The sequence below is a fragment of the Microbulbifer thermotolerans genome (assembly GCF_900112305.1).
Classification (GTDB): Bacteria; Pseudomonadota; Gammaproteobacteria; order Pseudomonadales; family Cellvibrionaceae; genus Microbulbifer; species Microbulbifer thermotolerans.
The window spans coordinates 1-57,671 of the sequence record NZ_FOKT01000012.1; the positions used below are offsets into that span (position 1 = coordinate 1).

Here is a 57,671-nt window from a genome sequence, read left to right on the forward strand (position 1 = left end):
GCTGCAGGCCGCGACGGATTTGCTCCAGCAGCTGGGATTGCTGTTCCGCCAACTGGTTTTCACCCAGAGGGTTTTCCTCGATGATCAGGCGGTTTTCCCGCAGGGCCAGATACACCTGCCGGTGCCTGTCGCTCAGATGGCTCGGCGCCTCTGCGTGGAGGGTGATGGAGTTGTGGCTTTCTGCGGTATGCAGGCTGCGCGCAGAAGGGTCGGGATATTTTTTGTCGAAGGCGAGGAATTGCTCGTAAATCTGATCGAGTACGTCCGTGTCAAAAGTCTCCAGCAGGAGGTGGACGTCGAGGTTTTGGGGCATCCCGGTGTGGTAGGTCCATCCCGCTCTCACCCGATAGCGAATTCCCCGGCGGTTTTCGACGCTCAAGTACATAGACAATCCCTTGGCCTGTTGTAAAAGCCAAATTTTAAATTAATGGAAAATTTTGGCAAAGGAGGGGGACTGTGATGAGTTACTAAAAATTAGCGAATAAGAGAATGCTTTTTATCAATTTAGCTACATTATTCGATATGTTTTAATTAATGCATGACTACGACATCCTCTCTGATGGTGGGGGGGCGGGGCTCTGCCGTTCAATTGTGCGAAACAAGGGCTCTAATTGATTCGCGAGGGAGATGTAGAGGGCTTCGCGGCGCTCCGGCAATGGGATAGGTTTTTCGAAAGGGCATGAATAAATCCTTACAACCCCTGCCACTCTACTATTCGGTGGTTTCGAAATAGTCATCTCTCCACCCGTACTTTTGATCTGGGTGAGGAGTATCTTAGTTAGCAAGGGAAATCAGAGGCCTCTTTGCGCTCCACAGCGGATGTGTAGCGTTGGAAGGTGGGGATTTCAATGAGGCCTCAATTTTCTCATGGCGGTGTGCTGAGTATCGCAATTGCGTTGGGAACTGGCGCGGGGTTTGGCATAATCTGCACTGCTTTTAGATGTGTTTAAAAAATATACTATGCGCCGCTGACCCTGGCACCCAACTCTATGACGCTTTCCCAATTCTTTGTCGCCGCTATTTTTATTCTGGTCATCGGCACCCTGATCTTTACCCGTTTCCGCCCTTCACTCATCTTCGCGTCCGCCGCCGGGGCCTGCTTTCTAACGGGTGTGGTGCCGGTAGAGCTGGCGCTGCAGAAAGGGGCCAACCCAGGGCTGGTGACGCTGGTTGTGTTGCTGCTGGTGTCGGTGGGGCTGGAAAAGGCGCGCTGGTTGAGAACGATATCCGACGGCCTGATCAATGGGTCTCTCAAGGCCAGTTTGGTGCGCCTTACCACGGCGACCGCACTGAGCTCCGCTTTCCTCAACAACACCGCGGTGGTTGCGGCCCTGGCATCCAGCGTCAAGGCACAGCGGCGCCACCCGGCGGCCAAGCTGCTGCTGCCGCTGTCTTACGCGGCTATTCTCGGCGGCACCCTGACGCTGATCGGTACTTCCACCAACTTGATCGTGAACAGCTTCGTGGTGGACCGCGGGGTGCCGGGGCTGGATTTCTTTGCCTTTCTTCCGGTGGGTGTGGCGGCGGCGCTGGTGGGGCTGTTGGTATTGTTGCTGTGTAACCGCCTGTTGCCGGCGGGGCCGGTCACGGATGAGCCGGTGACAGAGTATTTGCTGGAGGCGGAAGTGGTGGGCGATGCGCCCCTCGACGGCAAAACTGTGGAGCAGAACGGATTGCGGCGCCTGGAGACCCTCTATTTGGTGGAGATTGTGCGCGACGGGCATGTGATCAGCCCGGTGGCGCCCACGGAGGTGATCAAGTCCGGCGACAAGCTCATATTCAGTGGTGATGTGCGCGACCTGGGGCGGTTGCAGGATATCCAGGGATTGCGGGTGTTTGCCCTGGAGGACAAGGCGCTCGACATCGATTTGACCGAGGTGGTGATTTCGCCCAGCTCCAGCATTCTCGGACAGACCCTAAAAAGCTGCCAGTTCCGCACCCGTTTTGATGCCGCCGTGGTGGCCATGCGTCGCGGCGGTGAACGGTTGTCTGGCAAGCTGGGAGAAATCGAGTTGCGTGCCGGGGACGCCTTGCTGCTGGCGGTGGGGCCGGATTTCAAACACCATCTGAACATCGACAAGAACTTCTATGTGATCAGTGGAAGGGAGGTGCGCCGTGAGCTGTCCCGGCGCGACAACTGGCTGCTGGGGCTGGGTTTTGGCGCTGTAGTGGCAGGTGCGGCGCTGGGCTGGTTTTCGCTGTTAAAGGGGTTGGTGTTACTCCTCGCTGGTATGCTCTGTCTGGGCATTGTTTCCACCGCCGAGTTACAGCGGCGTTTTCCCTTCCAGATCTGGCTGATTATCGCCTGTGCACTGGTGCTGGCGGAGGCCTTTGCCGGCAGCGGGCTGGCGGATGTACTGGCCGGGGGATTGCGCGATCTGCTGCAGGGCTGGGGGCCACTGGCAGGCCTGGTGGGGATTTTCCTGCTGACGCTAGCGCTGACCGAGCTGATGACCAACAATGCCGCCGCCGCGCTGACTTTCCCCCTAGGGTGGAGCCTGGCGGAGAGTTTCGGCGTGAGTTGGATGCCTTTTGCGATGGCGGTGGCCTACGGGGCCAGCGCCAGTTTCCTGACCCCTTTTGGTTATCAGACCAACCTGATGGTGCAGAACCTCGGCGGCTATCACCTGCGCGACTTTATACGGGCGGGATTGCCGCTGACGGTGGCTTATTCCGTGACGGTGCTGGCTTTGTTGCCGCTGGTATTTCCCTTTTGAGAAATAAAAAAAAGCCGAGCCTGGGCGCCGAAAAGTGTAAAAACTGGCGGTCGGGAGCAGTGCGGGGTTGATGCCAGAAAATGAACGGAGGAGCAGTCTTTTTGCCGGTCGCCAAGCGCTTATTTGTCGTGGAGGAACATAAAAACCCCTCCATCGATTACTTCATCGCGCCTTACCTGCGAGAACTGGGCGTATCCCCCGTGTACTGCGCTTTTTCGCAGGTGCCCCCGCCGGAGCAGCTGCAAGGTGCCGGGGTGATTTTTGTGCGCTATGTACCTGCCAACTGGAGCGCCCTGGTGGAGCGCTGCCGGGACAGAATCGCCAGCGTGTACTTCTTTATGGATGATGACCTCTTTGACTGGCGGGCCTTCGCAGCTATGCCGCTGCACTACCAAATGAAAATCTTGCGGCTCAGCTGGTCGGGTCGCAAGTGGCTGGCGTCGGTTTCTGGCGTTTTTGCAACAAGTGTTTGAAAAAATAATCGCGGTGCGGGAACAGTGGCAGAAGGCGATTCGGGGAATTCCCCGCAGCTATAAATGCAGTGTTTTATATCTATAGTTGGGGGAAGTCAGAGTGCTGGAAACAGTGAGACGGATTATCCGCTTATTTTGACAGTGCCCCTGTGGCTGCTGGAGCTGTTGTCTTGGTGCAAGAGTTTTAAAAACAATTCGATGAACGGCAATTACTGACTGAACCTGTGCAGTTTGTATGCGGCATGGGTTGTGCTGGCGCAAGTGTTGTTTTGTTTCCGCTTACTGTTGTTGGTGTCTTTTGTATTGGCCTCGGGCTGGCGGGTAGCGATTATTTCGCCGAGGCTTTAGCCGCGAAATAGATCGGAGCGGGTTGATTTATTGGCAGTCGTATAGGTAGTTACAGGCGATTACACGCAGGGAAAACACGGGATCACCGCTGTGCTTGTGTATGGGGATTGCCGCCTCTACCACCGCCTGGCGCGGCAGGTGTGTAAAGAACTGGGGGTGTTCTTCGGGGTTTTCGAAGAGGGCTATTTGCGCCCGGATTTCGTCACCTTGGAGTGGGGCGGTGTCAACGCTTATTCCGGCACCGACTGGTCTCGCCCGGCTATCGACAGTTATCGTTCGGTTGGGCGCTGCGGCCCCTCCCGCAAAATCGGGCTCACCTTTTGGCAGCGGGCTTGGTTCGCGATTGCCTATTACCTGAGTGCGCGCTTCCATCGCGCCCGTTTTCCCCACTACCAACACCATCGCAACCGGGACTGGAAAGCGGAAACCGGTTACTGGTTGCTGAGTTTCTGGCGCAAGGGGCTGTACAAAGTGACTCAGCGGCGGATACTGCCGCGGTTAGTCAGTAATTTTTCCGGACGCTTTTTCCTGTTTCCGCTACAGACATGCGACGATTTCCAGATCCGCACTCATTCGGACCTGCTGTCGATCGAGCATTCGATCGATGTGGTTATCACCTCTTTTGCCGCCAATGCGCCACAGGGTGAGTTGCTGGTGATCAAGCACCACCCCATGGACAGAGGCTTCCGCCACTACGGAAAGCTGATTGATACCCTGGCGCGGCAGCGGGGAGTGGGAGACCGCGTTGTCTACTGTCACGATCTGCACCTGCCCAGCCTGTTGAAGCACGCGAGGGGTGTGGTGACTATCAACAGTACCGTGGGCATTTCCGCCCTGTTGCACGGGGTGCCGACCAAAGTGCTGGGCCGCGCCCTTTACGATATGCCCGGCCTCACTCACCAGGGGGACCTGCACGGCTTCTGGCGGCATCCCGATCCCGTGGACCAGGCTCTCTTCCGCCGTTTCCGCACTTATCTGTACGAGCGGACCCAACTGGACGGCAGCTTCTTTAAATACATCGACATCACGGTAGAAGCGGCCTGTCACCAACTGCTGCCGGTAATTGCCGCCAAGCCTGCGGCCGAGGCGATAGTTTCTGAGGCCGCTTACTGACAGAGGCCGGCCGCTATATGGCTGCGGGTGGTTTTGCCCGTTAAGCTGTTGCGGCGTGCCTCCTGTCTATGGAACCACTGGCGCTTGGTCTACCATTATCTGAGCCGGCTAAAATATATGCTGCCGGTTCCGTTAGAACCTGTTAGACTGCGCGGCCTTTTACCCCCGCCGTACCGGCGCCCGGCAGGGCGCACTGGCTCCAAGTGAACTCCGAAATGACCGATACCCCCAACGCTCCCAGCTTTGACCAGTTGGGTCTGCCGACGCAAATACTCAGCGCCCTTGAGAAGCTGGGCTATGAAAGTCCCTCGCCGATTCAGGCTCAGACCATTCCTTCTCTGCTGGAAGGCCGTGATGTGCTGGGGCAGGCGCAGACCGGCACTGGCAAGACCGCCGCTTTTGCGCTGCCCTTGCTGGCACAGCTCGACCTCAGCGAGCGCCGCGTACAGGCGCTGGTGCTGGCGCCGACCCGCGAATTGGCAATCCAGGTGGCGGAGGCCTGCCAGTCCTACGCCGCCAACTTGAAGGGCTTTCATGTGGCGCCGATTTACGGCGGCGCCGACTACCGTGGCCAGATGCAGCAACTGAAACGCGGTGTGCAGCTGGTGGTGGGTACCCCCGGGCGGGTGATGGACCATATGCGCCGCGGTTCCCTGGATCTCTCCGGTTTGAAGACACTGGTTCTGGATGAAGCCGATGAGATGTTGCGCATGGGATTTATCGACGATGTGCAGTGGGTGCTGGAGCAAATCCCGGAAGAGCGCCAGGTGGCGCTTTTCTCCGCCACCATGCCGAAGGAAATTGCGCGCATTGCTCGCGAGCACCTGCGAGAGCCGGTGGAAGTGAAAATCCGCGTAAAGACGGAGACCGCCGAGACCATTCGCCAGCGCTACTGGCCGGTGGGCGGTCTGCACAAGCTGGATGCGCTGACCCGGATTCTCGAGGCGGAACCGGTGGACGGCACCATTATCTTCGTGCGTACCAAAAACAGCACCGTGGAGCTGGCCGATAAGCTCACTGCGCGGGGTTTTGCAGTCGCTGCCTTGAATGGCGATATGGCACAGAACCTGCGCGAGGCGGTGATCGACAAGCTGAAAAAAGGCGCACTGGATATTGTGGTGGCCACCGATGTGGCCGCCCGAGGCCTGGATGTGGCGCGTATCAGCCATGTAATCAACTACGACATCCCCTACGATGCCGAGGCCTATATCCACCGCATTGGCCGCACCGGCCGCGCCGGACGCGAAGGGGATGCGATTCTGTTTGTCGCCCCGCGGGAGCGGCGCATGCTGCGGATTATCGAAAAGGCCACGAAAAAGCCCATTGAACAGCTGGAACTGCCCAGCGCCGCGGCGGTGAATAGTGCGCGTATGGAACGCTTCCGCGGGCGTATTACCGAAACCCTTGAAGGGCAGACAGACCTTGCCCCCTACCGCCAACTGGTGGAGGAGTATTTGGCTCACAACGAACGGGACCCTTTGGATGTCGCTGCGGCTCTTGCCGCTATGGTTCAGGGTGACCAGCCGCTGTTAATCAAGGAAGAGGAACGCAAGCCGCGCAAGAAAAGAGAGCGTGGCGACGACAACTTCGAGAGCCGCAAAATGGCCCGAAGGGCGGATTCCAAAGACAGGTTCAACAAGGGCGAGTACGAGAAAGATAAGAAGATGCCGCCGCCCGATGAAGGGCTGGAGCGTTTCCGTATCGAAGTGGGACGCGAGCACGGCGTACGCCCGGGCAATATCGTCGGAGCCATCGCCAACGAAGTGGATCTGGACAGCTCCTATATTGGCCGAATTGAGATTTACTCCGAGTACACCACGGTGGACTTGCCGGAAGGTATGCCGAAGGAGGTGTTTCTGCACTTAAAGCAGGTGCGGGTAGCCGGCCGACCGATGAAGATTTCCCGCCTCGGGGAGCGGTCTGGAAGGTCCAAGGCAAAGCCCCGCGGGGGACGCAGGGCAAAGCGCCAGTAAGATCGGTAGTCGCGGCCTGAGGCCGCGATCAGTGCTTTACCGCTGCGGCAACATGCGGGTCAGTGTGTTGTCCTTCTGCACAAAGTGGTGCCACAGGGCCGCCGCGATATGCAGTCCCACCAGAATCAACAGGGCTGGCCAAAAAACCTCTTTGTGTAAAAAGGCAATTTGTTTACCCAGGTCCGGGTTTTTCTCCAGCAGGCGCGGCAGCGCAAACAAACCGAAGAATTCGGTATCGCGTCCAAATAGCTGGCGCATTGAAATACCGGAAAGCGGCATCACCAGCAGCACCAGATACAGCGCCCCGTGAAGCAGTGAGGACAGGGCGCGCTGCCAGCCCGGCCCTTCGACCTGGGGGCGTTTATGGCGGGCCCGCCAGTACAGGCGCAGCACTAGCAACAGCAGTACAGTGATACCCAGGGAGAAATGCAGCCGTACCAGCCAGCCGCGCATGGGGTCTTCGCGGTCGTAAAATTCGTGCAGCTCTACTGCGCCCCAGACGCACAGCAGCAGTATCACGAACAGCCAGTGCAGGCCCTTAGTTACCGGGTGCCATCCCGAATTCTGATCAGTCATCGACAGTCTCCTCTTAAGCTATTGCAGTCATTCTAACCACATATTGAATACCGCCAAGGGGTAAGTGTTTGGTTTAAATTTCTTTACAGTTTGCCGTTATCCCCTGCTGAGCGTTCAGTAACCCACTACAGGCCAGCTTAATCTGTTACACAGCACGGATATCATTGAGGGTGGCGAAGCAGGTATCCCGCGCGGTTTGCAAAAAGTCTTCAATGAATGCCTGCGTCAGCATTTCTTCCCGCACCGCTGCGTAGAGGGTGCTCCACAAACCCTGCTCCCCCAGGCGGAGCTGGTTGACAAACCCTTTTTGCAGATACTCGTGCAGCGCCCAGTTCGGCAGCGCGCAAACGCCGCGACCACTGGCCGCGAGCTGTACCATCATCACCGTCAGTTCCGCCGTGCGCACATCGGCGGGTTCCACCCCGGCGGGGTCGAGAAAATGTTGGAAGATGTCCAGCCGCTCCCGTTCCACCGGGTAGGTGATTTGTATTTCCCCGGCCAAGTCCTCCGGTGACACCCAGCGCTTTTCCGCCAACGGATGCCTGCGGCTCAGTGCCAGCACCATTTCAAAGCGGAACAGCGGCTGGTAGTGAATCCCCTTCAAGTCCGGGTCTGGATTTGAGGTAACCACCAGATCCAGGTCGCCGCGCACCAGTGCCGGAAGAGGGGCGAAGTGGAAGCCACTGGACAGATCCAGTTCTACCTCCGGCCAGTTGTCCCGGTATTTGTCCAAAGTTGGCATCAGCCACTGGTAGCAACTGTGGCACTCAATGGCGATATTCAGCCGCCCGGCCTGGCCACTGGCCAGCCGGGCCAGATCCCGCTGTGCCAGCGCCACTTGCGGCAGTATTTCGTCCGCCAGTTGCAGCAGGCGCAACCCGGCGCTGGTGAAGCGCAGTGGCCGCGACTTGCGCACAAACAGCGCTTGGCCGTGGCGGTCCTCCAGTTCGCGGAACAGGTGAGACAGGGCTGACTGGGTGAGATGTAAGCGCTCGGAGGCGCGCACCATACTGCCGGTTTCCCGCAAAGTCGTGAGGGCGCGCAAATGCCGCAGTTCAATCATCTTTAGAAATATTCATGTTTCAGGCAAAAAATATGAAATTGATTGAACACCTTTGCACCCGCAGAATCAATCCCGAATTCGCCCCCTCGCTCCCCTTGTTGGAGAGGGATCGCTCCTAATGAACATTGAAAAGACCTGGGGAATTACCAATGGCACTGACACATATCCTCGGCTATCCGCGCATTGGCGCTGGCCGCGAACTGAAAAAGGCACTGGAGGCCTACTGGCGCGGGGATCTCCCGCAGAGAGAACTGCTGGCAGTTGGGGCGGAGATACGCCGCGGCAATTGGCAGGCGCAGAGGGAAGCGGGCCTGGAGCTGGTAACCGTTGGTGATTTCGCCTGGTACGACCAGGTGCTCAATCACACGCTGATGTTCGGCGCTGTGCCGCCGCGCTTTGACGAGGGCGCTGCAGACAACAAACTGGATCAGTATTTCCGCATCGCCCGCGGCCGCGCTCCCTCGGGCAGTCCCGTGGCCGCCAGTGCCATGACCAAGTGGTTTGATACCAATTATCACTACCTGGTACCAGAGTTCAGCGCCGACCAGAATTTCGCCTTGGACAGTGACTGGTTGCTGACCGAGGTGCAGGAAGCCCGGTCACAGGGCCACAACACCAAGGCGGTGGTTATTGGTCCTCTGACTTATCTGTGGCTCGGCCGCGCCGAGGGCGACGCCCTGGCACTGCTGCCGAAGTTGTTGCCCTGTTACACGCAGCTGTTGCGGGAGCTGGCAGAGGCCGGTGTCGAGTGGGTACAGCTGGACGAGCCGATACTCGGGCTGGACTTGCCGGGCGCGTGGCGCGATGCCTTTGCCCCTGCCTACCGGGAACTGAATGCGGCAGTACCTGCGCTGAAACTGCTGCTGGCTACGTATTTCTCCTCTTTACAGGAAAACTTGCCGCTGGCGTTTGCCCTGCCAGTGGACGGGGTGCATATCGATTGTGTGCGCGCGCCCGAGGAACTGTCCACTGCGGTGGAGGCTCTGGGCCCGAATCAAGTGCTGTCCGCTGGCGTTCTGAACGGTCGCAATGTCTGGCGCGGCGACTTGGCCAGCTGGCAGAGCCGCTTAAAGCCAATCGCCGAACAGTTGGGCGATCGCTTGTGGCTGTCTGCCAGTTGCTCTCTTTTGCACTGCCCAGTAGACCTGGAAACAGAAACTGGCCTGCCGGCGGAGCAGAGACAGAAACTCGCCTACAGTCGCCAGAAACTGGAAGAACTGAAGCAGCTGCAAAGCCTGTTGCAACAGGATGCGGCTACGGATGCGTCCGCGAGTGTTGCGGCGGTGTCTTCGAGTACTGCGCTGGAGGAGCTGCAAGATACCTGGCGCCCGCAGTCCTACGCCGAGCGTGCGCCACTGCAGGCCAAACGCTGGCAGCTGCCTTTGTTGCCCACTACCACCATTGGTTCTTTCCCACAGACGGATCTGCTGCGCAAAGTGCGCAAACAGTTCCGCAGCGGAGAAATCAGCGAACAGGATTACCGCGATCATTTGCGCGCAGAAATTGCCGAGGCCATACGCCGCCAGGAAATTCTCGGTCTGGATGTGCTGGTGCACGGCGAGGCGGAGCGCAACGATATGGTGGAGTATTTTGGCGAGCAGCTGGAAGGTTTCGTGCACACCGGCAACGGCTGGGTGCAGAGTTACGGCTCCCGCTGTGTGAAGCCGCCGATTATCTTTGGCGATATTTCGCGGCCGAAACCCATGACGGTGGAGTGGATCAGCTACGCACAGAGCCTGACGAAAAAACCGGTCAAGGGCATGCTCACCGGTCCGGTGACTATATTGAACTGGTCTTTCCCGCGCGAGGATATTCCCCGTGCCGAGAGCTGTCTGCAAATTGCCAAGGCGCTGCGCCAGGAGGTACTGGATCTGGAAGAAGCCGGTATCGGCATTATCCAGATCGACGAACCGGCCCTGCGCGAAGGGGTGCCTTTGCGGGAGTCGGAACACAAAGCCTACTTCGACTGGGCAGTGGCCTGTTTCCGCTATACCTGCAGTCAAGTAAAGCCGGAGACCCAGATCCACACCCATATGTGCTACAGCAACTTCAACGCGATTATGGATGCGATTGTGGCGCTGGATGCGGATGTAATTACCATTGAGTCCTCCCGTTCGGACCTGCAGTTGCTGCATGCATTCTCTGGCGAGAAAGGTGGTTACCCGAACGAGATTGGCCCGGGCGTCTACGATATCCACTCGCCCAATGTGCCGCAGCGGGAAGAGTTGGTGGCGCGCCTGAAGAAAATTTTGCAGGTTATTCCCCTGGAAAAACTTTGGGTGAACCCAGACTGTGGTCTCAAGACCCGCAATTGGGCGGAGGTGGGATCATCGCTGTTGAATATGGTGGAGGCGGCGAGGACGCTGCGCGCGGAGCTGGCCTGATTCGCTTGGGGCATTACTCCTGAACGAATTGCTCAGGCGATGGGGGACATTTCGAAACCACCGGCTGCAGGGAGGTATCCGGTCGAGCTACAGGGAAGTGCTCACGGGTTTTCGAAATGCCCCATTGCTTGAGCACCTAAGGTGCTCAAAGCGAACAAATCTGCGGTTTCTCAGTCCTCCGCGTAGCAATCCCGAGTGATATTCTCGACACCGTCTGCACGCACAATGGCGTTATCCTCGATACGCACACCGCCGAAGGGGCGCAGCGCATCGACCTTGCTCCAATTCACTTCTTTTGCCAGTTCAGAATCTTTCAGTTCCGCCAACAGGCTGTCGATAAAATAGAGACCGGGTTCGATGGTGAAAACCTGGTTTTCTTCAATAGTGCGCGTTGTGCGCAGGAAGGGGTATTGGGCCGGCGGGGGGGTGACGCCGCCTTCCGGACCGGCCTGATGGCCGCCCACATCGTGTACCTGCAGGCCGAGAAAGTGGCCCAGTCCGTGGGGCATAAAAGTGCCGGTAAGGCCGGATTCCACCGCATTGTCGGCGGAGGTTTTGATCACGCCGAAGCGATTCAGTAACTCGCCCACCTTTTGGTGACATTCCCGATGCAGGTCAGGGTAGGGGAGGCCCGGCTTCAGGCCGGCAACCAGCTCTTGTTGTTTTTCGTCCATCGCCGCCACAAGGTCCGCGAATTCGCCGTCGCGGTAAGCGTAAGTGCGGGTGATGTCCGCACAGTAGCCGTTGCAGTCGGCACCCGCGTCGATGAGGAAGGTCCTCCGTTCTGATTCCGGCAGGCGCTGTTCGGAGAGGTGGGTGTAGTGCAGTATGGCCGCGTGCTCGTTCAGGGCAATGATATTGCCGTAGGGCATGCGGTTTTCGCCCTGAGCCGCGGCTTGCAGATAGGCGAGGTTGATCTCAAATTCGCTGGCACCTTCGCGGAAGGCAGCTTCCGCAGCTCTGTGGGCTTTTACCGCTATGCGGTTGGCCTGGCGCAGGCAGGCGAGTTCATAGGGGGTCTTGTAGGCGCGCGCCCAGTGCAGCCGCGCCAGCAGTGCTTCTGGATTGGGGGTGCCGAGCGGCCAGCCATCCAGACCGTCGGCCTCGCCGAGAAAGGCGGCCCCTTCTGCGCTCAGGAATTGTTTGGCATCTGCCGGGCTTGCGATCAGCTCGATATCGTAAAAGTCGCTCCAGTAGGTCTGCGGCGCTGGCGGCACATAGTGCCAAAAGTCCACCGGGCGGTAGAACAGCAGCTTGGGCTTCTGCCCGCGGCGGTAGATCACCCAACTGTGGGGATTGTCGGTTACCGGTACCAGCGCTTTGAACTGGGGATTTACCTTGAAGGGGTAGTAGTTGTCGTCTAGGAACTGCACCTTGGGTGCGCCGCTGAACACGTTGAGTGTGTCGAAGCCGCAGGCTTCGAGAATGTCATCGTAGCGGCGTTGCAGGGTGGCGATATGTTCAGCGTAGAGATTCTTATCCATATTGTTCCCCGGATAGGTGAGCGGGTTTGTGAATCAGTCAATCGGCATAGTGTATAGTCTGGGCCTTGGATATTTGGCCTGAATTTCGAACATGGAAAAGAAGATACTGCTGACCGACTGCCCCGATGCCAAGGGGCTGATCGCGAAAATCACCAATATTTGCTACAAGCACCAGCTCAATATCATCAAGAACGATGAATTCGTCGATCGCGAGCAGGGCCGCTTTTTTATGCGTACCGCACTGGAGGGGATCTTCAACGACCAGACCTTTCTGGAGGATCTGGATCTCACTTTACCGCAGGGGGCAAAGCGGCGTTTGGTGGCCAGTGGGCGCAAACGCCTGGTGCTGATGGTGACCCGCGAATCCCATTGTCTCGGCGATATTCTGATGAAGTGCTACGCCGGTGCCCTGGATGTGGAAATCGCAGCGGTGATCGGCAACCATCCGGACCTGGGCTCGCTGGTGGAGAAATTCGATATCCCCTTCCACCACCTGCCGGCGGATGGTCTGGAGCGGGCGCAACACGAGCAGCAGGTGATGGCTCTGGTCGATGACTACTGTCCGGATTACCTGGTGTTGGCCAAATACATGCGGGTGCTGACACCGGATTTTGTGGCCCACTACCGGGACCGCATTATCAATATCCACCACTCATTCCTGCCCGCATTTATCGGTGCCAGGCCTTACCAGCAGGCCTATGAGCGAGGTGTGAAGTTGATTGGGGCAACGGCGCACTTCGTCACCGACGATCTGGATGAGGGGCCGATTATCGAGCAGGACATTATCCATGTGGATCACGCCTATTCCGCCGCAGCCATGGCTGCGGCCGGGCGGGATGTGGAAAAACTGGTGTTGACTCGCGCGTTACAGCTGGTGCTGGAGGAGCGGGTGTTTATCCACGGCAACAAGACGGTGGTGTTTAAATAGTTTTTACACTCTGAATTTAGGGAACCTTTGATTAATTCGCGTGAACACTATGGTAGCTTCCGGGGCGCTCAGGCTACAGCATCCATTCGGAATGGCGCTCGAACTGAGTGGCAAAAGAAAAGGCCGGGAAAATTCCCGGCCTTTTTTGCACACTCTCTTTCCGTGTATCGGTGAGAGGGGTTATTCCGCGTAGCTCTCTACCGGCGGGCAGGAGCAGATGAGGTTGCGGTCGCCGTAGACATTGTCGATGCGGTTAGAGGCCGGCCACACTTTGTGTGACTTCAGCCAGGACGCCGGGCGGCCGGCCACATCGCGGGAGTAGCTGTGTTGCCACTGGTCCGCCATCACGTCATCCAGGGTGTGCGGCGCATTGTGCAGCGGGTTGTCCTCGGCGCTGTACTCACCGTTGATCACCTGCTCGACCTCTTTGCGGATGATTGTCATGGCTTCGATAAAGCGGTCCAGCTCTTCCTTGGATTCGCTCTCGGTGGGTTCGATCATCAGGGTGCCGGCCACCGGGAAGGACATGGTGGGGGCGTGGAAACCGAAGTCCATCAGGCGCTTGGCGATATCTTCCTCGGAGATGCCGCTGGCCTCTTTCAGCGGGCGCAGGTCCACCAGACACTCGTGCGCGACGAAGCCGTTGCTGCCCGTGTAGAGCAGGGTGTAGTGCTCGGACAGGCGCTTGGCTACATAGTTGGCGTTCAGAATCGCCATCTCGGTGGCGCGCTTCATACCCTGTTTACCCATCATGCGGATATACATCCAGCTGATCGGCAGAATACTGGCGGAACCCCAGGGCGCCGCGGAGATGGTGCCGTTTGCGGTGTCGGTGCCCGGTATTTCGGTCACAGGGTGGCCGGCCAGATAGGGCTTGAGGTGCTCGCCGACGGCGATGGGGCCCATGCCCGGGCCGCCGCCGCCGTGGGGAATACAGAAGGTTTTGTGCAGGTTCAGGTGCGAGACGTCGCCGCCGAACTGACCCGGTGCGGCGACGCCGATCAGGGCGTTCATGTTGGCGCCGTCGATATACACCTGGCCACCGGCAGCGTGGATCAGATCGCAGATCTCGCGGATGCCTTCCTCAAACACGCCGTGAGTGGACGGGTAGGTGACCATCAGCGCGGCGATGCGTTCACCGTGTTCCTCTACTTTGGCCTTGAGGTTGTCGATGTCCACGTTGCCCTTGCTGTCGCAGGCGACCACAACCACTTTCATGCCCGCCATCATCGCGGAGGCCGGGTTGGTGCCGTGGGCGGAGGCGGGAATCAGGCAGATATCGCGCTGGGTTTCGCCCTTGGCTTCGAAGTATTTTTTGATTGCTACCAGGCCCGCGTACTCGCCCTGGGAGCCGGCGTTGGGCTGCAGGCTCACGGCGTCGTAGCCGGTGCAGGCGGCCAGCATCTGTTGCAGCTGTTCGAACAGCGCCGCGTAGCCCTGGGCCTGATCGGCGGGGACGAAGGGATGCAGTTTGCCGAACTCCGGCCAGGTTACCGGGATCATCTCCGCGGTGGCGTTCAGCTTCATGGTGCAGGAGCCCAGCGGGATCATAGAGTGGTTCAGCGCTATGTCCTTGGACTCCAGGGTCTTCAGGTAACGCAGCATCTCGGTCTCTGAGTGGTAGCTGTTGAAGACCGGATGGGTGAGGAATTCGCTTTTGCGCGCCAGCTCGGCGGGCAGGCCCTGGGAGCCTTTGGCCGCTATCTCGCTGTCCAGCGCGGACAGATCCAGGCCGTGCGACGCGCCGCAGAAGGCGTCGAGTATGTCGGATACATCCTGCAGGGTCGCGGTTTCGTGCAGGCTGACACCCAGGGCGTCGCCAGCTACTTTGCGCAGGTTGATTTCTGCGTCCAGAGCGCGCTGGTAGATCTCGCCCTGCTTGTCGCCGGTGTTGACGGTCAGGGTATCGAACCAGCTGTCGTGGGCCAGCGCGAAGCCTTTCGCTTTCAGGCCTGCGGCGAGGATATCGGTCAGGCGCTGAATGCGCGCGGCGATTGTTTTCAGTCCTTCGGGGCCATGGTAGATGGCGTAGAAGGCACTCATCACCGCCAGCAGTACCTGGGAGGTGCAGATATTGGAGTTGGCCTTTTCGCGGCGGATATGCTGTTCGCGGGTCTGCATGGCCATGCGCAGGGCGCGCTTGCCTTTGCTGTCTACGGACACGCCGATGATGCGGCCGGGTGCTGAGCGCTTGTAGGCCTCGCGGAAGGCGAAGAAGGCGGCGTGGGGGCCACCGTAGCCCATGGGAATCCCGAAGCGCTGGTTGTTGCCAACCACCACATCGGCACCCATTTCACCCGGTGCCTTCAGGGCCACCAGGCTCATCAGATCGGCGGCAACAGTTACCAGAGCGCCCGCTTCGTGGACTCCGGCGATGATATCAGTCAGATCGCGTACCCGGCCGGTGGAGCCGGGGTATTGCAGCAGCGCGCCGAAGAGTTCCGCGGGAATATCTTTTTCCACATCTCCAACGATCACTTCAAAACCGAAGTGCTCGGCGCGGGTTTTGACTACGGCGATGGTTTGCGGGTGGCAGTCGGCGTCTACGAAAAAGACGTTGGACTTATTGCGCTTCACCTGGCGTTTGCACATGGCCATGGCTTCAGCGGCGGCGGTGCCTTCGTCGAGCATGGAGGCGTTGGCCATTTCCATGCCGGTCAGGTCCATGATCATTTGCTGGAAGTTCAGCAATCCTTCCAGACGGCCCTGGGCGATTTCCGGCTGATAGGGCGTGTAGGCGGTGTACCAGCCGGGATTTTCCAGCACGTTGCGCAGGATGACGTTGGGCGTAATCGTGTCGTGGTAGCCCATGCCGATAAAGGTACGGTAGATCTTGTTGCGGCTCGCCAGCGCCTTCAGTTCTGCCAGGGCCTCTGCTTCGTCCACTGCATCTGACAGGTTCAGTTCGTCAGTTTTGCGGATGGCGGCGGGCACTGTTTTCTCTATCAGCTCGTCCAGACTGGAAACACCGAGGGTGTTCAACATTTCCCGGGTCTGCGCGTCGTCGGGGCCGATATGGCGCTGGATAAAGGCGTCGTGTTGTTCCAACTGCTGAAGAGATGGCTGAGTCATAAACTTCATTCCTGTAATCGCAGGGAAGTGCGGTTAAACATAGCCCCTGTTTCGATCCCGCGGTTCTGGCATTGGTGCCCTGTTGTTTTTTTGCGGGTAAACGTGGGAGAAGCGGGCGCAGCTGCCAGACAGGCGGATTGCGGGGTCTGGGGGCCGGCGAGCCGGCGCGCATCTTAGCAACCGCGGGCAGTGCCGGCAATCTGGTAGTTTTTGGCGGTAAATGTGCTAAATTGTGTCAAAAAATGTGAGATATATCCTGTTATAACGCAGTCGGCGTAATTTTATTCTGCTGGCGCTCAGAACCCTTCCTTGGTTGTCCGGGCTATCAACCATACTCCCTGGAGATTCTGGGCAGGCGATGGAGCCAAGCCGGCTGGCGCCGACTGTTGTGCTTTTGGGATAGGAGTTGATCCCAGTCTTTTCTGTGGGGTAGCAAAGGAAATGCAGTTACACAGTTTGCGGGTAAAGGCCTGCGTCTTTTCACTCTTGCTAATTGTGGCGATGTGCCTGTTCTTTATTCTGCTGGGCAACAGCAGTCTGCAATCGCTGCTGGAAAAGAGTCGCAACGACCGTTACCTCACTTACCAGTACCAGGTGTCCTGGTTGTTGCAGCAGTCGCGGAAGGATCTTCTTCAGCTCGCAGATCTTGTGGCAGTGGGGCGGGAAGGAGATTCCGGCGACGTGGAAACCATGCAGCGGCTGTTCGATCGCCGCTGGGAATATCTGCGAGCCAGCTGGGGCCTGGAATCCCTGAAATTGTACGCGAATGACCGGCGCCCGCCGATGGTTTGGGGAGAGTCCGCCCGCCAATTGGCACCGGAACAGGTCCGCGAAGTGATCATCAGCGGCCAGTCCCTGGAAAGCATCCACTGCGCGCGCATTTGTGTGCAAAGTCTGGCGGTACCGGTGGCAGCGGGGGGCGGCAGGGAATATGTGTTGCAGTTGGACCGCTCGCTTGCCGGGCTGCTGCTCGCTTTCCGGGAGATCACTGGATCGGACATCGGCATTGTTGCCGAAGTCCGCGGCGCTCCCGCTCAGCATCCCGGCGACTATCTGGAAAACTGGGAGCGGGAGGTGATCGCACTTACTTCCCAGGAAATCCTTCTGCCGCTATTGCACCGGGTAGCCGCAGAGCAGGAGGAAGTGCCCGGGCTGCAGTACTCAAAAAGCCACCCCTTCGAAGGGCGTCATTTCGATGTGAAAACCATGCCTGTTCCGGGGGACGGCGATCGCGGGGCCCGCTTTGTCATTGTCGATGACGTTTCGGACCAGGTTGAACATATCGGCAATTCCCTCAGGGTGCTGATAGTGTTCTCGGCGCTGGGTGCCGCTATGTTCACGATTGTGGTTACCAGTGTCTTGTGGCGGCCGATACTGCGGCTGCGGCGCCTGGCGGAGGCGCTGCCCTTGCTGAGCGAGGGCAAGTTTGACGCCGCCCGCAGTTTGATACGGCCTGTGGCCAAACACAGTTCCCGGTTTGACGAAATCGATGTGCTGGATTCCACCGGTCTTGCGGTGTGCGACCAGTTGGAAGTGATGAAAGAAATCGTGTCGCAGAATACGGCGGAGCTGGAGCGGATCGCCATGTACGACACCCTGACGGGGCTGGCCAACCGCCACAATATCAGCGAGGAGCTGAATAAATATCTGCACTGTGGCGACTTCATCGAGGGCACCGCCTACCTGTTTTTCGTCGACCTGGACAACTTCAAGCAGGTGAACGACTCCCTCGGCCACCAGGGCGGCGATGACTTGCTGCGGGTGGTGGCCCAGCGGCTGGTGAGTGTGATGCGCTTTGGCGATATTGTCGCGCGTCTGGGTGGGGATGAGTTTTGCGTCTTCGTGCGCTCTCTGCCAGCGGATGGCACCTATCGCACGCTGGCGGAGAAAATGTTGAAAGTGGTTGCCGAGCCGGTGCGCATTGGCGACGAAATGGTACGGGTTACATTGAGTATTGGCGTTGTCGCCATTCCGGAGCACGGCACGACATTGGAGACCATTCTCGAGAAAGCCGATATCGCCATGTATCACGCCAAGTACCGCGGCAAGAACAAATACCAGCTCTACACGGCGGATCTACCGGGCATCGAGCAGTTGGCGGAAGCCTGCGCGGAGCGGCCGATAGGAGAGGTTGTCGCCGCCGACTCCGGCGACTGACCCCGGGAGGTGCGGCTGTACGGGAGTGCCAGGTACAGCCGCGGGGGGATTACATTTGCTCCATTACCTCGATGCCCAGCAGGTCCAGTCCGGTGGCGATGGTGCGCGCTACCAGATTGCACAGCTGCAGGCGGCTCTGTTTCTGTGCTTCACTCACACCTTCTTTCAGTACCGGACAAGCTTCGTAGAAGGCCATATAGGCGCTGGCCAGGTCGTAGAGGTAGGTGCAGAGCACGTGTGGAAAGGTGTCTTTGGCCACCTGATCCAGCACTTCGCCAAACTGGCACAGTTTGATCGCCAGAGTGCGTTCTTCGGCGGTCTCCAGATGTATTTCGCCCTTCAGTTCGCTAGGCTCCACACCGGCGCGGCGGAAGATGCTGCGCACGCGGGTGTAGGCGTACTGCAGGTAGGGAGCCGTGTTGCCCTCGAAGCTGAGCATGGCTTCCCAGCTGAAAACGTAGTCGTTAGTACGGGTCTTGCTCAGATCGGCGTATTTGACTGCGCCTATGCCCACCTTGCGGGCAATTTCCGCACGGGTGGCCGGGTCCAGGTCGGGGTTTTTCTCCGCCACCAGGTTTGATGCGCGCTCTACGGCTTCGTCCAGCAGGGCGGCCAATTTGACAGTGCCGCCGGTGCGGGTTTTGAAGGGTTTGCCATCGTCGCCCATCATGGTGCCGAAGGCACAGTGTTCCAGAGTGACGTTTTCCGGCAGGAAGGCGGCTTTGCGGGAGGCGGTAAAGGCCTGCTGCAAGTGCAGGGACTGACGTGCGTCAACCACATAGAGGATGCGATCCGCCTGGAGCTTGTTGGCCCGGTAACGGATTGCGGCCAGGTCGGTGGTAGCGTAAAGGTAGCCGCCGCCTTTTTTCTGGATAATCATCGGGCTGGGGTTGCCCTCTTTGTCAGCCATCTCCTCCAGGAAAACGACAATCGCCCCCTGGTCTTCGACTGCGATGCCGCGGTCGAGCAGCTCTTTGACCAGTACCGGCAGGTCGTCGTTGTACTGGCTCTCGCCGTAGACATCGCTGCGCTTTAGAGTAACGTTCAGCTTTTCGTAGATCTCCTCGCTGTGGCTGATGGAGATATCGATAAATTGCTGCCACAGCTTCAGGCATTCGGGGTCGCCGCCCTGCAGTTTCACCACATATTCGCGCGCGCGGTCGGCAAAGCCTTCCTCGTCGTCGAAGCGCACTTTGGCCTCGCGGTAAAAGGCTTCCAGGTCGGCCAGGGCCACTTCTGCGTCGCTGTTCTCCAGCTTGTCAGACAGGTGTGCCAGCAGCATCCCGAACTGGGTTCCCCAGTCGCCCATATGATTCTGACGAATTACCTTGTGGCCTTGGAATTCCAGCAGCCGCGCCAGGGCGTCGCCGATAATGGTGGAGCGCAGGTGGCCGACGTGCATCTCCTTGGCCAGGTTGGGGTGGGAGTAATCAATTACCACCGTCTGAGGTTCCGCCGCTGGGGCGATATTCAGGCGCGGGTCTTTTTCCGCTGCAGCCAGCTGCTCCGCCAGCCACGCTTGGCTCAAATGAATATTGAGAAAACCGGGGCCGGCGATCTCGACCTTTTCGATCATCTCACCTTTGTCCAGGTGCTCGAGGATTTTGCCCGCCAGCTCTCGCGGATTGGTGCCCATACGCTTGGCTGCGGCCATGGCGCCGTTCGCCTGGTAGTCGCCGAAACCCGCCTTTTTTGCAGGGGCCACTACGGGGCCACAGTCTTCGGGGATACCGGCGGAGATCATAGCGGCCTGGAACTTGTCGGAGAGAAGTTGGCGAATATTCATAGATAGGAGCTGCTGCTGTAATTCGTGGAATCGCGGGATTTTAATGGAGGGCGGCGGCTTTGCAACCGGCCGGGGGGCGTGCTCCTCCGGTACTCTTTCCCCACACCGATGCTATGATGCGGCACAAACAGGGGGGAATGTGAGTAATAACACACTTTACTGGCACGATTACGAAACTTGGGGTACGGATCCCGGTGCGGATAAGCCCGCCCAATTCGCCGGTATTCGTACCGACGAGGACCTGAATATTGTCGGCGACCCGCTGATGCTCTATTGCCGCCCGTCCAGCGATTGCCTGCCGCAACCGATGGCCAGCCTTGTCACCGGCATCAGTCCGCAGAAGGCGCTGGCTGAAGGGGTCCCGGAAATTGAATTTATCCAGCGTATCCTCGCCGAATTGGGTGCGCCAGGTACCTGCGGCGTCGGCTACAACAGCCTGCGCTTCGACGACGAGGTGACCCGCCACACCCTCTACCGCAATCTTCTCGATCCCTATGAGCGGGAGTGGCGCTCCGGCAACAGCCGCTGGGATATTATCGATATGGTGCGCCTGACCTATGCCCTGCGCCCCGAAGGTATTGAGTGGCCGCAGCGGGAGCCGGGTGTGCCGTCGTTCCGTTTGGAGGAGCTGACCGCTGCCAACGGTATTGCCCACGAGGGGGCCCACGACGCCCTGTCCGATGTGCGTGCCACCATCGAAATGGCGAAGTTGGTGCGGGCCAAACAGCCGAAGCTCTATGACTATGTATACCGGCTACGGCGCAAGCAGGAGGCGGCGAAACTGATCGACCTTCGCAGCCGCAAGCCGCTGCTGCATATCTCCGGCAGGGTGCCCGCATCTCAGGGCCACCTGACTTACATAGTCCCTCTGGCGATGCACCCGGTAAACCGCAACGCGGTCATTGTCGCCAACCTGGCTATGGACCCCGAGCCGTTGTTTAGTCTGGATGCAGAGGCATTGCGCGAACGCCTCTATACCCCCCGCGACCAGCTGGGAGAGGGCGAGCTGCCGGTGGGACTGAAGCTAGTGCATCTGAATAAGTGCCCGGTACTGGCACCGGCCAATATGCTCGGCGATGGGCGTGCGGGGGAACTCGGTATCGACAAGGCCGCCAGCGAGGCCAACTGGCAGCGACTGCGGACGGCAGATCTCACGGACAAATTACACCGGGTTTTCCTGGATGGCGAATTTCCACCGCGCGACGTAGAAGCCCGGCTCTACGACGGTTTCTTCAGCGACGCCGACCGGGATCTCTGCCGCGAGCTGCACCGGGGCCTTGCCGAGCGCGGCCCCCAAGCTTTGGCGGCAGAGGTGCCATTTGCTGATCAGCGTCTACCGGAATTACTGTTCCGCCTGCGAGCGCGCAACTTTCCCGAGACACTGTCTGCGGAGGAGCAAAGCCGCTGGCAGGAGTGGCGTTACCGCCGCCTTACCGACCCCGCCGCGGGAGCCAGTATCACTCTGGAATCCTATTTCGAACAGATTGCCGAACTGCGCGAGCAGTTTCCCGACAAGGTAGCGCTGTTGGACCAACTGGAGGCCTGGGGCGACAGTCTGCTGGCATAAGTGAAGTGGGGCGTTACCGGTTTAGTGGAGGCTGCGGGATGTGTTCGCGTCTTTTGAAACCGTAACTCCGGTGCCGGGCGCCCCAAAATCAGTGACAGCGCTTATGTGAATTCATCAGTGGTTCCCCAGGGAACCTCTGAATAATTCGTGTGAACACAATGGTAGGTTCCGGGGCGCTCAGGTAATAGGACGGATATTTCGAAAACGCACGAGTACTTCCCTGTAGCTCCGACGGGTACCTCCCTGTATCCGACGGTTTCGAAATATCCGTCCTATCACCTGAGCTTCATATCCGCCCCAAATGAATTAATCAGAGGTTCCCTAGGCGCTTTACCTGGGGGCGAGTAAAATGCCTGCGCTAAAAACTCGCGCCCCAGGGCGCAACCAACGGAGTAACAATGGACTTTATCGGAGCCAATATCCTATCCGTCAGCCAGTTTGAACGCGGCGATATTGACCGTGTCTTCCAGGTAGCAGACAAAATGACCCCTTATGCGCGCCGGGAAAGGGTCACCCGGGTACTGGAGGGGGCTATTCTTGGCAATATGTTTCTGGAGCCGAGTACCCGGACCCGTCTCAGTTTCGGTGCGGCCTTCAACTTGCTCGGCGGCACTGTGCGCGAAACCGTGGGCATCAAGGCCAGCGCCATGGCCAAGGGAGAATCCCTCTACGATACGGCGCGGGTACTGTCCGGCTACAGTGACGTTATCTGTATGCGCCACCCGCAGGAGGGTTCGGTGGCGGAATTCGCCGCCGCCAGCCGCGTGCCCGTAATTAATGGCGGTGACGGTGCCAATGAGCATCCCACTCAGGCGCTGCTGGATCTCTACACCATCCGCAAGGAATTGGAGGCCAACGGCCGCTCCCTTGATGCCTTCCGCATCGCCATGATCGGCGACCTCAAGTACGGGCGCACGGTGCATTCTCTGTGCAAGCTGCTTTGCCTGTTCAGTAATGTGCAGATCATACTGGTGTCGCCGCCGGAGCTGGCAATGCCAGAAGCAGTGGTGGAAAAGCTGCGCAGTGCGGGCCACCAGGTGAAGATTTCCGATCAGCTGGAAAGCGCGATATCTCAGGTAGATATTGTCTACTCCACCCGCATACAGGAAGAGCGCTTCGCCTCCCAGGAAGAGGCCAACCTCTACCGCGGTCGCTTCCGCCTGAACCGGGAAATCTTTACCCGCTACGCGCAGCCGAACACCGTAATTATGCATCCGCTGCCGAGAGATTCCCGCGCGGAGGCCAATGAACTGGACACCGATCTCAACGAGCATCCCAGCCTCGCTATCTTCCGCCAGACGGACAACGGCCTGCTGGTGCGTATGGCGCTCTTCGCCCTGCTGCTGGGGGTGGAGGGCAAGGTCGATCACTACGCTCGCGAAGTGCGCTGGCACAGTCGCCGCAACCCGGAGAGCCTCTGAGCACCAGGGAACCTCTGATTATGAACACAATGGTAGGTTCCGGGGCGCTCAGGCAATAGGGCGGATATTTCGAAAACGCACGAGTACTTCCCTGTAGCTCCGCCGGATACCTTCTTGTATCCGACGGTTTCGAAATATCCGTCCTATCACCTGAGCTTCACATCCGCCCCGGAAGAACCTCTGCCGCCAGGAAATGAATTAATCATAGGTTCCCTAGGTTCGGGTGAGTGCTCCCTGTCAGCTCGCGCGGGCTGGCTAGCCGCGCCTGCGCTCCCCCGGCGGGGTGGCGTATGTGAAACCGGTTGCGGGGTTTTCTGTTACGCTGTAGCTGTTGCCACTCTCGTATCCGGGAGGGATGCCATGTCGAAATGGATTTCGAAATTGAGTCTCAGTGTCGCCGTGCTGCTGCTTGTGGCTTTTATCGCCGCTGGCGCCGGCGGCCAGCAGCAAGTCCGCCCCCATATTGCTCTGCTTTCCATTGAAGGGCCAATAGGTCCCGCCACTACCGACTATCTGGTGCGGGCAACGGAGGAAGCGGCAGAAGCGGGTGCACAATTGATCGTGATCCAGATGGACACGCCCGGTGGCCTGGACGCCGCCAGCCGCGACATTATTCAGCATATTCTCGCTTCCCCGGTGCCTGTCGCCACCTATGTGCATCCGGCAGGTGCCCGGGCTGCCAGCGCCGGCACCTATATTCTCTATGCCAGTCAAATCGCTGCCATGACACCGGCCACCACCCTGGGCGCCGCCACTCCAGTGCAGATGGGCGGTATGCCCGGGCAGCCCGCTCCCGGCGAGCAGCCCGGCGACCAGTCAGCCGGGAAAGAAGACAAGGAGCGCGAAGAGGGCGCGGCCAGCAACGGGAAAAAGGCGGTACCGGATTCCGGAACCGCCATGCAGCGCAAGATCGTCAATGACTCGGTGGCCTTTATCCGCGGCCTGGCCAAACGCCACGGGCGCAACGCAGACTGGGCGGAAAAAGCGGTGCGGGACGCCGCGACTCTCACCGCGAGCGAGGCCCTGGAAGAGAATGTCATCGATATTGTGGCCAACAATACACAAGACTTGATCAAACAGTCCGCCGGGCGCGAGGTAATTTTGGATGAGGGCTCACTCACCCTGTCTTCGGATCTCGCCGATCTGCCACTGGAGTCTTACCGGCCGGACTGGCGCAACGAATTGCTGGCGCTGATCACCAATCCGCAGATTGCCTATATTTTGTTGCTGATCGGTATCTATGGGTTGATTTTCGAGGGCTATAACCCCGGCGCCCTGGTGCCCGGCATCATCGGCATTATCTGTCTGTTGTTGGCGTTCTATGCATTGCAGGTACTGCCAATCAACTACGCCGGTCTAGCGCTGATTGTCGTCGGTGTGGCGTTGATTGTCGCGGAGGTCTTTGTGCCCAGCTTCGGCGCACTGGGCATAGGCGGCATTATCGCGCTGGTGATCGGCTCGGTGATGCTGATCGACACCGACGTCCCCGGCATGCAAGTATCGCGCGGATTGATTGGCGCTATCGCCGGCGTCAGTGGCCTGGCGATGTTGGGCATATTGTTGGCTGTGGGCAAGAGTCTGCGCAAGCCGCGCCCGGCCATGGATCAGGCGCTGGTGGGAAGCGCCGCGGTGGTCAGCAATATCGAGGACGGCGACGTACTGGTGCACCTCAACGGCGAAATCTGGCGGGCTAGTTGCGCGCAGCCTTTGCGGCAGGGGCAGCGGGTGCGGGTTGTGGCGCAAAAGGGGCTATTGCTGCAGGTCGAACCCGAAGAAAGCGGCTGAGGGGGCCACTGGAACCTCGACAGTGAATGGATCGGAGGTTCTCTAAAGGAGCCTCTGATTAATTCATTTGGGGCGGATATGAAGCTCAGGTGATAGGACGGATATTTCGAAACCGTCGGATACAGGGAGGTATCCGTCGGAGCTACAGGGAAGTACTCGTGCGTTTTTGAAATATCCGTCCTATTACCTGAGCGCCCCGGAACCTACCATTGTGTCCACACGAATTATTCAGAGGTTCCCTAAAGCAAGGAAGGAGAAAAAGGATGTTCAGTTATTTTTTGGGGCTGTTGATTGCAGCGGTAGTGCTGCTGGTGATGTATGCCGTGCGTATCATGCGCGAATACGAGCGGGCGGTGGTGTTTTTTCTCGGGCGCTTTCAGGCGGTCAAAGGGCCGGGGCTGATCATCATTATCCCGGTTATCCAAACAATGGAGCGAGTGGATCTGCGGGTAGTGGTGATGGATGTACCCACTCAGGATGTCATCAGCCGCGACAATGTCTCGGTCAAGGTCAATGCGGTGGTTTACTACCGGGTGGTCGATCCGGAGAGGGCGATTATTAATGTGGAGAATTTCCACGAAGCGGTGAGCCAATTGTCACAGACCACTCTGCGTTCGGTGCTGGGCAAACACGAGTTGGACGAAATGCTTTCCGAGCGGGACAAGCTTAACGTGGATATTCAGAAGATCCTCGATGAGCAGACCGATATTTGGGGAGTGAAGGTCACTAACGTGGAGATCAAGCACATTGATTTGGACGAGAGTATGATCCGAGCCATCGCCCGACAGGCGGAAGCGGAGCGTATGCGTCGATCCAAAGTGATCCACGCGGAAGGTGAGTATCAGGCCGCGCAGAAACTCACCTTGGCTGCGGAGCAGCTGGCAAAAAGTCCCAATGCAATCACTCTGCGCTACATGCAGACACTGATTGATATTGCCGGAGAGCAGAACTCTACTATCGTCTTCCCCCTACCACTGGATCTGGTGCAACCGCTGGTGAAACTGGCAGAGAAAAATTCCTGACAGCGGCAGCGCTGCTCTGGGATTTAGCACCATCAAATCCGCTGGAGAATCCCTAAGGAGCCTCTGATTAATTCATTTCCTGGTGGCAGAGGCTCTTCGCGGGCGGATGTGAAGCTCAGGTGATAGGACGGATATTTCGAAACCGTCGGATACAGGGATGTATCCGTCGGAGCTACAGGGAAGTACTCGTGCGTTTTCGAAATTTCCGCCCTATTGCCTGAGCGCCCCAAAACCAGCTACAGCACGCACATGAATTCATCAGGGTTCTCTGGGTCAATTCAGGCGATAGTTGTGACTCGCCACGGGGGGAGGCAGGGGGTGTTCTCCAAGGGTTTGCAGGCATTCTCTTTCCAGAGTACGGGTCAGCGCATTCAAGGCAAGGCCGTTGTCGTTAATGGCAAAGGGTTGCTCCAGATCGCAGCTGAGCTCGTCCAGACCAAAAAACGCGTAGGCCACGATTGCTGTAAGCAGTGGTGTCGCCAGACCGCTGTCGGCCACCAATCCGAACGGGAGTAGAAAACAGTAGATATAGCAGACCCTGTGTACCAGCAACATGTAAGCAAAGGGTATTGGTGTATTGAAGATGCGTTCACAGCCGGCCTGAACCGCACTTAGCGCCACCAGCCGTTGCTCGAAATTGCGCGCAGTGACCGAGTCTATGGCACCTTTGCTGACTTCTAGCGCAATTTGCTCGCCAATTAGCTGGAGAATTCGATCAGGGCGATTAACCGCTTGATCGACTGTTGCGCAGTCAGCCGCGGATAGCCATCGACGGACTTTCGGCATAGGGTCCTGATTGCGCAATTGATCGCGCAGGCAATCGGTAAACGCCATCAGACACTGGACTATGTGGCGATGGAGTGCGGATTGCCCCCCTCCATAACTGAGACCGAGGCGAAGTAAGCTGCGACCTTCGAAAAGTAACTGCCCCCAGAGCCTACGCCCTTCCCACCAGCGGTCGTAGCAGGCGTTGTTGCGAAACCCCAGGTACAGAGACAAAGCGATACCAATAAATCCGAACGAAGCCGTGTTTAGTTGCGGAAACAGGGAAGGAAATTTTAGATGCACCCAGACCACTACCGACGACAGTAACGCTACCAGCAGAATTTGCGGTATCACACGGGGAATGATCGAGCCGTGGTAGACAAAGAAAAGTGCCAGGAAACCCGGCTTGCCGCGCACAATCACAGATGACCTCGAGCAGTGAATTACGTGGAGAGAAGGGGGGCTCTAAATCCTGTAGCCCTCTACAGAAACGGCCCGGCATTATCGGCCGTCGATGGTGTAGGGTATTTATGATTAATTCGTGCGAGCGCGGTAGCTAACTCTGGGCGTCCAGAAATTAACTACAGCGCTCACATGAATTAATCAGAGGTTCCTTAGAAAAGTTTTTCCAACAGGGTTTGCGTCGAGCTGTCCCAGTCTTCCGGTGCTGTTTTGCCGATCGCTTCGTGGATACGTGCCCCGAGCAGTTTGCCCAGTTCGACACCCCACTGATCGAAGGGATTGATGCCCAGCAGACAGCCGTGCGTGAATACTTTGTGCTCGTAGAGCGCCAGCAGTGCGCCCAGGTGGTGTGGGTCCAGGCGCTCGATAATCAGGGTGTTGCTCGGGCGATTACCCGGTACCACTTTATGCGGCGCCAAGGCCTGGGCCTCGCGATGGGTGTGGCCCTGTTCTTCCAGTTCCTGTCGGGCTTCGTGCAGGCTTTTGCCGCGCAGCAGTGCCTGGCTCTGGCTGATACAGCAGGACAGTAGCCATTGGTGTTGTTCGCGCAGCTCCGAAGTGGGTTCCTTGACTGCGATAAAGTCCGCCGGAATCAGATCGGTGCCCTGGTGCAGCAGCTGGTGGAAAGAGTGCTGGCCGTTGCTGCCTTCAGTGCCCCAGATAACACTGCCACTCGGGTAGGACAGAAACTGTCCCTCTCGGGTGACTCCCTTGCCCAGGCTCTCCATATCCAACTGCTGCATCCAGGCGGGAAATTGTGCCAGTCGGCGGGCGTAGGGGAGTATCACCTGACTGCCGGCACCCCAGCACTGGCGATACCAGAAGTGGATCAGTGCGAGTAGTACCGGCAGGTTTTCGCCCGGGGGCGCACTGGCAAAATGCGTATCCATTGCGTGGGCGCCGGTCAACAGCGCCTCAAAAGTTTCGTAGCCGCAGGCCAGTGCGATCGGGAGTCCAATAGCGGACCACAGGGAGTAGCGGCCGCCCACCCAATCCCACATGGGGAAGATATTTTCCGCGGCTATGCCGAAGTCCTGGGCGGCGACAATATTGCTGCTCACCGCGACAAAATGCTTTGCCAGGTCGCTCTCGGGGCAGCCGGCATCTAGTATCCACCGGCGTGCGGACAGGGCATTTTGGCGGGTTTCCAGGGTGGAGAAGGACTTGGAGGCAACGATAAACAGAGTGTTTTCCGCTGGCAGTTTGGCAATGGTGTCACTCAGATCGGCGCCGTCGATATTGGCCACGAAGTGTACGGAGATATCGTCTTTCTGCCAGGGGCGCAGGGCTTCAACTACCATGCGCGGCCCCAGATCGGAGCCGCCAATGCCGATATTGACAATGTGCTCAATGCGCTTGCCCGTGAAGCCGCGCCAGTTGCCACTGTGAATCTGTTCAGTGAATTTCCGCATCTGCTCGCGGCAATCCGCCACTGCTTGTTCGTGCTCTGTCTGGGGCTCTCCTTGAAAGCGCAGGGCACTGTGTAGGGCGGGCCGGTGTTCCGTGTTGTTGATCGCGGCTCCGCTGAGCAGGGCCTGGATTTGTTCCGGTAAATCTATCTGCTCGGCGTAATTCAGCAGTAGCTGGAGGGTGTCGTCGCGCAGGTGGTTTTTGCTGTAGTCCAGATAGATGCCGGCTGCCTCGGCGCTGAAGCGTTGGGCCCGCTGGTTGTCGCTGGCGAACAGGTCCCGCAGAGACCATTTGTGCTGTTGCTGGTGGGATTTGAGGTGCGCAATGGCAGTGGTGTGACTAGAGGTTAGGGCTTCGCTTGTCATGGTGTTTTTGAGGTTACTACATCTAGGAGGCGGTTGTCCGTCACGGACGAAGGGGCCAATCCTAACGGGATTTTATGCGGTGGGCCAGATGTGATGCGGGGCTGTTGAGGAGGGTTTAGAGTGCAAATATCGCTTCTAAAAGTGGTGATTTGTGTGGTGATTCATACGAAATGAGGCTTGCGATCCTTTTAGGCAAGCCTCATTTAGTATGAATCACCACACTGGTCCTGCTCGAAAATAGTCTTATTTGACCACTTTCATGCAGCGCACGGTGTCGGAAGCCATCCAACAATCCGCGTCCGCGGGGCAGGCCATGGACATTGGAATTTGCTCAGAGCCCGGAGGGCAGGCTGCCGGTGGCACAGGCGCCGCACAGCAGCCCGCCAGAATCAGTGCACTGATAATTCCCATTAAGTACTTGGCTGGAGTGAAATTCATCCCCTAACTCCTTTCCGTTGATGATTAGCTATTAGCATAGCCAACAAAACGTCACCTGTTTGGTCTGCTTTGTAAAAGTCTTTTCTACAAAGGTACCGCCCAATGGAGTGTAATAGGCGCACGGTTTAAATAGCTGCCAGTGGTGAAGTCTGGATAAATCTTGTGCCAGTTTGTCGCACGGCATTACCTAGATTTAGCGACTCTTCTGCCAATTCAATCGCAGGGCTATTGCGGGGCAGCAGATTTTTTTCGCGGCAAAATAAAAATATCCGGCCGCGGTTGAAGGGACTGCGCCGATTGCCCAGGGTGGCCTCTGATTAATTCGTCTTGAAGCCTATGGAGCCTCCGATTAATTCGCTTCCCGGTGGTAAAGATACTTCGAGGCCAGATGAGAAGCTCAGATGATAGGCTGAGCGGCTCGGAACTAATTGCAGCACTTCCATGAATTAATCAGAGGTTCCTTATCGGGAACTCTAAAGCTGGGTGGAAAGCTCCAGAAAGCGGGTGGGCCAGTCTAAATATAAGGTGCGGGGGCTTTCTTCATCGCTATGCCATTTGCGACAAGGTTACACGTGTAACTTTTCTTGTGCTTGGTGGGCTTATCGAGTTTGCACGATAGTACTTTTGTTTGCTGGCCCTTTAGGGATGGAATAAAATGCTCGATTTAGTCGAATTTACTCCAATATAAGGCTGGCGATTTATGGCTTTTGAATACGGGGCTCAGAAACTCAACATCCGCAATCCCTTCCGCTTTGAGGGGATGATTCGATCTGCGCGGGGGCTTGTGCTAGTTGGCGTTGGTGTCTACCTGCTGTTGGGCATTCAGTCTGTGCTTTCTGAAAATAAGTTGCATGCTTGGGTGAACCTGGTGATCGGTGCACTCTTTGTCGCAGGTGGCTTGAAGGCGCTGGGTGGTGGTTTGTTTCAAGTCATGCGTTTCTTCGTTGGCCGGGCGGCGCCAGCTTCACTGGCCCGCAATGTGGCCCGGGAAGCGGTCAATGAAAATGAACCGACACTCTATTCTGCTCGCTCTCTGCACAATATGTTGATGAGCAAAAGCAATCCCACTTTCGTAGAACCTGTGGGCTGGTTCGGTCGGGCCGTTCATTCTATTTTCCCAAACCTGATTGTTACTCCCTGGCCGATGCGCAACATGGCTCAGAATCTGGCCCTGAAAGTCGCCAAGAGCCTGGTGGCCTTGGTCGCCTTCGCGGTAGCCAGCTTAGTACTCACCATGGTCTTCAGCAGTCAGGAAGCGGGAGAGACAGGTAGTGTCGTAGTTTCCCTGATGCTGCAGTTTGTGTTGTTGGTGTATCTCGGTTTGGTGTGGGCAAGGCTCGGCAATCCGCTGGCGCCAGAGAATCTGGGGAAGCTGCACGGCACCAATAGAAAAGGGCTGACGATGATGGTTATCGGTGCCATCGTGGTGCCTATCTTGCTGGCTCAGCTTTGGAACGGCGTATCTTGGGGGGTTAAGGCTGAACTCGCGCAATTCTTGCCACAGCTGGAGGCGATGTTTCATACCGGTTCACTGCTGGTGTTGACAGTGATAGGGGCTCTCGCCGTCGCAGTTATTACCGTTTTATTGATCCGGGCCCGGATTGGAATGGTTGCCATCGATACCGCCAGCTCGGAGCGCAATGCGAGCTGGCGCTACGATCTGCATCCGCGCCAGATTTTCACGACCCTGAGAGACTTGGTGCTGATGGACAAGCGCCAGCAGGAGCTTCCAAATCGCATTTATCAGGACAGCAACGACACCGGCCAGGCAAACCGGGAGAACGAGCAGTTCAATGGAGACCTGTTGGTGGAAATCCAGCCGGTGGCGGAAGAATTGAAAGAGCCGGGTTCTCTGCGCTGGGCCCGGATTACTGGCACTGTGCTGGCGCAGGTGTTTCTGTTGATCGGGGCGTTGATCTTCTTGTGGGTAGCGAACCGGGGGCTGGACCACGCCGCGCTTCTGGGGATGGAAAACAGCCCTCTTACGAATCCGCAAGCGCACATTGAGCTGTTTTTGATCCCAGTGGGCGGCACTGTGGCTCTGCTGCTTGCCAGTTTGCTGTTGTTGGGTTTCGGCCGCACTCTGGCCCGCATCTGTCACTTGTTCTGGGCGGAGGTATTCTTTAAGTCCAACCTGATCGACTTCCATTGTGAAGGAACCGTGATGCACACCACGCATTTCCGGGGTGCAGACCGACACAGTGCTTCCAGTGAGCAGGATGTATTCAGTTTCGATGCCACCTATTTTGCGCTGGCCGCTGAGGCCGTGAGCTCGACCTTTGCGGTGTCGGGTCAAAATAATCTGGAACAGCCCCGTTACTTGCTGTCCCTCAATGCCTGTGATGGTTTTATTAATAGCGTGATAGGCGATCTGGAAAATGCCTTCCGCCAGCGCCACGAGGAGATTCAGAGTGACAAGCAGATAGATCAGGAGCAGCGGCTGGATTACATCCGCCGGGAGCAGGAAGCGCGCCGCGCCGGCGATATGGCGGCGCAGGGGCTGGTCGCGCCCCAGCAGCCGACCGCATTGGAGGCCGACCCGGTTCAGGATCCAAAGCGGGAGCAAATCAGCCGCTGGGAGGGCGAGTCCAACGAGTGAGGTAGGGCAGTCTGGCAGTACACACAATGAGGGCCGCGTCGCGGCCTTCATTATTTTAAGGGTCACCTGGAGCAGTGCCGATAGAGGAGCTTCGATTCCTATGTCTCCGGCGGCTCAGGCTTTTCCCCAATCTCTTTTCACCGTTGTGAAGTTGCTGGAGAGAGCGGCATCTGCTTGAAATGGAACCAGCCGTAGGTGATCGCCAACAGCGGGCAGATTAGATTGAACAGGGCGTAGGGCGCATAGGCAAAGGTGGCCACACCCAGTGTCGCGCTCATATAGGCGCCGCAGGTGTTCCAGGGGATCAGCACGGAAGTGATGGTGCCCGAGTCTTCCAACGTGCGCGACAGGTTCAGTCCGTGCAGCCCGTTGTCGGCGAAAGCATCGCGGAACATGCGCCCGGGAATAATGATGGCCATGTATTGGTCTCCCGCAGCGGCGTTCATGCCGAAGCAGGTAAATACTGTCGCAGTCACCAGACCGCCGACGGTTTTTACCCGTGACAGAGTCCAGTCGACGATCACCTGCAGGAAGCCGGCGCGCTCCATGGCGCCGCCAAAGGCCATGGCGGAGATGATCAGCCATACCGTGTTGAGCATGCTGCTCATCCCCCCCTTGGAGAGCAGTTCAGCGACGTTTTCGTTGCTTGAGGTGGATTTGTAACCGTCGAAAAGGCTGTACCAGGCGCCCTTGATGGCTGCGAGGAAGCTGTCCCCACCGCCTAGGCGGCGCGCGGTTTCCGGCTCAAAGATCAGTCCGATGGCGCAGCCCACCAGGGAGCCGATGATCAGTGTCGGGTAGGCGGGAATCTTGCGCCAGGCCATTATCAGCAGCAGCGCCAGCGGAATTAGGCTGACAAGGGATATATTGAACTCCTCCCGCAGCGCCGCCAGCAGCTGTTCAATGTCGGTCGCTGATACGCTGCCGGTATCGGCGGTGAAGCCGAAAACGGAGAAGATAATCAGGGCGGCGAGAAATGCCGGCATGGTGGTCCACAGCATGTGGCGGATGTGCAGGAACAGGTCGTTGGAAGTGACCGCCGCGGCCACATTGGTAGTGTCGGACAGGGGCGACATCTTGTCGCCGAAGTAGGCGCCGGAGATCACTGCACCTGCGGTAATGGCCGGGTTCAGGCCGAGGGCGCCGGAGATACCCATGAGCGCCACGCCGAGGGTGCCGGCGGTGGTCCAGCTGGAACCGATGCTGAGGCCGACGATGGCGCAGATAAGGCAGCTGGCGGCGTAAAACCACTGCGGCGAGAGAATCTGCACTCCGAAGTAGATCATCGAAGGCACAGTGCCCGCCAGGATCCAACTGCCGATCAGCGCGCCCACGGCGAGCAGTATCAGGATGGCGCCGAACACCAGTCCGATGCCGTGCAACATGCCCCCTTCCATATCACTCCAGCTGTGGCCGTTTTTCATGCCCATCAGTGCCACCACGCCGGCACTGAGCAACAGGGCGATCTGATTGGGGCCGTAGGAGGAGTCGGCACCGTAGAAGTACACCGACAGAGAAAGTAGGGCGATCAGCAGGCCCAGGGGAACCAGGGCATCAGTGAGGCTGGCTTTGCGAATGTCGGGGTTGGAACTGGTCTGACTCAAGGTGAACTCCAGGTCTACAGCTGTTCATTATCGTTCTTGTTGCCGTCGGCGACGGGGGAAAGCGGTCTATTCTCCCGGCTGATGTGCCGCGTGTCTACACCGGCTGGTCGAGCGCGGCGCTGGCAGTTCGCCCGCGCTTCCGGTATGTTCTGCGCCGGCCGAGCCCGACCGGGCAAGAGGTCGTGTCCACAATAAGCAAGAATGAGTCCGGGCCCCGCGCTGCGGTCCGGCGGGTAGTGATTTCATGAGAGCAAGCGAGTTGGATCCCGCTCAATTCGAAGATATTCGTCCTTACCGGGACGATGAGGTGCGCCAGGTGCTGGACCGGCTGATCGCCGACCCGGAGATGTCCCACGCAGTAGCCCACCTGCTGCTGCCCAAACTGGCCAGGCTGGAAGGTCCCGTGGCCTGGCTGGTGCGCCAGTTTTTGCGTTTCGAGTTCCGCAAGGCACGGGATGTGCGCGGCGTGCAGGAAGTGGTGGAAAAATACATGGATTTGGTGGTGCGCCGCACCACCTCCGAATTCACTATTTCCGGCCTGCATAATCTGCCGCGCGACCGCGCCTGTCTGTTTGTGAGCAACCACCGGGACATCGCCATGGATCCGGCGCTATCCATTGTCGCCATGTTCAAGGAGGGGCATGAAACGGCGCGTATCGCCATTGGCGACAACCTGCTCACCAAGCAGTTTGCCACCGACATCATGAAGCTGAACAAGTGCTTCACCGTCAAGCGCAAGGCAGGCACACGCCGTGAGAAGCTGCAGGCCGCCACCCAGCTGTCCAATTACATTTACCACTCCATCGTCAATGACAACGAGCACGTGTGGATCGCACAGCGCTCCGGGCGTGCCAAGGACGGTCTGGACCGCACCAATCCGGCTCTGGCGGCCATGTTTGCCATGTCCAAGGACAAGCAGACCTCCTTTGCGGACTTCTGGCGCCAGCTGCATATCGTGCCTCTGACCATTTCCTATGAGTGGGACCCCTGTGACGCGCAGAAAGCGAGGGAGCTTTATTTCACTGAGCGCAAGGAAGAATACCGCAAGGGCAAGCACGAGGACCTGGGCTCCATCGCCAAGGGCGTGGTGGGGCAGAAGGGGCATGTGCACGCCGCATTCGGCACACCGATTGAAGATGATTTTCACGATGTCACCGCGCTGGCGGAGGAGATAGACCGGCAGATTATCGGCAACTACGTGTTGCACCCGACCAATCTCATCGCTTATCAGATGGTTTACGGTGAAGCGCCGGACTTGCCGGTGGGCTATCCGGCCACCCCCTGGAATCCCCGCGAGCACGAAGAGACGCGGCGCAAGTTTGAAGAGCGCATGGAAAACATCGACGAGCGCTGGCGCGACAAGGCGATCCAGGGCTATGCGAATCCAGTGGTTTCCCGCCTCGCATACGAATAGTGTGGAGAATAGGCGCCAACGGGAGAGTAGCCGGCGCGTTTTCGGTTACAATCCCGCGCCTATTACTTCGCACTCAGTCAGATTTCCCCTTTGCTAAGCGACCAACACAAAAAAGCCATTCAATCCGCCTACAGTCAGTTTCTCGCCGGCCGCGGCCTCAGGGCCCGCTACGGGCAGAAGCTGATGGTGGCGGCGATCGCGCGTACCCTGGGCGCAATCCGCCAGAATGCGAGCGGCGAGCGGGACAGTGGCCAGAGCGACGGCGATCATATCTGTGTGGTCGAAGCGGGCACTGGCACCGGCAAGACGGTGGCGTATTTGCTGGCTTCCATTCCCCTGGCCCAGGCGCGGGGTAAAACTCTGGTGGTATCCACCGCAACGGTGGCGCTCCAGGAGCAGATCATCAACAAAGATTTGCCCGAGGTGGCGCGCCACAGCGGCCTGGAGTTCGATTTCATTCTGGCCAAGGGGCGCGGGCGGTACTTGTGTCTGTCTAAACTGGACCAACTGCTTTCCGGTTTCAGTGCCAGTGGCACAGGTGTGACTCTCAGCCTCTACGGTGACGAGCAGCCGCTGTTGGGAGAAGACACTGTGCTTCTCTACCGGGAAATGGCCGACAAACTCGCCACTGGTACCTGGGACGGCGACCGCGATAACTGGCCCGAGACCCTGGATGCGGAAGATTGGAGCCGCATCACCACCGATCATCGCCAATGCAGCGGCCGCCGCTGCCCCCACGTGGGCAATTGCAGTTTCTTCCGCGCCCGCGACAGCCTTGGCAAGGCGCAGGTGATCGTGGCTAACCACGACCTGTTGCTGGCGGATCTGGCTTTGGGCGGCGGCGCCATACTGCCGCCTCCGGAAGAGACGATTTATGTGCTTGACGAGGCCCACCACCTGCCGGACAAGGCGTTAAACCACTTCTCCCACCACAGTCGCGTCGGCGCCTCCAGTGGCTGGCTGGAACAGGCCAACAAAAGCCTGGGACAGATGCTCGGTGAGATAGGTGATGGCGGTGATATAGACCGCTGTGGTGAGCAGCTGCCGGCGGTGCTTACGTCCGCCAAGCAGGGGCTGGAGCAGATGTGGCCGCTGATCGAGGAGTTGTGCGAGTTTGAAGCCGATGGCGGCAGCAGTTATTCCGGCGCCAGTGCCCGGCACCGTTTCGAGGGTGGTGTGGTGCCGGAACCCATGATGCAGCTGGCGGAAAAGCTGCGTGAAGATTTCGATGAACTGGAATCCCTGTTGGGCAAAATGTTGCAGGCGGCGCAAAAACTGCTGGAGGATCCGCACTCGCCAGTGCCCGCGGTTGACCTGGAGCGCTGGTATCCGCAGCTGGGCAGTTGGTACGGGCGGGCGGAGGCCAACCTGCAATTGTGGGCCAACTACGCGAGGCCGGACGCGGATGGCGCACTGCCCCAGGCGCGCTGGGTGACCCTGGTGGATTGGGGCGGGTCGCACGATTTTGAAGTGTGTAGCTCCCCCATACTGGCCGCGCGCACACTGGAGTACAGTTTGTGGCGGCGCTGCTATGGCGCCGTGCTGACCTCTGCGACCCTGACAGCGCTCGGTAAGTTCGACCGCCTGAAGTTGCGCGCCGGTACGCCGGACAATGCCAGCTACCAAGTGGTGCCCAGCCCCTTTGATTTTTCCCGCGCGGTGCTGAGGGTGCCCGCTTGCGCGGTGGATGCCGGCGATGCTGACGCGCATACAAACGCGGTGATCGACACCCTGCCGGATCTGCTGCAGGGAGACGGCGGCGCGCTGGTGCTTTTTTCCTCTCGGCGGCAGATGGAGACCGTCTATGAGGCGCTGCCCGGTACCTGGCGCAACCGCATTCTCATGCAGGGGCAGAGATCGCGCCAACAGCTGTTGGAAACACACAGGGACATTGTCGACGGTGGCGGCAGCAGTGTGCTTTTCGGTCTGGCCAGCTTCGCCGAGGGGCTGGATCTGCCCGGGGACTACTGCCGCCACGTGGTGATTGCCAAGTTGCCCTTCGCGGTGCCCGACGACCCCATTGAGGCGGCCCTGGCGGAGTGGATAGAAGCGCGTGGCGGCAATCCGTTTATGCAGATCACCGTGCCGGACGCGGCGCTGAAACTGGTGCAGGCCTGCGGCCGTCTGCTGCGCACAGAGGCCGATAGCGGTACTGTCACATTGCTGGACAGGCGCGTCGTCACCCGCCGTTACGGCCGCGCGATATTGGACTCCCTGCCGCCGTTTACGCGGCGCATAGAGTAATCCAGAGTGCGCGTGGCCGTTTTTCGTTAGTGCGGCTGTCCGCACCTACAATGAACGCACATCGAGTATTGGTTATGGAACGCATTTACAGCGAAGTCGCCGAGCAGCTGTTGCTGATTGAGGCGGAAATGCGCCGTCTGGACCTCTGGGCCGCGCAGCCGCCCTCCGCGGAAGCGCTGGCGAGCACAGAGCCTTTTTGTGTGGATACCCTCACCCTGCCGCAGTGGCTGCAATTCATATTCCTGCCGCGCATGCGGCAGTTGATAGAGCGGGAGCTGCCGCTGCCCCGTCAGTGCGGTATTGCCCCCATGGCTGAAGAGTACTTTCGCGGCGACGCGGGGGGGAAACTGGTCGAGCGACTGGCCGAACTCGACGGCCGGCTGCAGCGGGGCTGAGCGCAATGGAATCAGTTGGCGGTCCGCTCTGTTGAATCGGTCACAGTTTTGTTTCTGTCATGAAGATAAGGTCCCGCCTCCCGTCCACAAGCGGACATCGAGCGGTATCTGGGGCCGTCGCTGTTCAGTGACCGGAGGGATGCGTTAATATCCCGCATTTGCACGCCGCGGGGGCGGGACTCTCCGGGTGACAAAAATACGGACAACCGGAATACCCAGGGGCGGCTGCAAAGCCACAAGGTAGTAACAAGAATGCGGACTTTTTCCCTCTTATGCGTGTTGCTGGCAACCCAGTTGCTGGCCGGTTGCGAGTCGTTGCAGTTTCCGTGGCTGGGTAAGCCGCCGGAGACGGAGCCCGCTGAAGCGGCTGCTGTCCCCGCCGCTGAAGAGGCCCTTCAGTGCCCCGAGCCTGTCGAAGTGGTCTGCGCCGAGCCTGAGGTCAAGGTAGTCGAAAGGGTCATCGAACGGCACTTCGAGAAAGTGGTCGAAGTACCTGTGGCCAAGGACAAGCTGGTACTCGGCACCGTCGAGACGGTTTCCATAGAGCCCGGTGGCCTCTCTTTGGACTCGGTGATTGATACCGGCTCGTCCACCTCCTCCCTGAACGCCAGGGATCTGACCCCTTTCGAGCGCGACGGCAAGGAGTGGGTGCGGTTTAAGCTGATCCCCTCCGACAGCGCTGAAGGCGATGCGCCGGTGACCATAGAGCTGCCGGTCAAGCGCTATATGCGCGTGGCGCGCCCCGGCTTCGAGAGTCAGCGGCGCCCGGTCGTGGAAATGAATCTGACCATCGGCGATGTCACGCACATGGTCGAAGTCAATTTGACCGATAGGGGCAATTCCGATTTCCTTCTGCTGATCGGTCGCAATTTCCTCAAAGATGCAGCGGTGGTGGATGTGAGCAGACGCAATGTCCAAGGGGCGCCGAAAGTTCCGGTCGGCAAGTAGCCTTGAATGAAGAACGCCCGGTGCCGCATTAGTGCGGCACCCGCAACACTATGGGGAATGGCGGATGTCGCCACGCGCTCAGGTTTATATTCTCGCAGTACTTCTCGCCCTAATGGGCATCGGTCTTACTATCTACAAAAATCGCGAACTGGGTTTTCCCCTGTTGCCCGGTGAATACCGCACCGTCTGGACCATCGAGGCGAAGGTGAGCTTCGACGCCGACGGCGGCCCGGTCAAAGCGGCGCTTACCCTCCCGCGGGAACAGCGCAATATGGAGGTGCTGGGGGAGTCCTTCAGTTCCTCCGGCTACGGTTTCAATATCATCCAGCAGGATGATGAATACCGCGCTATCTGGTCCCGCCGCACCGCCGCGGGGCGCCAGTCTCTCTTCTATCAGTTGGACGTCCATCAAACGCCTGGGGCGCCGCTGGAACAGCCGTTGGATCTCTCCACCGAGGTGCAGAAGCCCTTCCTCGGCGCCCGCGAGCAAGAGGCCGTGCGCCTGGCCATCTATTCGCTGGTGGACTTTGCCCGCGAGCGCTCCTCGGATACTGAGACTTTTACCACCCAGTTGCTCACGGCCCTCGGCGACACCGGAAATCAGGATCGCAACCTGATCTTTGGTTATTACAAAGACAAGTCCCTGGTGGACGTGGCCCTGCTGGTACTGGCGGTGGCGGAAATCCCCGCGCACCGCATCCGCGGCCTCTACCTGGAGGATGACCGCCGTCGCCTGGCCCCCGAGGATCTACTGGAAATCTACGATGGCAAACGCTGGGTGGTTTTTGAGCCCGTCAGTGGCTCGCCGGGCGTGCCGAAGAACTTCTTTATCTGGCAGCGCGGTGGAAAGAGCCTGCTGGATGTGGAGGGTGGGCGCAACTCCCAGGTGACCTTCTCCGTCATCGCCAACGACGTACCGGCGCGGGATGTGTCCATGCTTAAAACCAGCAAGGAAAAAGAGGCGCTGGTGGACTTTTCCATTTACACCCTGCCGATTGAACAGCAGAGTATCTTCAAGCTGATACTGCTGGTGCCGGTGGGGGCGTTGGTGGTGGTCGTTCTGCGTGTTTTCGTCGGCCTGCGCACTTCGGGCACTTTTATGCCGGTGTTGCTCGCCATTGCCTTTATCGAAACGCAACTCTTTACCGGGCTGGCAATTTTCGTACTGATTTTGGTGCTTGGCCTCTGGGTGCGCTTTTACCTGAGCCGCCTCAATCTGTTGCTGGTGGCGAGAATCGCCGCCGTGGTGGTTACGGTGGTGATACTGATGGGGGCCATCAGTGTTGTCAGCTATAAGCTGGGAATCGAGCAGGCGCTGACGGTGACTTTCTTCCCAATGGTTATTCTCGCCTGGACTATCGAGCGCATGTCCATCGTCTGGGAGGAGGACGGCCCCTACGAAGTGGTGGTGCAAGCGGGCGGCAGCCTGTTGGTGGCGGTGTTGGCGTGGTGGGTGATGACCAACCGCTATATCGAGCACTGGACGTTCAATTTCCCGGAATTGCTGTTGGTACTGCTGGCGCTAATTCTGGTGATCGGCAACTATACCGGCTATCGGCTCGGCGAGCTGATGCGCTTCCGCCAATTGGTGAGGTGAGTCACCGATGCAGGGTTTTTCCGCAAAGCACCTGATTGCCAAACTGCGCGGCGGCATTGTGTCTCCACTGGCGCTGCGCCGCATGGGGGTGTTGGGTATGAATGCGCGCAATGTGCACTATATCGCCCGCTACAACGACAGAAGCAAATACCCCATCGTCGATGACAAGCTGAACACCAAACGCGCAGCCAAGCGCTGTGGTATTCCATCGCCGGAACTGATCGCCGCCTTTGAGACCCAGCCGAGCCGTGCGCGGGTTATGGAGGTAATCGAGCCACTGTGGCAATTTGTGATCAAGCCAGCGCGTGGCTCCGGTGGTAAAGGCATTCTGGTGATTACTGGCCGCAATGGTGACCAATATGTGAAACCATCCGGCGCAGAGGTGACGGCACTCGACATACTGCGTCATGTCAGCAATATCCACAGCGGTCTTTATAGCCTTGGCGGCAAGCCAGACCGGGTGATGATCGAGGCGTTGGTGGATTTTGATCCGGTGTTCGACAACTACTCCTTCGAAGGTGTACCGGATATCCGTGTGATCGTTTTCCGCGGCTTTCCAGTGATGGCAATGCTGCGCTGCTCCACACACGACTCCGACGGCAAGGCCAATCTGCACCAGGGGGCTGTCGGGGTGGGGATAGATCTCGCCACCGGGCGCAGTTGCCACGCAGTTCAGCGTGGCCTGCGTATCGACAAGCATCCGGACACCTTAATGCCTTTCGATAAGTTGGAGGTGCCCGGCTGGCGGGATCTGGTGCGGCTGGCTGCCAGTTGCTACGAAATGACGGGGTTGGGCTATCTCGGTTGCGACATAGTGTTGGACCGTAACCGCGGACCGCTTCTGTTGGAAGCTAACGCCCGCCCAGGGTTGGCGATACAGGTCGCTAACGGTGTAGGTCTGGGTAAGCGGCTGCGCCACATCGAGGACTTTGATCTGGAACAACTGGAAAAAAATGTGGACGAACGGGTGGATTACGCCATGCGCCAGTTCGCTGCGGGCAGTGGCTGGTAGGGAATTCCACCAGGAGGCAAAAAATAAAAAAGGGCGAACAAATGTTCGCCCTTTTTTATTTGGTTCAACCGGCGATCATTGGGTTGCGCTGACTGGGCAGAGATGGAACTGCTCCATCATGATTTGCAGGCGCTTGCGCTGCATGTTTAGGCTGTACTCCAGCTCTTTGACCCGGGTGCGGATGGCCGCGGACTCCCATTTTGCCAGCAGCCGCTCGCGCGCGTTTTCATAGCGGCGGGATTGCAGCTCTTTCCATTCGGCCAGGGCCGCGGCAAAGTCCTGTGCCTCCTTTTCCAGCACCCTGCGCCACCGCTCTTTATGGCTGGATTGTTGTAGCTTCTGCTCTGCGCGCTTGAACTGCATGGTCAGAATTGCCCGCTGGATGCGTATTGTGGGCACCGTTTTCAGATTGCGCGCCAACCCGAGCCAGCTCGCGGTTTTGATCAGCCATTTGGTGGGATCCCACTGATACCAGCGGATGCCGTTGCGGTAGTCGGTCTGGAATATGTGGTGGTAGTTGTGGTAGCCCTCCCCGAAAGTAAAGAAGGCCAACAGATCGTTATCCCGCGCGGTATTTTCGTCGGTATAGGGACGGCGGCCCCACATATGCGCCAGGGAGTTGATAAAGAAAGTGGTGTGGTGGTTGACCACGATCCGCAGTACGCCGGCGAGCAGCAACATGCCGATGATGTCACCGGTGAGCCAGCCGGCGAGGAGTGGCAGGCCCAAGTTCATGGCCAGAGTAATCGGAATGTAGTGGTTGTGCTGCCACATTACGATCTTGTCCCGCTGCAGATCCTTGGCATTGCTGAAATCCACCTTGCCGCTTGGGTAATCCCGCAGCATCCAGCCGATATGGGAGAACCAGAAGCCGCGCTTGGCGGAGTAGGGATCTCGGTCGTTGTCGTCCACGTGGCGGTGATGACGGCGGTGTCCGGATGCCCAGATCAGGATGCTGTTTTGTAGTGTTGCGGCGCCGAAGAGGGCGAATATTAGGCGCAGGGACCAGTGCGCCTCATAGGTGCGGTGTGACCAGAGGCGGTGATAGCCGGCGGTAATAGAAAAGCCACAGAGCGCGCCGTAGACGGCAAAGGCCAGCCACTGGTACCAGTGATAGCCGTGGAAGATACCGTACAGGGGAACCAGGATCAGCGCTGCCAGCGCGGTGCTGGAAAACAGCAAAGTGGTGACCCACAGTCGTGGAGGGGTCTTGGAAACTGCATTCATAGTACGACCTTTGTTGAACGCTACTGTGAAGTTGTCAGGTGGGACATTGTAGGTTGAGACCGATTGGTCGGGTATTTGGGTTTTTATCATCAGGGGGGAATGCTAACCCATCGGCAGGTGCCAGGCACCTTTGAAGGGGTGGTTTTGGGAAGTGAGTCCGCCTATGCCAATTTATGGTGCGTTGGCGCCATATATCGAACCTTGTTGGTTCAAGCTTCGCCAAATTTCTGCCACTGGCGTCCACAGAACTACGAATTCGTGGGGAAACCAAAGTTGGCACGGGGCTTGCAATATTACTGGCGTGGGCCAAGAGGCCTGCGCTCCGGGAATCCATCACGGGGTTATAGCATACGAAGACTGCGTGACTTCCCGTTTTCTCTCATCATCGCTGATTCTGGCCCCGCTTTGCGGGGCTTTTTTTTAATCTTTCCTGTATATAGCAATTGATCGTATAGGTCAATACTTAATCAGCCCTTACGCAAATTTTTTCAGTGGTATTGCGAAAACCGGCGCAGCTGCTGGCTGCGGTCTTTTCACGGCAAGCTATTAATGCTTCACTAAGCAGCCTCCGATAAATTCGACCGAAAGCTCCTCGTTGGTCCCGGCGTTGCGCTTCTCACGCCCACGCGGAGGGTTTTCATTGTCGGGAGCGAATGGACCAGAGCTTCGCTAACCGAGATAGAAGCGTATAAAAGAGAAATACGTGTCAGAGCAACAGCCTCCCAAGGGTTCCCCGCCGCTGCAACTGGCCTCCCCCGATGAGCTGCGCGGGCTGGAGCCTGAGCAGCTTGCCCGGCAGGCTGTCTATCTGCAGAGCCTGCTACTGGATGTCGACTGTGGTCTCTGGGAGTGGCATCCGCACAGTGGCCGCCAGCGCGCTCAAGGACCGGTCTGGTCGATTTTTTCCAAAACCCTGGACTCGGCCCTGTGCGGGCTCTGGACTAGCGAGGACTTGCCGCTGGTACATTCGGACGACCGCGAAAAACTGCTGGCGCTGCGCCAGCGCCTGGCCGGACAGGGGGGCTGTATCGATGCCGCTTTTCGCGCCTATGATGGTGCCGGCCAGTTATATTGGCTGCGCCTCTGGGGGCGTGCCTTTAAGTCCGATACCGGCGAACTCTTCGCTATCGGTGGCTGCGCTGATTACAGCGAGGCACTGTCGGTACCCTATCTTTCCAATCTCCCCGGTGAGTGGCCTTTGCAGGCTCTTGCGGGGATCGGTGACGGTCTCTGGGAGTGGGATTTACGCGCTGAAGAAATTGTGCTGGACAGAGCCTGCTGGGCGATGTTGGGTTACGAGCGGGGACAGGTGGATGCCAATGCGCGCACAGCGCTGTCCCTGTGGAAGTCGCGTGTGCTGCCCGAGGACTTGCCGCGCCTCGAACAAGCTTTTACGGACCACTTGGCCGAACAGCTTCCACTGGATGTGGAATTCCGTCTGTGGCACCGGGACGGCGGTATTGTGTGGATGCGCTGTCGGGGGCAGGTACAGCGCAATAGTCGGGGCGAGCCGCTGCGTGTACTTGGCGTGATGCAGGATATCACCGCCAGCCGCGAGGCGTTGGCCCGCGCCGAGCGCGAACTCACACAGTTGCAACGCGAAAATAAAAATCGCGCCAATCTGCTTTTCGGTCTCAGTCATGAATTGCGCACTCCGCTAAATGCGATACTCGGTTACAGCCAGATGATCGAACTGGACCAGAGTCTCAATCCCGATCAGCGCCAGCGGCTCGGGGAAATCCGCCGCGCGGGTCAGCACTTGTTGCATCTGGTAGGGGATGTGTTGGAACTGGCGCGTATTGACAGCTTTCGACTGGCGCCGTCGATGGAGCCAATTCAGCCAGCGTCACTGGTGGCGGAGTGCAAACGTCTGCTGGAACCCCTGGCGGAAACCCGTCGTGTCAGTTTGATTTTTGAACCCCTGGGTTGGGAATCCGCCTATATCAGTGCCGACCCGGTGCGCTTCAAACAGGTTGTATTGAACCTTGCCGGCAACGCGGTCAAGTACAACCGGGAAAACGGCCGTGTGGTTATCAATTTTGCCCCCCAGGCCGAGGGCTGGCTGCGGCTTAGCATTCTGGATACCGGCCGGGGAATTCCTGAGGACAGACGGGCGGAAGTGTTCGAGCCCTTCAACCGCCTGGGAGCGGAAAAGGGGCATATCGAAGGTACTGGCGTCGGCTTGGCGATTGCCAAGCGGCTCACCGAAGCCATGGGCGGGCGCATAGATTTCGACAGTCATGAGGGGCAGGGTTCTATTTTCTGGATAGAGTTCCCCCTGATTGACCCGCCGGCCGAGGTGATGCAACTGACGGCGGGGCCGAGTGACCCGGTTGAGCTCCCCTCCTGCCACATTCTGCACGTGGACAGCCGGCCTTCCAGTGTCGCCCGGCTGAAAGCCATGCTGGCAGGCTTCCCCCAGGTTCGGCTTTTGGTTGCGGCCGACGCTGTGGAGGCCATATTCACCGCTCGTACTCAGTGTCCGGATATCATGCTCTTCGATGCCTCGGTGCCGGGGATATCCGCCGCGGATACGGCGCGGATTCTAAAGGCGGATCCGGTGACAGCGTCTATTCGCTTCGTGGTTGTGGGCGAATACAGCGGTGAAAGTTGCGACGCAGGCCTGCCCGATTCCTATGACTTGGCGCAGTTATCCCGGGTGCTGAGCAAGTGTCTGGCGGATGCGATGAAAACCGCGCCATAAATGCATAGGGTTCCGGCAATGGTGGCGAATTTTTCGCACCGGGTTACACTTGCCCGGCTCTGCAAAAGCGCCGTGTCCGGCAGGTGCCCATTCAGGCGAATACACGGGAAGACAACAATAAACTGAGGAGGGAAATGTCTGCCACTCTACCGGATGCCCGCCCCGCGGGACGGGAATTCCGACAACGTCTGTGGGTTTCGGCTCTGTTATTGGCTGTATTGGCCGGCATCTTTGTAGCGGTTTGCAAACAGCTGCTCAGTGTCAACGGCGGGGCGGCGATTCTCTGGTTTCCCGACGCCATCGCTATTGCGTTTTTGTATCGACATCCACCGCGTGACTGGCCCCCGTTGCTGTGTGCTCTGGTGTGCGCCAATGTCGCCGTGGATCTGGCGATGGGGTTTGAAGCCGGAGCGGCGGCCATATACGGGTTGGCGGGATTGGCGGAAGTCCTGCCCGCCGCACTGCTGTTGCGGCGATTTTTCCCCAATGAGACGTATTTCGACAGTCTCGGGCAATGGGCGCGCTTCACCCTGATCACCGCGGTGTTGCCGCCACTGGCCAGCGCCACCATTGGCTCCGCCATAGCAGCGCTGCGCACCGGCATCGATTACTGGACCTTGTTTTCCGCTTGGTATCTGGCGGATGCTGTGGGGATACTGGTACTGCTTCCCCTGGCGCTCCACTGCAACGCGGAATCTTTGCGGACGCTGCTGGACCGGGTACAACTGAGCCGTCTGCTTACCGTGACCGGAGCAGTGATCGCGGTGATATTTCTGATTTTGGAAATCGCTCTGCAGTCTTTTGTTTTTGTCTCTCTTCCCCTGATCTGGGCTGCCACTCGGCTGCCCATTTTCCAGACGCTGATCGTGATCTTCGTCGCTATTTTGTCCCTAGCGCTGAAATATGTCGGCGTGGACGCGCATCCCAATCCCAGCCTGTCCCCGATTGCAGGCGAGAGAACCGGGCTGCACTTGGTGCTCTCCATATTTGCTGCCGTGATTCCAGCTTACGTCATGGCGGTTTATACCAATATTGAGCGCCATCGCAACGCGCGTATTATCGCCATGGAGAGCAGCTTCCGCGAGGCGGTGGAGCAGTCGCATATCGGCATGCTCCTGGTGTCTCTCGACGGGGTGGTCCGGCGGGTCAATCGCAGCTTTTGCACCTTCCTGGGTTACGAGGAAAGCGAACTGATCGGCCGCAGTGTCTTCGACCTCACTTACGCCGGTGACGAGGCCGAGAGTCGCACTTTCTGGCGGGAATATGTGCGTGGAGAGTGCGATGTGCCGCAGATGGAAAAGCGCTATGTGCGCAAAGACGGCGCGGTGGTCTGGGGCCATCTTTCATGCTCTCTCGCCCGCGGGGCCGATGGTAGAGCGCTTTACTCCATTGCCCAGGTTGAGGATATCGACAGCCGCAAACGCAGTGAGGCAAAACTACTGGAATCCCGTGAGCGGCTGCAGGTCACACTATCCTCCATTGCCGATGCGGTCATTTCCACCGACGTTGATCAGAAGGTCAATTTTATGAACCCGGTGGCCGAGCAGATGACCGGCGTCACAATGGAGGAAGCGCGAGGGCTGCCCCTGGATCGCATTTTCCATAGCACAATGGGGGTCGATGGCGAACCCTTGGACAACCCGGTCTCGGAGTGTCTGCAGTTGGGAGCGGCGGTGCGCGGTGCCGAAGGTGCCGTTCTGCACAGCCGCGACGGGCGTACCTATGAAATCAAGAATTCAGCTGCCCCACTGAAGACGGAGAGGGATAAGCTGTTGGGTGCGGTGATGGTATTTCAGGATGTCAGCGAGTCGCGCCAGCTGATACGCCAACTCACTTATAAAGCCTCTCACGACGATCTTACTGGCCTCCTCAATCGCGACGCTTTCAAACGCGAATTGCTGAAAGCCATTGACAGTGCGCGTTGTGGCGATGAGTGCCACGCGCTGGCATTTGTCGATCTGGACCGCTTCAAAGTGATTAACGACAGTGCCGGCCATTTGGCTGGCGATGCTTTGTTGAAAAAGATCGGCAGCTATCTGCGCGCCCTGTTGCGCACCAGCGACTGTGTTGCGCGACTGGGTGGAGACGAGTTCGGGGTACTCTTCCGCAACTGCAACAAGATGCAGGCAAAGCTGCGCTGTGAGCAGTTGATTCGGCAGGTTGTCTCCCTGCGCTTCCCGTGGAACGAACGCGTCTATGATGTCGGCGCGAGTATTGGTATCACGGAAATCAACTGCGACAACCACCGCCTGGGCGATTTGTTGAGCCAGGCGGACGTGGCTTGCTACTCCGCCAAGCACGCCAGCCGCGGTACCGTGATGATTTACGAGATGGAGCAGAGCGCCGCGGCTTTACGCCACCGGGAAATTATTATGGCCTCGACTATCCGCGAGGCGCTGGACGGTGGACGGCTGACACTTTATGCACAGGCGGTGGCAGAAACCGCCGATACCGGAGTAGTCAGTCATTGCGAGATTCTGGTACGCATGGTGGATCACCGCGGCGCGCTGATTATGCCGGCGGCTTTTATTCCCGCCGCTGAGCGGTACGGGTTGATGCTGCAGATAGACCGCTGGGTGGTGGATGAGGTGCTCGCGCGGCGCGCGGCCCAGATTTGCGCCGCGGGAATCCGCTTTTCCCTCAATCTTTCCGCCGATGCACTGGGCGATGCCGAATTCCAGACCCACCTGATCCGGCTGTTGGAGGAGACGCCGGTACCGCTGTCACGAATCGGCTTTGAAATCACTGAAACGGCGATCATCAATCAGATGGAGAGCGCCAGCCACTTTGTCGCAACCCTGCGCAAGATGGGGTGTGAGGTGGCGCTGGACGACTTCGGTAACGGACTCAGTTCGTTCGGTTATTTAAAAGCCTTCTCCATTGATTACATCAAGATCGACGGCAGCTTCGTGCGCCAGGTGGAATCCAACTTCGTCGATCTGATTATTGTCGAGTCCATCCATCAGGTGGCGCATCGCCTTGGTGCCAGGACTATTGCGGAATATGTGGAAGACGCCTCCACCGCTGAGCGATTGCGCCGTATCGGTGTGGATCTGATGCAGGGCTATTATGTCGGTCAGCCCCAACCGCTGGCGCAGCTGCTGGATGCGGCTGCGCCAACTGTCGCACAGCCGGCGGCGCTGACCGAGCGCTAGGTGGGGCGCGGGGTCTTAGCGAAGGTGGCCCAAATGCCTGCCGACGGTTTGCAGCAGTGGTTTGAAGACTTTGGGGGTCCCGCAGACCAAGTGCCCTGAATCCAGGTAGCTCTCCCCACCCCGGAAGTCACTGATCAGGCCGCCGGCCTCTTTCACTAACAAGGATCCCGCCGCGATATCCCAGGTATTCAGGTACATTTCCCAGAAGCCGTCGAAACGTCCGGCGGCCACATAGGCCAGGTCCAGGGAGGCGGCGCCGGGGCGGCGGATGCCCGCAGTCTGGCCAGCGATTTCCTTAAATGCCGCCAGGTAAGGGTCTATGGCATCCAGAGCGGGACCATTGAAGGGCACACCGGTGCCGATCAGGGCGCCGCGCATATTCTGCCGGGGCGATACGCGGATGCGGCGCCCATTCAGGGCCGCGCCGCGGCCGCGACTGGCGGTAAACTCTTCGCGCTTGATGGGGTCCAGTACCACGGCGTGCTCGATGCGCCCGCGGTAACGGCAGGCGATGGAGATCGCAAACTGGGGAATACCGTGAATAAAGTTGGTGGTACCGTCGAGAGGGTCGATAATCCACTCATAGTCTGGCTCCGCGCCCTCCAGTAGGCCACTTTCTTCGGCGCGGATACTGTGCTTGGGGTAGACCTTGCGCAGGTGGTAAATAATTTCCTGCTCGCTGGCTTTATCTACCTCAGTGACGAAATCGTTGCGGGCTTTTTCCTCGAACTTGGTGACGTCGCCTCGCTCCCAGGCTCGTTCAATCAATTCACCGGCCTTGCGCGCCGCGCGCAGGGCAATATTCAGCATGGGTTCCATAACAATTCCGCACTTGTTGTTGAAAAAAACTGGCCACGGGCTCGCCGCGGCGGAGCGATTGTAGGGATTCCGGCGCATATTTGCTACACTCGCGCGCCCGCGTCATCCCGACAAACTGAAATATCCGCAGAGTATGGCCAAGTCCCCTCTCGACAGCAATCCACTCGCTGTCCTCGACAATATCCGTGTGGTGTTGGTGAACACCGCTCATCCCGGCAATATCGGCGGCGCCGCGCGCGCGCTGAAAAATATGGGGCTCAGCCAGCTCTACCTAGTGGCGCCGCGGGAATTCCCTGCCGCCAATGCCGTCTGGCGCGCCGCTGGCGCTGCCGATTTGCTGGACAGCGCCGTAGTGGTGGAGACGCTGGAGGAGGCCGTGGCTGACTGCGGTCTGGTGGTGGCCACCAGCGCCCGCGAACGCCGCATACCCTGGCCGCTTTTGACGCCGCGCCAATGTGGCGCCAGAGCCGTGGCTGAGGCAGCTACTCATCCGGTGGCACTGGTGTTCGGACGCGAGGACCGAGGGCTGACTAACGAGGAGTTGCAGGCCTGCAATTTTCACGTGCATATTCCGGCCAATCCAGAGTACAGCTCCCTGAACCTGGCCACTGCGGTACAGGTGCTCGCCTATGAGGTTCGCGTGGCGGCGCTGGAGGCGGAAAAAGGTGAGGCTCTGAATTACGCCGATTGGGACAGGCCGCCTGCCAAAGCCGGTGATATGGAACTTTATTTCGAGCACTTGCAGCAGGCCCTGGGAGAGCTCGGCTTTATAGATCCGGAAAACCCGCGTCAGACTATGACCCGTCTGCGCAGACTGTTCAGTCGCGTACGCCCGGACGATATGGAGCTGGGTATACTGCGCGGCTGGCTGACAGCGATACAGAATTACATCTACAGGACCGGTGGCAAGGGACGCCCGGAATAGATGAACCAGGCGACGCCCGTGGGCGGCGAGTGGGATATAATTCCTGACACAAGAGCTGGGTTATATACTTGACTAACTTGGTGGGTTATTCCATACTCGCGGCCCGATCGAAAGAGGGTTGTAGATCAGTCGGGAGCTGATATGCGTTTGACAACCAAAGGTCGCTACGCGGTCACGGCGATGCTGGATTTGGCGTTGCACGCCGATCGTGGTCCTATCAGCCTGGCGGACATTTCCAAACGCCAGGGCATTTCCCTGTCTTATCTGGAACAGCTGTTCTCCCGTCTGCGTCAGTCCGGCTTGGTCTCCAGTGTGCGCGGTCCGGGTGGTGGTTACCGCCTGGCGCGGGATGGTGCCGATATTTTCGTGGCGCAGATCGTTGACGCGGTGAATGAGTCTGTGGACGCCACTAATTGCGGCGGCAATGCGGACTGTGCCAACGGTGAACAATGTCTGACCCATTATCTGTGGTCCGATTTGAGCGAACAGATTCACAACTTCCTCAGCGGTATCAGCCTCGCCAATCTGGTAGCCCGCTCGGAAGTGCAGGAAGTGGCGCGCCGGCAGGATATACGCGAGGCCCCGGAAGAGCGGGTCGCGGTGGTCGGCGGCCTGTAACCGGGCCCTTCCCGCGAGATGTACAAAGAGTTACTGAGCGAAACGGTATGACTATGAAGCTTCCCATCTATCTGGATTACTCGGCCACCTGCCCGGTGGATCCGCGCGTTGCCGCCAAAATGGCGGACTACTTGACGATGGAGGGCAACTTTGGCAACCCGGCCTCGCGTTCGCACCTGTATGGCTGGAAGGCGGAAGAGGCAGTGGAAGAGGCGCGTCGTCAAGTGGCGGAACTGGTCAATGCCGATCCGCGTGAGATCGTCTGGACCAGTGGTGCCACTGAGTCCGACAACCTGGCTATCAAAGGGGCAGCCCATTTTTACCAGAGCCGCGGCAAACATATCATCACCTCCAAGATAGAGCACAAGGCGGTGCTGGATACCTGCCGCCAGTTGGAGCGCGAGGGGTTTGAGGTCACCTACCTCGATCCGCGCCCCGACGGCATTGTCTATCCGGAGCAGGTGGAAGAGGCGCTGCGCGATGACACCATTCTCGTCAGCCTGATGCACGTCAACAACGAGATAGGCACGGTCAACGATATTGCGGCCATCGGTGAGCTGTGCCGTGCCCGCAAGGTGATCTTCCATGTGGACGCGGCCCAGAGCGCCGGTAAACTGCCGATCGATCTGGGGGCGCTGAAAGTGGATCTGATGTCCTTTTCCGCGCACAAGGTCTACGGCCCCAAAGGCATTGGCGCTCTGTATGTACGCCGCAAGCCGCGGGTGCGTATCGAGGCGCAAATGCACGGCGGCGGCCACGAGCGCGGCATGCGTTCCGGCACACTGCCGACCCATCAGATTGTCGGCATGGGGGAAGCTTTCCGCATTGCCAAGGAGGAAATGGCGGACGAGTCTGCGCGCATGCTGGCGCTGCGCAATCGCTTCTGGGACCAGATCAAGGATATGGAAGAAGTTCATGTCAACGGTTCCATGGAGCAGCGGGTGCCCGGCAACCTGAATGTGAGCTTCGCCTTTGTGGAGGGTGAGAGCCTGATTATGTCCCTGAAGGATCTGGCGATTTCCTCTGGCTCCGCGTGTACCTCCGCCAGTCTGGAGCCCAGCTACGTACTGCGCGCCCTGGGAGTGAATGACGAACTGGCCCACAGCTCCCTGCGCTTCAGTTTTGGCCGCTTTACCAGCGAACAAGATGTGGATACGGCGGCGGCGGAAGTGCGCAAGGCAGTGGAAAAACTGCGTGAATTGTCGCCGCTGTGGGATATGTACAAAGACGGCATCGACCTCAATACCATTGAATGGGCGGCGCATTAAAGGTTTAGGAGAGATTAGCAATGGCCTATAGCGATAAAGTCATCGACCACTACGAACGCCCCCGCAATGTCGGCCGCCTTGACGAGAAGGCGGACAATGTGGGCACTGGCATGGTGGGCGCACCCGCCTGCGGCGACGTCATGCGTCTGCAGATTCAGGTGAATGACGAAGGTGTCATCGAAGATGCCAAGTTCAAAACCTATGGCTGCGGTTCCGCCATCGCCTCCAGTTCTCTCCTCACTGAGTGGGTAAAGGGAAAAACCCTGGAGGAGGCCGAGCAGATCAAAAACACCGCTATCGCCGAGGAGTTGGCCTTGCCGCCGGTGAAAATCCACTGTTCAGTACTGGCGGAGGACGCCATCAAGGCTGCGGTACGCAATATCCGCGAGAAGCGTGGCCAGCTGGCAGAACAGGAAGTCGACACAAAAGCCGCGGGCTAAAACCCATCGGGCAGTAGGGGTAGAATTGCAATGGCCATTACCATGACGGAAGCCGCGCAGGCGCATATCCGCGGCCAGCTTGAAAAACGCGGCAAGGGCGTGGGTATTCGTGTCGGCGTCAAGACCGCCGGTTGCTCTGGCCTTTCCTATGTGCTGGAGTTTGTCGACGCAGTGTCTGCCGAGGACATGGTTTTCGAGCAGAATGGCGTCAAGCTGGTGGTGGACCCAAAGAGTCTTGTCTACCTGGACGGTACCGAATTGGATTTCGTCAAGGAAGGGCTGAATGAAGGGTTTGCCTTTTCCAATCCGAACGTGAAGAACGAGTGCGGTTGCGGCGAAAGTTTTCACGTGTGATCCCCGCCAGCCGTGGAAAGGCCGGGTGCGTCGTGCATGCCGGCCTTTTTCATATCTCCACCATCTGCGGGGCAGTGTAAACGCAGCCTGCCGGGGTAAATGCCTATGCCACTGAATCAGAATTATTTTGAAATATTCGGCCTCACCCCTGAGTTCGATATTGATCGCGCGGCCCTGGCCGAGCGCTACCGGGAACTACAGCGGGAGTTCCACCCCGATAAGTACGCCGCCAAGTCCGAGCGCGAACAGCGGCTGGCGATGCAGTACGCGGCGAAGATTAACGAAGCCCATACCACTTTGCGCGATCCCGTGGCGCGCGCGGCTTACCTGTTGCGGCTCTCCGGCGTGGAAGTAAGTCCCGAACAGACTACCAGCGACGCGGAATTTCTGATGCAGCAGATGGTACTGCGCGAGCGTTTGGAAGAAGTGCGGGACGCGGCAGAACCGGAAAGGGCGCTGGACCACCTTGGGGATGAAGTGCGCGGCCTTTTTGTTGCTGAGCAAAAACATTTCGCCGGGTACTTAACGGCGGGCGATTTGGAAGCGGCGAAAAACTCCCTCTTTAAATTGCAATTTCTCGCCAAGTTGCAGCGACAAGTGGAAGACCTGGAAGAAGATTTACTGGATTAAAAATGGCATTACTGCAAATCTCCGAACCCGGCCAGACTCCCGAACCCCACCAGCGCAAACGTGCAGTTGGCATCGATCTGGGGACCACCAATTCACTGGTGGCCACGGTGCGCAGCGGCTCGGCAGAAGCCATAGCGGCGGAAGACGGCAGTGTGATACTGCCGTCGGTCGTGCACTACGGTGAAGCGGGCATCAGTGTGGGCGCCGTTGCCCGCGCCCGCGCCGGAGACGACCCGTACAACACGCTGATCTCGGTCAAGCGCATGATGGGGCGGGGCATCGCCGATGTGCAGAGTTTCGGCGATCAATTGCCATACAGATTTGCTGATACCGATGGCGGAATGCCTTTGATTGAAACCGCTGCCGGGCCGGTGAGTCCCGTTCAGGTATCCGCCGAAATTTTGAAAACACTGGCGCAGCGTGGTCGGGAGGCCCTCGGCGGCGAGCTGGATGGCGCGGTCATTACCGTACCCGCCTATTTTGATGATGCCCAGCGCCAAGCCACCAAAGATGCCGCGCAACTGGCGGGTCTCAAGGTGCTGCGGTTGCTGAACGAGCCCACGGCGGCCGCGGTCGCCTATGGTCTGGATAGAGATGACGCCGACTCCAAGATCATAGCTGTCTACGATTTGGGGGGCGGCACCTTCGATATTTCCATTCTGCGCCTGTCCCGCGGTGTCTTTGAAGTGCTCTCTACCGGCGGTGATACCGCTCTCGGCGGCGACGACTTCGACCGCGCCATCGCCAGCTGGATCGCAGCACAGGCGGGATTGGGCACCGACCTGGACCCGGCCACCCAGCGTGAACTGCTGGATAATGCCTGTGCCGCCAAAGAGGCTTTGGCAAGCAAAGAGCAGGTGGAAGTCGCCTGTGGGGATTGGCGGGGCACTCTGGATCGCGCTGGTATGGCGCGGCTGCTGGACCCCCTGATCGACAAGACACTGCGCGCCTGCCGGCGCGCCCTGCGCGATGCCGGCTTGTCTGTTGAGGATGTGCAGGAGGTGGTACTGGTGGGCGGTTCCACCCGTACCCTGCGCGTGCGCGAGCGGGTAGAGGAATACTTCGGCCGTCCGCCCCATGCGGATATAGACCCCGATCAGGTGGTTGCCATTGGCGCGGCCCTGCAGGCGGACGTGCTGGTAGGCAACAAATCCCGCGACGACCTGCTGCTGCTGGATGTGATACCTCTGTCTCTCGGTATCGAAACTATGGGTGGTTTGACGGAGAAACTGATTCACCGCAACACCACGATTCCCGTAGCCAAGGCCCAGGAGTTCACCACTTTCAAAGACGGCCAGACAGCCATGGCGATCCACGTGGTGCAGGGAGAGCGCGAGTTGGTCAAGGACTGCCGCTCCCTGGCCCGTTTTGAATTGCGCGGTATACCGCCCATGGTGGCTGGTGCCGCCCATATCCGCGTGACTTTCCAGGTGGATGCGGACGGCCTTTTGTCGGTGACAGCGACGGAGAAGAGCAGTGGCGTCAGTGCCGATGTCACTGTCAAACCCTCCTATGGCCTGGAGGATAAGGACATTGCCCGCATGCTCCAGGATTCCTACGCCCACGCCGAGGAAGACAAGGTTGCGCGGGCGTTGCGCGAGGCCCAAGTGGAGGCGGAGCGCACCCTGGAGGCACTGCTGACTGCGTTGCAAGAAAATGGCGCTGAGCTGCTCAGCGAAGAGGAACTGAGCGATCTGGAGCGGGCCATGGAGGCGCTGCGGTTGGCGCACAACGGCGGCGATGCGGACGAAATCCGGCGGCGCATTGACGCGCTCAATCAGGTATCTGAGCCTTTCGCTGCGCGCCGTATGGATGCCTCCATTAAACGCGCCATGCAGGGGCACTCCCTGGACGAATTCGATCAATAAATGCCGGGACCCTGAGGGACCCACTGGATAGAGTTACAAGCCCATGCCAAAAATCGTTTTTTTGCCCCACGCCGAAATTTGCCCCGAGGGCAAGGTGGTGGAAGTGGAACCCGGAATCAGTATCTGTGACGCGGCCCTTGAGAACGGTGTTGAGATAGAGCACGCCTGCGAAAAATCCTGTGCCTGCACCACCTGTCACGTGATCGTGCGCGAGGGTTTTGACTCCCTGGAAGAGCCTGACGAACTGGAAGAGGACATGCTGGATAAGGCCTGGGGGTTGGAGCCGGAATCGCGCCTGTCCTGCCAGGCAATCGTGAGTGACGAAGATCTGGTGGTCGAGATTCCCAAATACACCATCAACCAGGTATCGGAAAAACATTGACCGGTTGGTCTGAATCGCCGCAGGTCTAGTTGCGAGGAGAAGACGCAGATGAAATGGACAGATATCAACGACATCGCTATCGAGTTGGTGGAAGCATACCCGGACGTGGACCCACTCTCGGTCAACTTTGTTGAACTGCGCAACTGGGTGATGGAGCTGCCCGGTTTTGACGATGATCCCGAGCGCTGTGGTGAAAAAATTCTCGAGGCTATACAGGCGGCATGGATCGAAGAGGCCGAGTAAGTCACCAGATAGTACAAACTTCGTGCAACAGCGCGTATAATCCGCCCTCCGCAAAATGGCGGTGATTAAAATCTGAGTGCTCCGCGCGGGCACACAAGAATTCATTGAAGAGCAACTGTTTGAGTTGCTCTTTCTGTATAAGCATTGCAAACACTGAAATTGGAGAACAAGATGGCCCTGGAACGCACTCTTTCCATTATCAAGCCGGACGCGGTAGCCAAGAATGTTATCGGCGAAATCGAAACCCGCTTCGAAAAAGCCGGTTTGCGTATTGTTGCCATGAAAATGCTGCACCTGTCCCGCGAGAAGGCCGAGGGCTTCTATGCCGAACACAAAGAGCGTCCCTTCTTCAAAGATCTGGTGGACTTCATGACTTCCGGTCCGGTCGTGGTACAGGTACTGGAAGGTGAAAATGCTATTCAGGCAAACCGCGACCTGATGGGTGCCACCAATCCGCAGGAGGCAGCTCCCGGCACTATCCGCGCCGACTTCGCCCAGAGCATCGACGCCAATGCGGTACACGGCTCCGACTCCCCTGAGTCTGCAGCGCGTGAGGTGAGCTACTTCTTTGCCGAAGACGAAATTTGCCCGCGCAGCTGATTTCGCGACAAAGGCAGTGTGAAGGGCCCGCTCCGCAGCGGATTGTGGCACTTTGTCAAAGTGCGCAGGCCGCTCACGGAAAGAAGCGGGTCCACTCCTAAGCCTGAACCCCACGAGGTAATCCCATGACCCAAGCGCAAACCGCCAAAACCAACCTGCTCGGCCTGTCCCCGGACAAGCTGGCCGCCTTCTTTGAATCGCTGGGCGAAAAGCGTTTTCGCGCGGTGCAGGTGCTCAAGTGGATTCACCAAAATGGGGTCGATGACTTCTCGCAGATGACCAATATCTCCAAGGTACTGCGAGAGAAATTGGCTCAGGTGGCAGAGGTGCGGGCGCCCGAGGTACTGGGTCAGTGGGACTCCGCCGACGGCACGCGCAAATGGCTGATCCGCGTCGAGGGCGGCAATGCCATTGAGACCGTCTATATCCCCGATGGTGACCGAGGTACCCTCTGCGTATCCTCCCAGGTTGGCTGCTCTTTGGACTGTAGCTTTTGCGCCACAGGCAAGCAGGGCTTCAATCGCGACCTGAGCGCGGCGGAGATCATCGGTCAGGTGTGGATCGCCTGTAAGTCCTTCGGTCAGTTGCAGCCGAAAGGTCCGCGCAAGGTGACCAACGTCGTTATGATGGGTATGGGCGAACCGCTGTTGAATTTTGACAATGTGGTCGACGCCATGACCCTGATGATGGAAGACAATGCCTACGGCATTTCCAAGCGCCGGGTCACCCTATCTACATCCGGCGTGGTGCCCGCGCTGGACCGCCTCGCGGATGTGACTGATGTCAGTCTGGCGATCTCCCTGCACGCGCCCAACGACGAGCTGCGCAACCAGCTGGTTCCCATCAATAAAAAATATCCCATCGCCATGCTGCTGGATTCCGCCCAGCGCTACATAGAGCGCATGCCGGACAGCCATCGCAAGATCACCATTGAGTACACCCTGATCCGCGAGGTCAACGACCGTCCCGAGCATGCCGAGCAGTTGGCGGAGCTGCTGCGCGATGTGCCAGTCAAGATAAATCTGATACCCTTCAATCCGTTTGAGCTGTCCGACTACGAGCGGGTAAGCAACAATGCTTTGCGACGCTTTCAACAGATTTTGTTGGACAAAGGTTATACGGTAACCGTGCGCACCACCCGCGGCGATGACATTGCCGCGGCCTGCGGTCAGTTGGCTGGCAGCGTTAACGATCGCACGCGCCGCTCTGAACGCTACCGCAATGCCCGGCTCCGAGACGATGGCGCAGACCAAGGCGAGATAGAAAGCCCGGTGCGCTTCGTCGGGTGATGTCGACAGAACATCACCGGAGGCCGG

The 57,671-nt window shown here is 58.6% G+C and carries 43 protein-coding genes; 31 read left to right on the plus strand and 12 right to left on the minus strand.

Features of this window, described 5'->3' with window-relative positions:
* A partial coding sequence (locus BM155_RS15760) for a hypothetical protein (RefSeq protein WP_139223303.1) occupies positions 1-385 on the minus strand: 385 nt, incomplete at its 3' end.
* Between the two features lie 604 nt (positions 386-989).
* On the opposite strand from BM155_RS15760, the gene BM155_RS15765 reads away from it, so the two are divergent.
* The 4 genes from BM155_RS15765 to BM155_RS15780 all read left to right on the plus strand — a co-directional run bounded on the left by BM155_RS15765 (position 990) and on the right by BM155_RS15780 (position 6,624).
* Complete coding sequence (locus BM155_RS15765) at positions 990-2,717, plus strand: SLC13 family permease (protein ID WP_074904205.1); 1,728 nt, start codon at positions 990-992, stop codon at positions 2,715-2,717.
* 101 nt (positions 2,718-2,818) lie between these two features.
* Positions 2,819-3,190 (plus strand): hypothetical protein, encoded by a 372-nt coding sequence (locus tag BM155_RS15770; RefSeq protein ID WP_139223304.1) that lies wholly within the window; start codon positions 2,819-2,821, stop codon positions 3,188-3,190.
* Positions 3,191-3,628: 438 nt separating this feature from the next.
* Positions 3,629-4,651: a capsular biosynthesis protein gene (locus tag BM155_RS15775; RefSeq protein WP_074904210.1), complete on the plus strand. Its 1,023-nt coding sequence runs from the start codon at positions 3,629-3,631 to the stop codon at positions 4,649-4,651.
* Between the two features lie 215 nt (positions 4,652-4,866).
* The gene (locus tag BM155_RS15780) at positions 4,867-6,624 is read left to right on the plus strand and encodes a DEAD/DEAH box helicase (RefSeq protein ID WP_074904212.1); all 1,758 of its coding nucleotides are present in this window, start codon (positions 4,867-4,869) and stop codon (positions 6,622-6,624) included.
* Between the two features lie 36 nt (positions 6,625-6,660).
* Here BM155_RS15780 and BM155_RS15785 read toward each other — a convergent pair whose 3' ends face one another.
* Positions 6,661-7,200, minus strand: a complete 540-nt coding sequence (locus BM155_RS15785; RefSeq protein WP_083421237.1) for a cytochrome b — start codon at positions 7,198-7,200, stop codon at positions 6,661-6,663.
* A 145-nt stretch (positions 7,201-7,345) separates the two neighbouring features.
* Positions 7,346-8,263 carry a LysR family transcriptional regulator gene (locus BM155_RS15790; protein ID WP_067154717.1) on the minus strand — a complete coding sequence of 306 codons (918 nt, stop codon included), beginning with the start codon at positions 8,261-8,263 and terminating at the stop codon, positions 7,346-7,348.
* Positions 8,264-8,412: 149 nt separating this feature from the next.
* Between BM155_RS15790 and metE the strand changes: the two genes are divergently transcribed.
* Positions 8,413-10,647 carry a 5-methyltetrahydropteroyltriglutamate--homocysteine S-methyltransferase gene (gene metE, locus BM155_RS15795; protein ID WP_074904217.1) on the plus strand — a complete coding sequence of 745 codons (2,235 nt, stop codon included), beginning with the start codon at positions 8,413-8,415 and terminating at the stop codon, positions 10,645-10,647.
* Positions 10,648-10,817: 170 nt separating this feature from the next.
* Here metE and pepQ read toward each other — a convergent pair whose 3' ends face one another.
* Positions 10,818-12,131 carry a Xaa-Pro dipeptidase gene (gene pepQ, locus BM155_RS15800; RefSeq protein ID WP_074904218.1) on the minus strand — a complete coding sequence of 438 codons (1,314 nt, stop codon included), beginning with the start codon at positions 12,129-12,131 and terminating at the stop codon, positions 10,818-10,820.
* Positions 12,132-12,222: 91 nt separating this feature from the next.
* On the opposite strand from pepQ, the gene purU reads away from it, so the two are divergent.
* Positions 12,223-13,059, plus strand: coding sequence for a formyltetrahydrofolate deformylase (purU, locus tag BM155_RS15805; protein WP_067154709.1), 837 nt, complete (start codon positions 12,223-12,225; stop codon positions 13,057-13,059).
* Between the two features lie 180 nt (positions 13,060-13,239).
* Here the strand turns inward: purU and gcvP are convergent, their stop codons facing one another.
* Complete coding sequence (gene gcvP / locus BM155_RS15810) at positions 13,240-16,131, minus strand: aminomethyl-transferring glycine dehydrogenase (RefSeq protein WP_074904220.1); 2,892 nt, start codon at positions 16,129-16,131, stop codon at positions 13,240-13,242.
* Positions 16,132-16,572: 441 nt separating this feature from the next.
* Between gcvP and BM155_RS15815 the strand changes: the two genes are divergently transcribed.
* A complete protein-coding gene (locus tag BM155_RS15815; RefSeq protein ID WP_074904223.1) occupies positions 16,573-18,288 on the plus strand; it encodes a diguanylate cyclase in 1,716 nt (571 codons plus the stop codon).
* Between the two features lie 49 nt (positions 18,289-18,337).
* On the opposite strand, the gene argS is transcribed toward BM155_RS15815, so the two are convergent.
* Positions 18,338-20,074, minus strand: coding sequence for an arginine--tRNA ligase (gene argS, locus BM155_RS15820; protein ID WP_067154702.1), 1,737 nt, complete (start codon positions 20,072-20,074; stop codon positions 18,338-18,340).
* A gap of 139 nt (positions 20,075-20,213) precedes the next feature.
* Here argS and sbcB point away from each other — a divergent pair, with 139 nt between their 5' ends.
* From sbcB to BM155_RS15840, 4 genes are all read left to right on the plus strand, one after another.
* Complete coding sequence (sbcB, locus tag BM155_RS15825) at positions 20,214-21,641, plus strand: exodeoxyribonuclease I (protein ID WP_074904225.1); 1,428 nt, start codon at positions 20,214-20,216, stop codon at positions 21,639-21,641.
* 398 nt (positions 21,642-22,039) lie between these two features.
* Positions 22,040-23,062 (plus strand): aspartate carbamoyltransferase, encoded by a 1,023-nt coding sequence (locus BM155_RS15830; RefSeq protein ID WP_067154696.1) that lies wholly within the window; start codon positions 22,040-22,042, stop codon positions 23,060-23,062.
* Between the two features lie 360 nt (positions 23,063-23,422).
* Positions 23,423-24,847, plus strand: coding sequence for an NfeD family protein (locus tag BM155_RS15835; protein ID WP_067154693.1), 1,425 nt, complete (start codon positions 23,423-23,425; stop codon positions 24,845-24,847).
* Between the two features lie 263 nt (positions 24,848-25,110).
* Positions 25,111-25,869, plus strand: coding sequence for a slipin family protein (locus tag BM155_RS15840; RefSeq protein ID WP_067154690.1), 759 nt, complete (start codon positions 25,111-25,113; stop codon positions 25,867-25,869).
* 273 nt (positions 25,870-26,142) lie between these two features.
* On the opposite strand, the gene BM155_RS15845 is transcribed toward BM155_RS15840, so the two are convergent.
* The 3 genes from BM155_RS15845 to BM155_RS15855 form a co-directional block, all read right to left on the minus strand.
* Positions 26,143-27,057, minus strand: coding sequence for a bestrophin family protein (locus BM155_RS15845; RefSeq protein WP_067154687.1), 915 nt, complete (start codon positions 27,055-27,057; stop codon positions 26,143-26,145).
* Between the two features lie 191 nt (positions 27,058-27,248).
* Positions 27,249-28,871, minus strand: a complete 1,623-nt coding sequence (pgi, locus tag BM155_RS15850; protein ID WP_074904227.1) for a glucose-6-phosphate isomerase — start codon at positions 28,869-28,871, stop codon at positions 27,249-27,251.
* Positions 28,872-29,114: 243 nt separating this feature from the next.
* Positions 29,115-29,309 carry a hypothetical protein gene (locus tag BM155_RS15855; protein ID WP_067154681.1) on the minus strand — a complete coding sequence of 65 codons (195 nt, stop codon included), beginning with the start codon at positions 29,307-29,309 and terminating at the stop codon, positions 29,115-29,117.
* A 700-nt stretch (positions 29,310-30,009) separates the two neighbouring features.
* Here BM155_RS15855 and BM155_RS15860 point away from each other — a divergent pair.
* Positions 30,010-31,908, plus strand: coding sequence for a hypothetical protein (locus BM155_RS15860; RefSeq protein WP_074904230.1), 1,899 nt, complete (start codon positions 30,010-30,012; stop codon positions 31,906-31,908).
* Positions 31,909-32,045: 137 nt separating this feature from the next.
* On the opposite strand, the gene nhaC is transcribed toward BM155_RS15860, so the two are convergent.
* Complete coding sequence (gene nhaC / locus BM155_RS15865) at positions 32,046-33,512, minus strand: Na+/H+ antiporter NhaC (protein ID WP_074904233.1); 1,467 nt, start codon at positions 33,510-33,512, stop codon at positions 32,046-32,048.
* A 244-nt stretch (positions 33,513-33,756) separates the two neighbouring features.
* Here nhaC and BM155_RS15870 point away from each other — a divergent pair, with 244 nt between their 5' ends.
* The 6 genes from BM155_RS15870 to BM155_RS15895 all read left to right on the plus strand — a co-directional run bounded on the left by BM155_RS15870 (position 33,757) and on the right by BM155_RS15895 (position 41,122).
* Positions 33,757-34,926 (plus strand): 1-acyl-sn-glycerol-3-phosphate acyltransferase, encoded by a 1,170-nt coding sequence (locus tag BM155_RS15870; protein ID WP_067154672.1) that lies wholly within the window; start codon positions 33,757-33,759, stop codon positions 34,924-34,926.
* A 90-nt stretch (positions 34,927-35,016) separates the two neighbouring features.
* Positions 35,017-37,170 carry an ATP-dependent DNA helicase DinG gene (dinG, locus tag BM155_RS15875; protein WP_074904237.1) on the plus strand — a complete coding sequence of 718 codons (2,154 nt, stop codon included), beginning with the start codon at positions 35,017-35,019 and terminating at the stop codon, positions 37,168-37,170.
* A 74-nt stretch (positions 37,171-37,244) separates the two neighbouring features.
* Positions 37,245-37,565, plus strand: a complete 321-nt coding sequence (locus BM155_RS15880; protein WP_067154666.1) for a YqcC family protein — start codon at positions 37,245-37,247, stop codon at positions 37,563-37,565.
* Between the two features lie 252 nt (positions 37,566-37,817).
* Entirely contained in the window at positions 37,818-38,513 is a 696-nt protein-coding gene (locus BM155_RS15885) for an ATP-dependent zinc protease family protein (protein ID WP_082817505.1), read from the plus strand.
* Positions 38,514-38,577: 64 nt separating this feature from the next.
* Positions 38,578-40,110, plus strand: a complete 1,533-nt coding sequence (locus BM155_RS15890; RefSeq protein ID WP_067154660.1) for a UUP1 family membrane protein — start codon at positions 38,578-38,580, stop codon at positions 40,108-40,110.
* 7 nt (positions 40,111-40,117) lie between these two features.
* Positions 40,118-41,122, plus strand: a complete 1,005-nt coding sequence (locus BM155_RS15895; protein WP_067154658.1) for an alpha-L-glutamate ligase-like protein — start codon at positions 40,118-40,120, stop codon at positions 41,120-41,122.
* Between the two features lie 75 nt (positions 41,123-41,197).
* Here BM155_RS15895 and BM155_RS15900 read toward each other — a convergent pair whose 3' ends face one another.
* Positions 41,198-42,349 carry an acyl-CoA desaturase gene (locus BM155_RS15900; protein WP_067154655.1) on the minus strand — a complete coding sequence of 384 codons (1,152 nt, stop codon included), beginning with the start codon at positions 42,347-42,349 and terminating at the stop codon, positions 41,198-41,200.
* 703 nt (positions 42,350-43,052) lie between these two features.
* On the opposite strand from BM155_RS15900, the gene BM155_RS15905 reads away from it, so the two are divergent.
* Both BM155_RS15905 and BM155_RS15910 read left to right on the plus strand, forming a co-directional pair.
* A complete protein-coding gene (locus BM155_RS15905) occupies positions 43,053-45,053 on the plus strand; it encodes an ATP-binding protein (RefSeq protein WP_074904240.1) in 2,001 nt (666 codons plus the stop codon).
* A 134-nt stretch (positions 45,054-45,187) separates the two neighbouring features.
* A complete protein-coding gene (locus tag BM155_RS15910; RefSeq protein WP_074904242.1) occupies positions 45,188-48,208 on the plus strand; it encodes an EAL domain-containing protein in 3,021 nt (1,006 codons plus the stop codon).
* A gap of 15 nt (positions 48,209-48,223) precedes the next feature.
* Here the strand turns inward: BM155_RS15910 and BM155_RS15915 are convergent, their stop codons facing one another.
* On the minus strand, positions 48,224-49,027 hold the full coding sequence (locus BM155_RS15915; RefSeq protein ID WP_067157905.1) for an inositol monophosphatase family protein: 804 nt from the start codon (positions 49,025-49,027) through the stop codon (positions 48,224-48,226).
* Positions 49,028-49,160: 133 nt separating this feature from the next.
* On the opposite strand from BM155_RS15915, the gene trmJ reads away from it, so the two are divergent.
* From trmJ to rlmN, 11 genes are all read left to right on the plus strand, one after another.
* Complete coding sequence (gene trmJ / locus BM155_RS15920) at positions 49,161-49,952, plus strand: tRNA (cytosine(32)/uridine(32)-2'-O)-methyltransferase TrmJ (RefSeq protein WP_074904245.1); 792 nt, start codon at positions 49,161-49,163, stop codon at positions 49,950-49,952.
* A 141-nt stretch (positions 49,953-50,093) separates the two neighbouring features.
* The gene (gene iscR, locus BM155_RS15925; RefSeq protein WP_067154643.1) at positions 50,094-50,570 is read left to right on the plus strand and encodes a Fe-S cluster assembly transcriptional regulator IscR; all 477 of its coding nucleotides are present in this window, start codon (positions 50,094-50,096) and stop codon (positions 50,568-50,570) included.
* Between the two features lie 53 nt (positions 50,571-50,623).
* On the plus strand, positions 50,624-51,838 hold the full coding sequence (locus BM155_RS15930) for an IscS subfamily cysteine desulfurase (RefSeq protein ID WP_067154641.1): 1,215 nt from the start codon (positions 50,624-50,626) through the stop codon (positions 51,836-51,838).
* Positions 51,839-51,858: 20 nt separating this feature from the next.
* Entirely contained in the window at positions 51,859-52,278 is a 420-nt protein-coding gene (gene iscU, locus BM155_RS15935) for a Fe-S cluster assembly scaffold IscU (protein WP_067154638.1), read from the plus strand.
* Between the two features lie 30 nt (positions 52,279-52,308).
* Positions 52,309-52,632, plus strand: a complete 324-nt coding sequence (iscA, locus tag BM155_RS15940; protein WP_074904247.1) for an iron-sulfur cluster assembly protein IscA — start codon at positions 52,309-52,311, stop codon at positions 52,630-52,632.
* A 105-nt stretch (positions 52,633-52,737) separates the two neighbouring features.
* Entirely contained in the window at positions 52,738-53,262 is a 525-nt protein-coding gene (hscB, locus tag BM155_RS15945) for a Fe-S protein assembly co-chaperone HscB (protein ID WP_067154631.1), read from the plus strand.
* 2 nt (positions 53,263-53,264) lie between these two features.
* Positions 53,265-55,130 (plus strand): Fe-S protein assembly chaperone HscA, encoded by a 1,866-nt coding sequence (hscA, locus tag BM155_RS15950; protein ID WP_067154628.1) that lies wholly within the window; start codon positions 53,265-53,267, stop codon positions 55,128-55,130.
* Positions 55,131-55,173: 43 nt separating this feature from the next.
* Entirely contained in the window at positions 55,174-55,512 is a 339-nt protein-coding gene (gene fdx / locus BM155_RS15955) for an ISC system 2Fe-2S type ferredoxin (RefSeq protein ID WP_067154626.1), read from the plus strand.
* A gap of 48 nt (positions 55,513-55,560) precedes the next feature.
* Positions 55,561-55,755 carry a Fe-S cluster assembly protein IscX gene (gene iscX / locus BM155_RS15960; RefSeq protein WP_067154623.1) on the plus strand — a complete coding sequence of 65 codons (195 nt, stop codon included), beginning with the start codon at positions 55,561-55,563 and terminating at the stop codon, positions 55,753-55,755.
* A 171-nt stretch (positions 55,756-55,926) separates the two neighbouring features.
* Positions 55,927-56,355 carry a nucleoside-diphosphate kinase gene (gene ndk, locus BM155_RS15965; protein ID WP_067157902.1) on the plus strand — a complete coding sequence of 143 codons (429 nt, stop codon included), beginning with the start codon at positions 55,927-55,929 and terminating at the stop codon, positions 56,353-56,355.
* A gap of 125 nt (positions 56,356-56,480) precedes the next feature.
* Positions 56,481-57,644: a dual-specificity RNA methyltransferase RlmN gene (gene rlmN, locus BM155_RS15970; protein WP_067154621.1), complete on the plus strand. Its 1,164-nt coding sequence runs from the start codon at positions 56,481-56,483 to the stop codon at positions 57,642-57,644.
* Positions 57,645-57,671 lie beyond the last annotated feature (27 nt).

Excerpts from the sequence above, each read along its gene's own strand:
- BM155_RS15765 (WP_074904205.1), top strand. The coding sequence starts at position 990 with ATGACGCTTTCCCAATTCTTTGTCGCCGCTATTTTTATTCTGGTCATC.
- BM155_RS15780 (WP_074904212.1), top strand. The coding sequence starts at position 4,867 with ATGACCGATACCCCCAACGCTCCCAGCTTTGACCAGTTGGGTCTGCCG.
- BM155_RS15785 (WP_083421237.1), bottom strand. The coding sequence starts at position 7,200 with ATGACTGATCAGAATTCGGGATGGCACCCGGTAACTAAGGGCCTGCAC.
- BM155_RS15790 (WP_067154717.1), bottom strand. The coding sequence starts at position 8,263 with ATGATTGAACTGCGGCATTTGCGCGCCCTCACGACTTTGCGGGAAACC.
- metE (WP_074904217.1), top strand. The coding sequence starts at position 8,413 with ATGGCACTGACACATATCCTCGGCTATCCGCGCATTGGCGCTGGCCGC.
- pepQ (WP_074904218.1), bottom strand. The coding sequence starts at position 12,131 with ATGGATAAGAATCTCTACGCTGAACATATCGCCACCCTGCAACGCCGC.
- purU (WP_067154709.1), top strand. The coding sequence starts at position 12,223 with ATGGAAAAGAAGATACTGCTGACCGACTGCCCCGATGCCAAGGGGCTG.
- gcvP (WP_074904220.1), bottom strand. The coding sequence starts at position 16,131 with ATGACTCAGCCATCTCTTCAGCAGTTGGAACAACACGACGCCTTTATC.
- BM155_RS15815 (WP_074904223.1), top strand. The coding sequence starts at position 16,573 with ATGCAGTTACACAGTTTGCGGGTAAAGGCCTGCGTCTTTTCACTCTTG.
- argS (WP_067154702.1), bottom strand. The coding sequence starts at position 20,074 with ATGAATATTCGCCAACTTCTCTCCGACAAGTTCCAGGCCGCTATGATC.
- BM155_RS15830 (WP_067154696.1), top strand. The coding sequence starts at position 22,040 with ATGGACTTTATCGGAGCCAATATCCTATCCGTCAGCCAGTTTGAACGC.
- BM155_RS15835 (WP_067154693.1), top strand. The coding sequence starts at position 23,423 with ATGTCGAAATGGATTTCGAAATTGAGTCTCAGTGTCGCCGTGCTGCTG.
- BM155_RS15840 (WP_067154690.1), top strand. The coding sequence starts at position 25,111 with ATGTTCAGTTATTTTTTGGGGCTGTTGATTGCAGCGGTAGTGCTGCTG.
- pgi (WP_074904227.1), bottom strand. The coding sequence starts at position 28,871 with ATGACAAGCGAAGCCCTAACCTCTAGTCACACCACTGCCATTGCGCAC.
- BM155_RS15855 (WP_067154681.1), bottom strand. The coding sequence starts at position 29,309 with ATGAATTTCACTCCAGCCAAGTACTTAATGGGAATTATCAGTGCACTG.
- BM155_RS15860 (WP_074904230.1), top strand. The coding sequence starts at position 30,010 with ATGGCTTTTGAATACGGGGCTCAGAAACTCAACATCCGCAATCCCTTC.
- BM155_RS15870 (WP_067154672.1), top strand. The coding sequence starts at position 33,757 with ATGAGAGCAAGCGAGTTGGATCCCGCTCAATTCGAAGATATTCGTCCT.
- BM155_RS15880 (WP_067154666.1), top strand. The coding sequence starts at position 37,245 with ATGGAACGCATTTACAGCGAAGTCGCCGAGCAGCTGTTGCTGATTGAG.
- BM155_RS15885 (WP_082817505.1), top strand. The coding sequence starts at position 37,818 with ATGCGGACTTTTTCCCTCTTATGCGTGTTGCTGGCAACCCAGTTGCTG.
- BM155_RS15890 (WP_067154660.1), top strand. The coding sequence starts at position 38,578 with ATGTCGCCACGCGCTCAGGTTTATATTCTCGCAGTACTTCTCGCCCTA.
- BM155_RS15895 (WP_067154658.1), top strand. The coding sequence starts at position 40,118 with ATGCAGGGTTTTTCCGCAAAGCACCTGATTGCCAAACTGCGCGGCGGC.
- BM155_RS15900 (WP_067154655.1), bottom strand. The coding sequence starts at position 42,349 with ATGAATGCAGTTTCCAAGACCCCTCCACGACTGTGGGTCACCACTTTG.
- BM155_RS15910 (WP_074904242.1), top strand. The coding sequence starts at position 45,188 with ATGTCTGCCACTCTACCGGATGCCCGCCCCGCGGGACGGGAATTCCGA.
- BM155_RS15915 (WP_067157905.1), bottom strand. The coding sequence starts at position 49,027 with ATGGAACCCATGCTGAATATTGCCCTGCGCGCGGCGCGCAAGGCCGGT.
- trmJ (WP_074904245.1), top strand. The coding sequence starts at position 49,161 with ATGGCCAAGTCCCCTCTCGACAGCAATCCACTCGCTGTCCTCGACAAT.
- iscR (WP_067154643.1), top strand. The coding sequence starts at position 50,094 with ATGCGTTTGACAACCAAAGGTCGCTACGCGGTCACGGCGATGCTGGAT.
- BM155_RS15930 (WP_067154641.1), top strand. The coding sequence starts at position 50,624 with ATGAAGCTTCCCATCTATCTGGATTACTCGGCCACCTGCCCGGTGGAT.
- iscU (WP_067154638.1), top strand. The coding sequence starts at position 51,859 with ATGGCCTATAGCGATAAAGTCATCGACCACTACGAACGCCCCCGCAAT.
- iscA (WP_074904247.1), top strand. The coding sequence starts at position 52,309 with ATGGCCATTACCATGACGGAAGCCGCGCAGGCGCATATCCGCGGCCAG.
- hscB (WP_067154631.1), top strand. The coding sequence starts at position 52,738 with ATGCCACTGAATCAGAATTATTTTGAAATATTCGGCCTCACCCCTGAG.
- hscA (WP_067154628.1), top strand. The coding sequence starts at position 53,265 with ATGGCATTACTGCAAATCTCCGAACCCGGCCAGACTCCCGAACCCCAC.
- fdx (WP_067154626.1), top strand. The coding sequence starts at position 55,174 with ATGCCAAAAATCGTTTTTTTGCCCCACGCCGAAATTTGCCCCGAGGGC.
- iscX (WP_067154623.1), top strand. The coding sequence starts at position 55,561 with ATGAAATGGACAGATATCAACGACATCGCTATCGAGTTGGTGGAAGCA.
- ndk (WP_067157902.1), top strand. The coding sequence starts at position 55,927 with ATGGCCCTGGAACGCACTCTTTCCATTATCAAGCCGGACGCGGTAGCC.
- rlmN (WP_067154621.1), top strand. The coding sequence starts at position 56,481 with ATGACCCAAGCGCAAACCGCCAAAACCAACCTGCTCGGCCTGTCCCCG.